49 protein-coding genes and 1 tRNA gene are annotated in these 56,670 nt (G+C 70.8%); 21 read left to right on the top strand and 29 right to left on the bottom strand.

The genetic code is table 11. The annotated features are described in order from the left end of the window. The 3 genes from MET9862_RS10495 to gcvP form a co-directional block, all read left to right on the top strand. Window positions 1-249, top strand: a 249-nt coding sequence (locus tag MET9862_RS10495) for a glycine cleavage T C-terminal barrel domain-containing protein (protein ID WP_280178960.1), incomplete at its 5' end; no start/stop codon positions are given. A 39-nt stretch (window positions 250-288) separates the two neighbouring features. Beyond that, window positions 289-651, top strand: a complete 363-nt coding sequence (gene gcvH / locus MET9862_RS10500; protein ID WP_142582953.1) for a glycine cleavage system protein GcvH — start codon at window positions 289-291, stop codon at window positions 649-651. A gap of 10 nt (window positions 652-661) precedes the next feature. After that, the gene (gcvP, locus tag MET9862_RS10505; protein WP_142582954.1) at window positions 662-3,502 is read left to right on the top strand and encodes an aminomethyl-transferring glycine dehydrogenase; all 2,841 of its coding nucleotides are present in this window, start codon (window positions 662-664) and stop codon (window positions 3,500-3,502) included. 164 nt (window positions 3,503-3,666) lie between these two features. Here gcvP and MET9862_RS10510 read toward each other — a convergent pair whose 3' ends face one another. Together MET9862_RS10510 and MET9862_RS10515 are read right to left on the bottom strand one after the other, a co-directional pair. Then, the gene (locus MET9862_RS10510) at window positions 3,667-4,176 is read right to left on the bottom strand and encodes an OsmC family protein (protein WP_142582955.1); all 510 of its coding nucleotides are present in this window, start codon (window positions 4,174-4,176) and stop codon (window positions 3,667-3,669) included. 151 nt (window positions 4,177-4,327) lie between these two features. Beyond that, window positions 4,328-5,428, bottom strand: a complete 1,101-nt coding sequence (locus MET9862_RS10515) for a GGDEF domain-containing protein (protein WP_142582956.1) — start codon at window positions 5,426-5,428, stop codon at window positions 4,328-4,330. A gap of 308 nt (window positions 5,429-5,736) precedes the next feature. Between MET9862_RS10515 and MET9862_RS10520 the strand changes: the two genes are divergently transcribed. The 5 genes from MET9862_RS10520 (at window position 5,737) to MET9862_RS10535 (ending at window position 11,152) form a co-directional block, all read left to right on the top strand. Continuing rightward, window positions 5,737-6,015 (top strand): hypothetical protein, encoded by a 279-nt coding sequence (locus tag MET9862_RS10520; RefSeq protein ID WP_142582957.1) that lies wholly within the window; start codon window positions 5,737-5,739, stop codon window positions 6,013-6,015. A gap of 203 nt (window positions 6,016-6,218) precedes the next feature. Beyond that, window positions 6,219-6,377 (top strand): hypothetical protein, encoded by a 159-nt coding sequence (locus MET9862_RS29300; protein WP_185156826.1) that lies wholly within the window; start codon window positions 6,219-6,221, stop codon window positions 6,375-6,377. Between the two features lie 284 nt (window positions 6,378-6,661). Then, complete coding sequence (locus MET9862_RS10525) at window positions 6,662-9,457, top strand: [protein-PII] uridylyltransferase (protein ID WP_142582958.1); 2,796 nt, start codon at window positions 6,662-6,664, stop codon at window positions 9,455-9,457. A gap of 145 nt (window positions 9,458-9,602) precedes the next feature. Then, entirely contained in the window at window positions 9,603-10,670 is a 1,068-nt protein-coding gene (locus tag MET9862_RS10530) for a spore photoproduct lyase family protein (RefSeq protein ID WP_142582959.1), read from the top strand. A gap of 26 nt (window positions 10,671-10,696) precedes the next feature. Next, window positions 10,697-11,152 carry a nucleoside deaminase gene (locus MET9862_RS10535; protein ID WP_142582960.1) on the top strand — a complete coding sequence of 152 codons (456 nt, stop codon included), beginning with the start codon at window positions 10,697-10,699 and terminating at the stop codon, window positions 11,150-11,152. Between the two features lie 7 nt (window positions 11,153-11,159). Here MET9862_RS10535 and MET9862_RS10540 read toward each other — a convergent pair whose 3' ends face one another. Beyond that, on the bottom strand, window positions 11,160-11,471 hold the full coding sequence (locus MET9862_RS10540) for an ETC complex I subunit (RefSeq protein ID WP_142582961.1): 312 nt from the start codon (window positions 11,469-11,471) through the stop codon (window positions 11,160-11,162). 33 nt (window positions 11,472-11,504) lie between these two features. Further along, window positions 11,505-11,581 (bottom strand) — tRNA-Pro (locus tag MET9862_RS10545). Between the two features lie 116 nt (window positions 11,582-11,697). Here MET9862_RS10545 and MET9862_RS10550 point away from each other — a divergent pair. Next, window positions 11,698-12,405 carry a glutathione S-transferase N-terminal domain-containing protein gene (locus MET9862_RS10550; RefSeq protein ID WP_142582962.1) on the top strand — a complete coding sequence of 236 codons (708 nt, stop codon included), beginning with the start codon at window positions 11,698-11,700 and terminating at the stop codon, window positions 12,403-12,405. A 98-nt stretch (window positions 12,406-12,503) separates the two neighbouring features. Here MET9862_RS10550 and MET9862_RS10555 read toward each other — a convergent pair whose 3' ends face one another. The 4 genes from MET9862_RS10555 to MET9862_RS10570 form a co-directional block, all read right to left on the bottom strand. Then, complete coding sequence (locus tag MET9862_RS10555) at window positions 12,504-13,370, bottom strand: MBL fold metallo-hydrolase (protein WP_142582963.1); 867 nt, start codon at window positions 13,368-13,370, stop codon at window positions 12,504-12,506. Window positions 13,371-13,492: 122 nt separating this feature from the next. Further along, on the bottom strand, window positions 13,493-16,696 hold the full coding sequence (locus tag MET9862_RS10560) for an efflux RND transporter permease subunit (RefSeq protein ID WP_142582964.1): 3,204 nt from the start codon (window positions 16,694-16,696) through the stop codon (window positions 13,493-13,495). Window positions 16,697-16,824: 128 nt separating this feature from the next. Then, entirely contained in the window at window positions 16,825-17,964 is a 1,140-nt protein-coding gene (locus MET9862_RS10565; RefSeq protein WP_142582965.1) for an efflux RND transporter periplasmic adaptor subunit, read from the bottom strand. Between the two features lie 217 nt (window positions 17,965-18,181). Further along, window positions 18,182-18,502 carry a rhodanese-like domain-containing protein gene (locus MET9862_RS10570; RefSeq protein ID WP_142582966.1) on the bottom strand — a complete coding sequence of 107 codons (321 nt, stop codon included), beginning with the start codon at window positions 18,500-18,502 and terminating at the stop codon, window positions 18,182-18,184. A 298-nt stretch (window positions 18,503-18,800) separates the two neighbouring features. Here MET9862_RS10570 and ggt point away from each other — a divergent pair, with 298 nt between their 5' ends. The 4 genes from ggt (at window position 18,801) to MET9862_RS10595 (ending at window position 24,212) form a co-directional block, all read left to right on the top strand. Beyond that, a complete protein-coding gene (gene ggt, locus MET9862_RS10575; RefSeq protein ID WP_142582967.1) occupies window positions 18,801-20,612 on the top strand; it encodes a gamma-glutamyltransferase in 1,812 nt (603 codons plus the stop codon). Between the two features lie 62 nt (window positions 20,613-20,674). Beyond that, window positions 20,675-21,460 carry a lysophospholipid acyltransferase family protein gene (locus MET9862_RS10580; protein WP_142582968.1) on the top strand — a complete coding sequence of 262 codons (786 nt, stop codon included), beginning with the start codon at window positions 20,675-20,677 and terminating at the stop codon, window positions 21,458-21,460. A 1,089-nt stretch (window positions 21,461-22,549) separates the two neighbouring features. Beyond that, window positions 22,550-22,981, top strand: coding sequence for a hypothetical protein (locus tag MET9862_RS10590; RefSeq protein WP_142582969.1), 432 nt, complete (start codon window positions 22,550-22,552; stop codon window positions 22,979-22,981). A gap of 115 nt (window positions 22,982-23,096) precedes the next feature. Beyond that, window positions 23,097-24,212 (top strand): DUF2125 domain-containing protein, encoded by a 1,116-nt coding sequence (locus tag MET9862_RS10595; protein ID WP_142582970.1) that lies wholly within the window; start codon window positions 23,097-23,099, stop codon window positions 24,210-24,212. Window positions 24,213-24,308: 96 nt separating this feature from the next. Here MET9862_RS10595 and MET9862_RS10600 read toward each other — a convergent pair whose 3' ends face one another. After that, the gene (locus MET9862_RS10600) at window positions 24,309-25,367 is read right to left on the bottom strand and encodes a threonine aldolase family protein (protein WP_280178961.1); all 1,059 of its coding nucleotides are present in this window, start codon (window positions 25,365-25,367) and stop codon (window positions 24,309-24,311) included. A 97-nt stretch (window positions 25,368-25,464) separates the two neighbouring features. Between MET9862_RS10600 and MET9862_RS10605 the strand changes: the two genes are divergently transcribed. Next, complete coding sequence (locus tag MET9862_RS10605) at window positions 25,465-28,401, top strand: FAD-binding and (Fe-S)-binding domain-containing protein (protein ID WP_142582972.1); 2,937 nt, start codon at window positions 25,465-25,467, stop codon at window positions 28,399-28,401. A gap of 271 nt (window positions 28,402-28,672) precedes the next feature. Here the strand turns inward: MET9862_RS10605 and aptA are convergent, their stop codons facing one another. Then, window positions 28,673-30,019 carry an omega-aminotransferase AptA gene (gene aptA / locus MET9862_RS10610; RefSeq protein ID WP_142582973.1) on the bottom strand — a complete coding sequence of 449 codons (1,347 nt, stop codon included), beginning with the start codon at window positions 30,017-30,019 and terminating at the stop codon, window positions 28,673-28,675. 210 nt (window positions 30,020-30,229) lie between these two features. Here aptA and MET9862_RS10615 point away from each other — a divergent pair, with 210 nt between their 5' ends. Beyond that, window positions 30,230-31,642, top strand: a complete 1,413-nt coding sequence (locus tag MET9862_RS10615) for an aminotransferase-like domain-containing protein (RefSeq protein ID WP_142582974.1) — start codon at window positions 30,230-30,232, stop codon at window positions 31,640-31,642. Between the two features lie 77 nt (window positions 31,643-31,719). Beyond that, entirely contained in the window at window positions 31,720-32,229 is a 510-nt protein-coding gene (locus MET9862_RS10620) for a TIGR00645 family protein (RefSeq protein ID WP_142582975.1), read from the top strand. Between the two features lie 110 nt (window positions 32,230-32,339). Here the strand turns inward: MET9862_RS10620 and MET9862_RS10625 are convergent, their stop codons facing one another. Next, entirely contained in the window at window positions 32,340-35,753 is a 3,414-nt protein-coding gene (locus tag MET9862_RS10625) for an acyl-[ACP]--phospholipid O-acyltransferase (protein ID WP_142582976.1), read from the bottom strand. 219 nt (window positions 35,754-35,972) lie between these two features. Here MET9862_RS10625 and MET9862_RS10630 point away from each other — a divergent pair, with 219 nt between their 5' ends. Beyond that, the gene (locus MET9862_RS10630) at window positions 35,973-36,608 is read left to right on the top strand and encodes a TetR/AcrR family transcriptional regulator (protein WP_142582977.1); all 636 of its coding nucleotides are present in this window, start codon (window positions 35,973-35,975) and stop codon (window positions 36,606-36,608) included. A 37-nt stretch (window positions 36,609-36,645) separates the two neighbouring features. On the opposite strand, the gene hmpA is transcribed toward MET9862_RS10630, so the two are convergent. Then, complete coding sequence (hmpA, locus tag MET9862_RS10635) at window positions 36,646-37,884, bottom strand: NO-inducible flavohemoprotein (protein ID WP_142582978.1); 1,239 nt, start codon at window positions 37,882-37,884, stop codon at window positions 36,646-36,648. A gap of 95 nt (window positions 37,885-37,979) precedes the next feature. Here hmpA and MET9862_RS10640 point away from each other — a divergent pair, with 95 nt between their 5' ends. From MET9862_RS10640 to MET9862_RS29305, 3 genes are all read left to right on the top strand, one after another. Next, window positions 37,980-38,444: an Rrf2 family transcriptional regulator gene (locus tag MET9862_RS10640; RefSeq protein WP_142582979.1), complete on the top strand. Its 465-nt coding sequence runs from the start codon at window positions 37,980-37,982 to the stop codon at window positions 38,442-38,444. 119 nt (window positions 38,445-38,563) lie between these two features. Beyond that, window positions 38,564-39,685 (top strand): DUF2336 domain-containing protein, encoded by a 1,122-nt coding sequence (locus MET9862_RS10645; RefSeq protein WP_142582980.1) that lies wholly within the window; start codon window positions 38,564-38,566, stop codon window positions 39,683-39,685. 58 nt (window positions 39,686-39,743) lie between these two features. Beyond that, window positions 39,744-39,884: a hypothetical protein gene (locus tag MET9862_RS29305; RefSeq protein WP_185156823.1), complete on the top strand. Its 141-nt coding sequence runs from the start codon at window positions 39,744-39,746 to the stop codon at window positions 39,882-39,884. Here the strand turns inward: MET9862_RS29305 and MET9862_RS10650 are convergent. The 13 genes from MET9862_RS10650 to rpsF form a co-directional block, all read right to left on the bottom strand. Beyond that, window positions 39,859-41,007, bottom strand: a complete 1,149-nt coding sequence (locus tag MET9862_RS10650) for a carboxylate-amine ligase (RefSeq protein WP_142582981.1) — start codon at window positions 41,005-41,007, stop codon at window positions 39,859-39,861. The genes MET9862_RS29305 and MET9862_RS10650 overlap by 26 nt on opposite strands. Before the next feature lie 55 nt (window positions 41,008-41,062). Beyond that, window positions 41,063-41,473 (bottom strand): dihydrofolate reductase, encoded by a 411-nt coding sequence (locus tag MET9862_RS10655; RefSeq protein WP_142582982.1) that lies wholly within the window; start codon window positions 41,471-41,473, stop codon window positions 41,063-41,065. A 49-nt stretch (window positions 41,474-41,522) separates the two neighbouring features. Continuing rightward, window positions 41,523-42,278: an SDR family NAD(P)-dependent oxidoreductase gene (locus MET9862_RS10660; protein WP_142582983.1), complete on the bottom strand. Its 756-nt coding sequence runs from the start codon at window positions 42,276-42,278 to the stop codon at window positions 41,523-41,525. Between the two features lie 4 nt (window positions 42,279-42,282). Then, the gene (gene purF, locus MET9862_RS10665; RefSeq protein ID WP_142582984.1) at window positions 42,283-43,758 is read right to left on the bottom strand and encodes an amidophosphoribosyltransferase; all 1,476 of its coding nucleotides are present in this window, start codon (window positions 43,756-43,758) and stop codon (window positions 42,283-42,285) included. A 163-nt stretch (window positions 43,759-43,921) separates the two neighbouring features. Beyond that, window positions 43,922-44,527 carry a CvpA family protein gene (locus tag MET9862_RS10670; RefSeq protein WP_142582985.1) on the bottom strand — a complete coding sequence of 202 codons (606 nt, stop codon included), beginning with the start codon at window positions 44,525-44,527 and terminating at the stop codon, window positions 43,922-43,924. Between the two features lie 201 nt (window positions 44,528-44,728). After that, window positions 44,729-46,153, bottom strand: coding sequence for a DNA repair protein RadA (gene radA, locus MET9862_RS10675; RefSeq protein ID WP_142582986.1), 1,425 nt, complete (start codon window positions 46,151-46,153; stop codon window positions 44,729-44,731). A gap of 85 nt (window positions 46,154-46,238) precedes the next feature. Further along, window positions 46,239-47,321, bottom strand: a complete 1,083-nt coding sequence (alr, locus tag MET9862_RS10680; RefSeq protein ID WP_142582987.1) for an alanine racemase — start codon at window positions 47,319-47,321, stop codon at window positions 46,239-46,241. 4 nt (window positions 47,322-47,325) lie between these two features. After that, window positions 47,326-47,853 carry a DUF29 domain-containing protein gene (locus tag MET9862_RS10685; protein ID WP_185156824.1) on the bottom strand — a complete coding sequence of 176 codons (528 nt, stop codon included), beginning with the start codon at window positions 47,851-47,853 and terminating at the stop codon, window positions 47,326-47,328. A gap of 32 nt (window positions 47,854-47,885) precedes the next feature. Continuing rightward, window positions 47,886-49,373 (bottom strand): replicative DNA helicase, encoded by a 1,488-nt coding sequence (locus MET9862_RS10690; protein ID WP_142582989.1) that lies wholly within the window; start codon window positions 49,371-49,373, stop codon window positions 47,886-47,888. Window positions 49,374-49,725: 352 nt separating this feature from the next. Beyond that, window positions 49,726-50,298: a 50S ribosomal protein L9 gene (rplI, locus tag MET9862_RS10695; RefSeq protein ID WP_142582990.1), complete on the bottom strand. Its 573-nt coding sequence runs from the start codon at window positions 50,296-50,298 to the stop codon at window positions 49,726-49,728. A gap of 35 nt (window positions 50,299-50,333) precedes the next feature. Continuing rightward, entirely contained in the window at window positions 50,334-51,350 is a 1,017-nt protein-coding gene (locus tag MET9862_RS10700; RefSeq protein WP_142582991.1) for a DUF2232 domain-containing protein, read from the bottom strand. A gap of 144 nt (window positions 51,351-51,494) precedes the next feature. Continuing rightward, window positions 51,495-51,746 carry a 30S ribosomal protein S18 gene (gene rpsR / locus MET9862_RS10705; protein ID WP_066921788.1) on the bottom strand — a complete coding sequence of 84 codons (252 nt, stop codon included), beginning with the start codon at window positions 51,744-51,746 and terminating at the stop codon, window positions 51,495-51,497. A gap of 3 nt (window positions 51,747-51,749) precedes the next feature. Further along, complete coding sequence (gene rpsF, locus MET9862_RS10710) at window positions 51,750-52,217, bottom strand: 30S ribosomal protein S6 (RefSeq protein WP_142583001.1); 468 nt, start codon at window positions 52,215-52,217, stop codon at window positions 51,750-51,752. A gap of 496 nt (window positions 52,218-52,713) precedes the next feature. On the opposite strand from rpsF, the gene MET9862_RS10715 reads away from it, so the two are divergent. Next, complete coding sequence (locus tag MET9862_RS10715; RefSeq protein WP_142582992.1) at window positions 52,714-53,547, top strand: FTR1 family protein; 834 nt, start codon at window positions 52,714-52,716, stop codon at window positions 53,545-53,547. Between the two features lie 56 nt (window positions 53,548-53,603). On the opposite strand, the gene MET9862_RS10720 is transcribed toward MET9862_RS10715, so the two are convergent. From MET9862_RS10720 to MET9862_RS29310, 4 genes are all read right to left on the bottom strand, one after another. Beyond that, complete coding sequence (locus MET9862_RS10720) at window positions 53,604-53,786, bottom strand: hypothetical protein (RefSeq protein ID WP_142582993.1); 183 nt, start codon at window positions 53,784-53,786, stop codon at window positions 53,604-53,606. A gap of 55 nt (window positions 53,787-53,841) precedes the next feature. Continuing rightward, on the bottom strand, window positions 53,842-54,279 hold the full coding sequence (locus tag MET9862_RS10725) for an EamA family transporter (RefSeq protein WP_142582994.1): 438 nt from the start codon (window positions 54,277-54,279) through the stop codon (window positions 53,842-53,844). Continuing rightward, entirely contained in the window at window positions 54,276-55,337 is a 1,062-nt protein-coding gene (locus tag MET9862_RS10730) for an SDR family oxidoreductase (RefSeq protein ID WP_142582995.1), read from the bottom strand. Before MET9862_RS10730 ends, MET9862_RS10725 begins: the two co-directional genes overlap by 4 nt. 856 nt (window positions 55,338-56,193) lie before the next feature. Next, complete coding sequence (locus MET9862_RS29310; RefSeq protein ID WP_185156825.1) at window positions 56,194-56,652, bottom strand: hypothetical protein; 459 nt, start codon at window positions 56,650-56,652, stop codon at window positions 56,194-56,196. Between the last annotated feature and the right edge of the window lie 18 nt (window positions 56,653-56,670).

The raw sequence follows: 56,670 nt of genomic DNA on the forward strand, positions 1-56,670 counted from the left end.
CTGCTGCCCGAGGGCCGCGCCCCCGTGCGGGCCGGCGCGCCCCTCTTCGCCGAGGGCGGGGCGAGCGCCGTCGGCCGGGTCACCTCGGGCGGCTTCGGCCCGAGCCTCGGGGCGCCGCTCGCCATGGGCTACCTGCCGGCGGACCTCGCCGAGCCCGGCACCCGCGTGCTGGCCGAGCTGCGCGGCCAGCACCTGCCGCTGACCGTCACCCCCCTCCCCTTCCGTCCCGCCGGCTTCAAGCGCGGCTGATCCCCCCTGCCTTCAACTCTGCCTTCAAGGAACGACCCCATGCTGAGATTCACGCAAGAGCACGAGTGGCTGAAGCTCGAGGGCGACGTGGCGACCGTGGGCATCACGGCGCACGCGGCCGAGCAGCTCGGCGACCTCGTCTTCGTCGAGCTGCCGAAGGTCGGCACGGCGCTCACCCAGGGCGCCGCGGCGGCCGTGGTCGAGTCGGTCAAGGCGGCCTCCGACGTCTACGCGCCCCTCGACGGCGAGGTCACCGAGGTCAACGACGCGGTGGTGGACGCCCCCGAGACGGTGGGCGCCGACCCGCAGGGCGCCGGCTGGCTCTACCGCATGCGGCTCAAGGACCCGGCCGACATGGAGGCCCTGATGGACGAGGCGGCCTACGCCGCACTCCCGAAGTGAGGAGGGTCCGATGACCGCCTACGATCCCTACGACTTCGCCAACCGGCGCCATATCGGCCCCACCGTGGCCGAGATCGGCGAGATGCTGAAGCTCTGCGGCGCCGAGAGCCTCGACGCGCTGATGGACGAGACCCTGCCGGCGGATATCCGGCAGGAGACGCCGCTCGCCTTCGGCAAGCCGCTCACCGAGCGCCGCGCGATCGAGACCATGCGCGCGGTCGCCGACAGGAACCGGCTGCTCGTCTCGCTGATCGGCCAGGGCTACCACGGCACCACCATGCCGCCGGCGATCCAGCGCAACATCTTCGAGAACCCGGCCTGGTACACCGCCTACTCGCCCTATCAGCCCGAGATCAGCCAGGGCCGGCTCGAGGCGCTCCTGAACTTCCAGACCCTGGTCTGCGACCTGACGGCGCTGGACGTGGCCAACGCCTCGCTCCTCGACGAGGCCACCGCGGCGGCCGAGGCCATGGGCATGGCCCGGCGCGCGGCGAGCACGAAGGCGGACGCCTTCTTCGTGGACAGGGACTGCCTGCCCCAGACCCTCGCCGTCCTGAGGACCCGTGCCGCGCCGCTCGGCTGGCGCATCGTGGTGGGCGATCCCTTCACCGACCTCGACCCCGCGCAGGTCTTCGGCGCGCTGTTCCAGTATCCCGGCGTGAACGGGGCGATCCACGACTTCACGGGCCCGATCGCGGCCCTTCACGCGGCCGGCGCGATCGCGGCGGTCGCCGCCGATCCCCTGGCGCTGACGCTGCTCAAGGCGCCGGGCGAGATGGGGGCCGACATCGCGATCGGCTCCATGCAGCGCTACGGCGTGCCGATGGGCTTCGGCGGCCCGCACGCGGCCTACATGGCGACTCGCGACGCCCACAAGCGCGCGCTGCCGGGGCGCATCGTCGGCGTCTCGGTCGATGCCAAGGGCAACCGCGCCTACCGCCTCGCCCTGCAGACCCGCGAGCAGCATATCCGCCGCGAGAAGGCGACCTCGAACATCTGCACCAGCCAGGTGCTGCTCGCCGTCATCGCCTCGATGTACGCGGTCTATCACGGGCCGGCCGGCCTCAAGGCCATCGCCCAGCGGGTGCACCGGGACGCGGTGCGGCTCGCCGGGGGCCTCACGAATCTCGGCTTCCAGATCGAGCCGCAGCACTTCTTCGACACGATCACCGTCGCGGTCGGGCCCTTCCAGGGCGTGATCCTGAAGAGCGCCGTCGAGAACGGCGTGAATCTGCGGAAGGTCGGCGAGGACCGCATCGGCATCACGGTGGACGAGCGCACCCGGCCCGACATCCTGCAGGCGGTCTGGCGCGCCTTCGGCGGGCACGACGTACCCTACGACGAGGCCTGGCCGGATTCGCGCCTGCCGGAGGCGCTGCTGCGCCGCTCGTCCTACCTGACGCACCCGATCTTCCACATGAACCGGGCCGAGAGCGAGATGACGCGCTACATGCGCCGCCTCGCCGACCGCGACCTGGCGCTGGACCGGGCGATGATCCCGCTCGGCTCCTGCACGATGAAGCTCAACGCCACGGCGGAGATGCTGCCGATCTCCTGGCCGGAATTCTCGGAGATCCACCCGCACGTGCCGGACGATCAGGCGGCGGGCTATCATCAGCTGATCGGCGACCTCTCCGAGAAGCTGTGCGCGGTCACGGGCTACGACGCGATCTCGATGCAGCCGAATTCGGGCGCGCAGGGCGAGTATGCGGGGCTTCTCGCCATCCGCCGCTACCACCTGTCGCGCGGCGAGGCGCACCGCACGGTCTGCCTGATCCCCTCCTCGGCGCACGGCACCAACCCGGCCTCCGCGCAGATGTGCGGGATGAGCGTGGTCGTGGTCGGGGCCGATGCGGACGGCAACGTGGACGTGGAGGATTTCCGCAGGAAGGCCGAGTTGCATGCCACGAACCTCGCGGCCTGCATGATCACCTATCCCTCGACGCACGGCGTGTTCGAGGCGCGGGTGCGCGAGATCTGCGCCATCACCCACGCCCATGGGGGCCAGGTCTATCTCGACGGGGCGAACCTCAACGCGCTCGTCGGCCTCGCCCGGCCCGGCGACATCGGGGCCGATGTCAGCCACCTCAACCTGCACAAGACCTTCTGCATCCCGCATGGCGGCGGCGGTCCGGGCATGGGGCCGATCGGGGTGAAGGCGCACCTGATCCCGTTCCTGCCCTCCGACCCGCGCAGCGGCGAGGAAGGGGCGGTCTCCGCCTCGGCCTACGGCTCGGCCTCGATCCTGCCGATCTCGTGGAGCTACTGCCTGATGATGGGCGGGCGCGGGCTGACCCAGGCGACGCGGGTGGCGATCCTCAACGCCAACTACATCGCGAGCCGGCTGAAGGGCGCCTACCCGATCCTCTACGCCGGGGAGAACGGCCGCGTCGCGCATGAATGCATCGTGGACGTGCGCCCCTTCCAGAAGAGCGCCGGGATCAGCGTGGACGACATCGCCAAGCGGCTGATCGATTGCGGCTTCCACCCGCCGACCATGAGCTGGCCGGTGGCCGGCACGCTGATGATCGAGCCGACGGAATCCGAGACCAAGGGCGAGATCGACCGCTTCTGCGACGCCATGCTGGCGATCCGCGAGGAGATTCGGGCGATCGAGGAGGGCCGCTCCGACACGGCGAACAACCCCCTCAAGAACGCGCCCCACACGGTGCAGGACCTCGTCGGCACCTGGGAGCGGCCCTATTCGCGGGAGGCCGGCTGCTTCCCGGTGGGCAGCTTCCGCACCGACAAGTACTGGCCGCCGGTCAACCGCGTCGACAACGCCTACGGCGACCGCAATCTCGTCTGCTCCTGCCCGCCGCCGGAGAGCTACGAGGCGGCGGCCGAGTAGGGCCGCCTCACGGCGGAACCCGGTACGCCCCGGTTCCGCCAGCGCCGGTTCCGCCAGCGAGAGCCGCTCCCGATCGCGTTGCAATCGGGAGCGGCTCCAAACTCTTGTTTTGACGCGCTCTCTTGCGCCGAACCGGTGTCCATTTCGGCTTAAGAGCGCTCTCGTCAGCCCTTCGTGGCGGCGACCGTCAGCTCGGGCCGGTGGTTCAGGGTCTGGAACACCACGCAGTAGCGCTCGGTCAGCTTGAGGAGCTGGTCGAGCTTCTCCTGCGGCGCGTCGGTGTCGAGGGCGAAGGACAGGCGGATGGCGCGGAAGCCCACCGGCGCCTCCTTGTCGACGCCGAGCGTGCCGCGGAAGTCGAGATCGCCCTCGGCGCTCACCGTGCCGGCGCGGAGGGGGATCTCGAGCGCCGTCGCGACCGCCTTCAGCGTCACGCCCGCGCAGGCGACCAGGGCCTCGAGCAACATGTCGCCCGAGCAGAGCTCGGCACCCGAGCCGCCGGTGGCGGGGTGCAGGCCGGCCACCGCGAGCGCCCGGCCCGTCTCGACCTTGCAGGCAATGGCGGTGTCGTCGAGCGAGCCCTTGGCCGTCAGGGTGATGACGGCCGCATCGGGGCTCTGCCGATACTGGTCCTTGAGCGGGGCCTGAAGCGCGCGCAGGGCGGTGGCGTCCATCGTGGGGCTTCCTCTGTTCTTGTGGGATCCGGTTAGCGGCAAGCGCAGGGGACCTCAACCGGGCGAGCCCTCAGGGCGCACCGCTGACGGGGATACCGGTCCGGTGCAAGAGCGCGCGTCAGGACAAGGATTTCGCGCGGTGGCCCGGAGATCAGGCGGCCCGGTCGCGGCCCGCGGCCTTGGCGGCGTAGAGGGCGGCATCCGCCCGGGCCAGAGCGCCGGCGAGGTCGGCGCCCTCCGCCATGGCGACGCCCAGGCTGACCGTCCAGGCCGGCGTCTCGGCCGCCCGCCGCGCCGCGAGCCGGATCTCGCCCGCGAGCCGGTGGGCGGCGGGCCGGGTCGTACCGTGCAGCACCACCGCGAACTCGTCGCCGCCGAGGCGCGCGACCGTGTCGGCCGGTCCGGGCAGCAGCGCGCCGATGCGCGCGACGAGGGCGACCAGCACCGCGTCGCCCGCCGCATGGCCGTGGCGGTCGTTGATGGCCTTGAAGTGATCGACGTCGATCAGGATCACCGCCGCGTCCGGCGCGGGCAGGCGCGCCCGCGCCGCGAGACCAGCCCGGTTCCAGGCGCCGGTCAGCGCGTCGCGCAGGGCGGCATCGCGGAGCGCGCCCTGCGCCCGCTCGCCCGGCATGGCGAGCAGCCCGAGGCTCATGATGCCGAGCAGGACCTGATCCGACAGCATCGGCAGGAGCGCGGCCATGTTCGGCTCCGACCAGCCCGAGACCTCCGCCACGATGGCCAGGGCGTAGGAGGGCTGGTAGCCGAGGATCGCGAACCCGGCGATGCGGCGCCCGCGCGACGGTTGCGCCTGCGGCTCGAAGGCGAGGGTCGCGCCCGCCAGGGCGGAGCTGGAGGCGAGCAGGGCGGTGCCGCCGATCCGGCTCACCGTTCCCGCGAGCGCCGGCTCCGGCACCAGCCAGGCGGGCAGCCCGAAGCCGAGGCCGGTCGCAAGGATCGGCATGAGCATCCAGGCCCGGAAGGCGGGCCGGCCGTCGAAGGCGCGCACGCCCGAGATGATCAGGATGTTGGTGCCCGCGAGCAGCGCATAGAGGAGCGCGACCGCGGCCGCGTGCTCGACGCGCGAGAAGCCGACCATCAGCCCGGCATAGAGGAGCGAGCTTCCGGCCCAGTGCAGCCAGAACAGCTCGGCGCGCCGCGCCTGCCAGAAGGCCAGGAACACCATGGCGAAGGCCGTGCTGGCGAGCAGGCTACAGAGGCGCAGCGTCTGCAGGTCGGGGAGGACGTCCATGAACTCGATCCGGCGCTGGCTCGGCGAATCCTGTGGCGCAGATCCGCTCAAGGATCGGTTAAGCTTGACCCGAATCGGCCCGCAACCTTCGCATCGTCCCTTCGACTGCGACCGGTGATCGCGCGGAAGCGGACTGGACCGGCAGCGCCGGATGCTCGTGCCCCCTCGAGCCGAGGGGGAGCCGGTTCGGCGACGGCGAGCGCGTCAAGACAGAGACTTGGAGCCGGTCCCGATTGCAAGGCGATCGGAAACCGCTCTAGGGAGACAGGGGCGGCCCCGCGAGGCCCCGCGCGAACCCTCGGACAGCCGTGCTGCGCTCCGGCCTCTTTCTTCTCGGCCTCCTGTCGGCGGTGCCGGTCCAGGCCGCGGATCTCCGCGAGCCGGCGCTGCCGGCCACGGGCCGGTTCCTGGCGACCTGCGAGAATCTCGGACGGTTCTGTCAGGCGGAAGGCTGCGGCCGGGACCAGATCGATGCGGGCCTCGCCTGCCGCTCCGCCTGCCCGGGCTCGGTCCTGATGACCGTGCAGCCGGCCGCCTGCCCGCTGCCGCGCGCGCCCGTGCGGGTCGTGCTGCGCCGAGGCGGCTGACGCGCCCCGCGCGGGCTCAGGATGTCCTGCATCGCCAAGACAGATTCGGGACGCCTGCCGCCCCGTATCGGGACAGGCCCGGGCGGCAAGCATTCCCGCACGGGGCCGGAAACCAAGTAATCCCGCGCGCATTATCGTCTGCCGACCCACGAGACGTGCCGAGGGGCACGCGACATCTCCGCTCCCGGCGGACCGCGATGCACATGTTGAAGACCGACCTGCAACCGCCCCGCTCGGGGCCGAACCGCAATCCGATCCTGTACGGCGTGGCGGCCGGGCTCGCGAAGCTGTTCCCGCCCGTGGAGCCGCCGCATGCGCCGCGGGACGACCGGCGGGAGGCGCCCCGCTCCGGACGCGACTGAGCCGGCCGGTCCCGAGGCCGCACGCCCTCCGGCCCGGGCGAGGGCCGACACCTTCTCGGAACCGGCCCGATACGGACGCGCGGCTGGCACGAGCCGTCCCCGTGCCTTATGTCGCGTCCCCTTCGGCGACGCTGGCAGCCCGGTGCGATCGTGCTAGAGCTTGGCTCCGGCCCGGCCGGGCCGCGGCGTCGCCCCTGAGGTTTCGTTCCGACATGCGTGCCGCGTGACCCGCTCCCCGCCGGAGCGGCCCGGCCGCCGACGCCGGAATGCTTGAACGGGTATCCATGTTCGACGCCGCCGCCGCCCTCGCCAAGGTTCTGGACGATCTCGACCGGGAGGTGCGCGAGCCGACCGCCTTGCGGGCCATCCTGGTGCCCGAGCTGAAGGCGGTGATCGAGCGCGGCCATCAGGCCGCCGAGGCGCAGCTCCTCAGGGACCGCGACGGCTTCGCCTGCGCCCAGGCGATCTCGGCGCTCACCGACGCGGTGGTGCGGGCGATCTACGACGCGGTGGTCTGGCGCCTCTACCCGAACGACAATCCGACCACGGGCGAGCAGTTCACGGTGGTCGCCACCGGCGGCTACGGCCGGGGCACCATGGCACCGGGCTCGGACATCGATCTCCTGTTCCTGCTGCCCTACAAGCAGACCGCGTGGTCGGAGAGCGTCGTCGAGGCGATGCTCTACGTGCTCTGGGACCTCAAGGTGAAGGTCGGCCACGCCACGCGCTCGGTGGAGGAGTGCCTGCGCGAGTCGCGGAGCGACATCACCATCCGCACGGCGATCCTCGAGGCCCGCTACCTGTTCGGCTCGCGGCAGCTCTTCGAGGAGCTCGTCACCCGCTTCGACAGCGAGCTGGTCCTGGGCACCGCCCACGAATTCGTGGAGGCGAAGCTGCGCGAGCGCGACGCGCGGGTCGCGAAGGCCGGCTCCTCGCGCTACCTCGTCGAGCCGAACGTGAAGGACGGCAAGGGAGGGCTCCGCGACCTCAACACCCTGTTCTGGATCGCCAAATACACCTACCGCGTGCGCGATCAGGCGGAGCTCGTCCATGCCGGCCTGTTCACGCCCGACGAGTACAAGCTGTTCGAGCGCTGCGAGGAGTTCCTGTGGCGGGGGCGCTGCCACATGCACTTCGTCACCAAACGCGCCGAGGAGCGGCTCTCCTTCGGGCTGCAGCCGCGCATCGCCGAGCGCCTGGGCTACGGTCCCCGCGGCGGCCTCTCCGGCGTCGAGCGCTTCATGAAGGCCTATTTCCGGGTCGCCAAGGATGTCGGCGACCTCACCGCCATCGTCTGCGCCGAGCTGGAGGCGCGCCATGCCAAGCGCACGCCGGTGCTCGACCGCTGGATCGGCCGCTTCCGCGACCGCTTCCGCGCCACCGCCATTGAGGCGGAGGATTTCTGGATCGACCACGGCCGGGTGAACCTGCGCGCCGAGGACGCCTTCGAGCGCGATCCCGTCAACCTGATCCGGCTGTTCTGGCTCGCCGACCGGCACAACCTCCCGATCCACCCCGACGCCAAGCGCGTCGCCAGCCGGTCGCTCCGCCTGATCGGGCAGACGCTCCGCTCGGACGAGGAGGCGAACCGCCTCTTCCTCGACATCCTGACCTCGCGGAACTCGCCGGAATCGGTGCTGCGCCAGATGAACGAGGCCGGCGTGCTCGGCCGCTTCATCCCGGATTTCGGGCGCATCGTGGCGATGATGCAGTTCAACATGTACCACCACTTCACGGTGGACGAGCACCTGCTGCGCTCGATCGGGGCGCTCGCCGCGATCGAATCCGGCCGCGTCGAGGAGACCTATCCCCTGGTCTCCCGGCTGATCCACTCGATCGCCAACCGCCGGGCGCTCTACGTCACCATCCTCCTCCACGACATCGCCAAAGGCCGGCCGGAGGACCACTCGATCGCCGGCGCGGCCATCGCCGAGAAGCTCTGCCCGCGCTTCGGCCTGACCCAGGCCGAGACCGAGACGGTGGCCTGGCTGGTGGAGCACCACCTGCTGATGTCGATGACGGCCCAGAGCCGCGACCTCTCGGACCCGAAGACCATCGAGCGCTTCGCCGCGGTGGTGCAGAGCCTGGAGCGCCTGAGGCTGCTCACCATCCTGACGGTGGCCGACATCACCGCGGTCGGGCCCGGCGTCTGGACGGCCTGGAAGGCCACGCTGATCCGCACCCTCTACGACGAGACCGAGGTGCGCCTCTCCGGCGGCCATTCCGAGATCGCCCGCACCGACCGCGTCCGCCTGATCCAGATCGCCCTGCGCGAGAAGCTGCCGGACTGGTCGGCGGAGGCGTTCGACGCCTACGCCGCCCGCCACAACCAGGCCTACTGGCTGAAGGTGGAGGGCGTGCGCCAGTTCAAGGACGCGAACTTCATCCGCGGCGTCGAGGAGTCCGGGCGGACCAGCGCCACCGATGTCGAGACGGATCCGGTGCGCGGCGTCACCGAGATCACGGTTTACTCGCCCGACCATCCGCGGCTGCTCGCCATCATCACCGGCGCCTGCGCGGCGGCGGGCGGCAACATCGTCGATGCGCAGATCTTCACCACCTCGGACGGCTTCGCCCTCGATTCGATCTACCTCTCGCGCGCCTTCGACCGGGACGAGGACGAGCTGCGCCGGGGCAAGCGCATCACCGCGGCGATCGAGCGGGCGCTGAAGGGCGAGATCCGCATCGCCGACCTCGTCGCCGACAAGCACCCGCCGGTGGCGAGCGCCCGGGCCAAGACCTTCCTGGTGCCGCCCGACATGGCGATCGACAACGCCCTGTCGAGCCGCGAGACGGTGATCGAGGTCACCGGCCTCGACCGGCCGGGCCTGCTCTACGAGCTGACCACCGCCTTCAGCCGGCTCTCGCTCAACATCACCTCGGCCCATATCGCCACCTTCGGCGAGCGGGCGGTGGACGTGTTCTACGTGACCGACCTGATCGGCACCCGCGTCACCCAGCCCGACCGCCTCGCCGCGATCCGGGCCGCCGTGATGGAGATCTTCGCCGGCGACGTGGCCGCCCTGAAGGCGGAAGGCCTGGAGGCGCTCGTCGCGGCCCCTCCCCCGCGGGAGGCCTGATCCGGGTTTCCAAAGGGATCATCCCTCTAGGTGGGGTATCGGGGCGAAGCCCTGATGGATCCCGGGCTCCGCCCGGACCCGCGCGCGGGATGATCCCTCTCGACACCCGGGCTTTTCGTGCCGGGTGGCCTACATCAGGAGGCGCATGGCGCTGACCCGTGATCTCCTCGACATCCAACGGATCTACCACGAGCCGGCCGTCGGGGACTTTCCCCACGGCCGAACGATCCTGGCGCGCTTTCCGGACGCCGAGCGCATCGCGGTCCCGTCGCACTGGAACATCCCGGAGCTGCACGGCAATGCCGGCTCGGTCGAGGACTGGGTGCGGATCAAGCGCTCCACCCTGGTGCTCGGGGTGAAGAAGGGGCTGACCCTGCGCCCGAACGGGCGCAGCGCCCATTTCATCGCGCCCTCCACCTCGAACGGCTGCGCCATGGCCTGCGCCTATTGCTACGTGCCGCGGCGCAAGGGCTTCGCGAACCCGATCAGCCTGTTCGTGAACACCGAGGCCGCCGGCGCGGCCATCGCCCGCCACGCGCGGAAGCAGGGGCCGCTGCCCGAGCCCGACCTGATCGATCCGGAGCATTGGGTCTACGATATCGGCGAGAACGGCGACCTCTCGGTCGATGCGGCCCTGACGGATGGGGTGCGCGACCTCGTCGCCCTGTTCCGGGACCTGCCGAACGCCAAGGCCTCCTTCGCCACCAAGGCGGTGAACCGCGATCTCCTCGGCTACGACCCGCGGGGCAAGACCCGCATCCGCTTCTCGCTGATGCCGGAGCGGATCGCCCGCGTGGTCGACGTGCGCACCGCGCCGATCCCCGAGCGCATCGCCGCGATCGACGACTTCGTGGAGGCCGGCTACGAGGTCCACGCCAATTTCTCGCCCGTCATCCTCTACGAGGGCTGGGAGGCGGACTGGCGTGACCTGTTCCGGCAGATCGAGGCCGGGATCTCGGCCCGGGCCAAGGCCCAGCTCCGGTGCGAGGTGATCATGCTGACCCACAATGCGGGTCTGCACGCGGTCAATCTCGGCTGGCACCCCAAGGCGGAGGGCCTCCTCTGGCGGCCCGACATCCAGGAAGCGAAGGTCTCGGAGGGCGGCGGCGTCAACGTGCGCTACCGCGCCGGCTGGAAGGGCCGCTGGCTCGCCCGATTCAAGGCCCTGCTCGCCGAGACGCTGCCGGACTGCACGGTGCGCTACGCATTCTGATCGAGGATGTCGGGAGGAGAGACGCGATGACGACCCACGAGGCCCATCTCGCCGAAGCCGTGGCCATCGCCCGGCGCAATGTCGAGGACGGCGGCTCGCCCTACGGCGCGGTGATCGTGAAGGACGGCGCCGTCGTCGCGCGGGCGGCCAACACCGTCCATCTGACCGACGACCCGAGCGACCATGCCGAGATGGTGGCGCTGCGCGCGGCGAGCCGCACGCTCGGCCGCGACTTCTCGGGGGCCGTGATGTACGCGAGCGGCCAGCCCTGCCCGATGTGCCACGCGGCCATGCGGCTGGCGGGCTTTCGCGAGGGCTATTTCGCCTACGCGGCGGAGGAGGCCGAGACCCACGGCGTCGGCTCGGCCGCGATCTACGGCGAGCTGTGCCGGCCGCTCGCCGAGCAGCCGATGCGGCTCAGGCAGATGCGGCCGGAGGGCGCCTCGCCCTACCCGGCCTGGGCGGCGCGGACGAAGGCCTGACTGCGGCTCAGTGGGTCCAGGGCGCGGTGCGGCTGAACTTGAAATTGTCCGAGTAGGACAGGCCCTTGCGCGGGATCGGCTTGTGCGGCTCCTCGACCCGGTAGCTGATGCCGGCGCGCGTCGCGTAGGCCACCGCCTCCTCGCGGGTCTCGAATTCCAGCCTGACCTGCTGCAGCATGTCGCCGGAGCTGGTCCAGCCCATCAGCGGTTCGGTCTCGCGCGGGGCGGTCTGGTCGAATTCCAGGATCCAGAGCTTGGTGCGGGCGAGGCCCGACTGCGAGGCGTCCTTCGACGGCTGGTAGATGCGGGCGCTCGGCATGGCGACGGGAACGGCTCCGGACAAACACGAAGATGGTCGGGGCGATAGGATTCGAACCTACGACCCCCTGGTCCCAAACCAGGTGCGCTACCAGACTGCGCTACACCCCGCCACGCCCGCGTTTTACGGTTTCCGCAGCGCAGCGGCAAGGCGCATCCGCGCCGCTTGACCCCGCTCTCCCCGCGTCCCACCTCCGGCTGCGCGAGGGGGATGCACGAGGACCGCGATGATCGATCTCCATTACTGGCCGACGCCGAACGGCCACAAGGTCACGATGTTCCTGGAGGAGACCGGCCTGCCCTACCGGATCGTTCCGGTGAATATCGGAGCGGGCGACCAGTTCAAGCCGGACTTCCTGGCGATCGCCCCGAACAACCGCATGCCGGCGATCGTCGACCACGCGCCCGCGGGCGGCGGCGCGCCGGTCTCGCTGTTCGAGTCGGGCGCGATCCTGCTCTATCTCGCCGAGAAGACCGGGCGCTTCATCCCGTCGGACCTGCGCGGCCGGGCCGAGGTGCTGCAATGGCTGTTCTGGCAGATGGGCGGCCTCGGGCCGATGCTCGGCCAGAACCACCACTTCACGCAATACGCGCCGGAGAAGGTGCCCTACGCGATCAACCGCTACCTCAACGAGACCAACCGCCTCTACGGCGTGCTCGATCGGCGGCTTGCCGACCGTGCCTATGTGGCCGGCGCCGACTACAGCATCGCCGACATGGCCTGCTATCCCTGGATCGTGCCCTACGAGAAGCAGGGCCAGAGCCTCGACGACCACCCGAACCTGAAGCGCTGGTTCGAGGCCGTGCGCGACCGCGCCGGCACGGTGGCCGCCTACGCCAAGGGGCCCGAGGTCAACCCGAATCTCGGCCAGACCATGAGCGAGGACGCCAAGAAGGTGATGTTCGGGCAGACGGCGGCGAACACCAAGCGCTGACACCCCCGCCCCTCCCCCAACCCAAGTCGGGCCTGCCCGACTTGGGCAGAGCGATGCGGATCTTGGGCAAGCCCGAGATCCGTGGGGGGCAGCGGCGGCTATTGTCGCAAGGACTCCAGCGGCACCGGCGCCGCGTGCGGCCGGCTGCCGAGCATCTGGTCGATCAGGGCCAGCACCTCGGCCCGGCCGCAATTGGCGGCCGGCTCGAAGGGCGTCCAGGTCTGGGTGAAGTCGAGGCGCTCGAACACGTCGCGGTAGCGGCGCAGCTCGTTGACGGTCAGCGGCACGCCGCGCACGAAGGCCTTGTGGGCCGAGATGGTGAGCGCCCGGCGGGCATCGTTCGGGTCGAGTTCGAACTTCAGGGCGTCGCCGCAGAAGCAGATCTTCCGCTTGCGGTCGAACAGCACCGCGTGGCCGTCGAAATGGCCGGCGGTGCGGTGCAGTTCGAGGCCGGGCAGCGGCTCCAGGAAGTCGTCGTAGGGCCAGGAGACCTGCAGGGCCGCGCTCCAGGTGAAGTCGGCCGCCGGCAGGCAGAGCTCGGGATCGAAGCGGTCCTGCAACTGCACCAGCGCGCCGTAGGAATGCGGGTGCGAGGCGGAGAGCACCTGCATCCCCCCGAGCCGTTCGATCTGGTCGAGGGCCGCCTCGCTGAAGACCGGGCAGCCCTCGAAGCCCATATTCCCGGTCTCGGTCCGGATCAGGTAGGCGGACGGCCCGATGCCGGAGACCGGCTCGTTCCAGAAGCGCCAGATGCCCGGCTCCAGCTCCTGCCAGTGGCAGGGGAAGGCGGCCTGCGCCTCCGCCGCCGTGCGGAAGCGCCAGCCGTCCTGCGGCACCACGTGGCGGGCATCCAGGCACATCGGGCAGGCGGGCGGCGCCTCGAAATGGCGCTGCCAGAAGCCGCAATTGTCGCAGGTATAGGCGGGCAGCTTCAGGGCGCCCGCGAAGGGCAGGTAACCGGGCACGGGGCTCGCTCGCGGCTCGAGGATCGGTCGAAGAGCGGTATCAGGCCGCGCGCCTGAACGCAGCCCGAGCAAGCCACAAGAAAAAACCCGCCGGCCTCGCGGCCGGCGGGGTCAACCCCGGATCAGTGGGCCGGGCTCGGATGGCCGTGGCCGGGCTCCTCGGCATGCGGATCCTTGCCGCGCTTCCTGGCGATCCAGATCACGAAGCGGCGGATCACCACGTAGAAGACCGGCGTCAGGAACAGGCCGAAGAAGGTCGCGCCGATCATCCCGAAGAACACCGCCGTGCCGAGCGCCTGGCGCATCTCGGCGCCCGGGCCCGTCGCGATGACGAGGGGCAGGGTGCCGAGGATGAAGGCGAAGGCCGTCATCAGGATCGGGCGCAGGCGGAGCTTGCAGGCCTGCACCGCCGCCTCGACGGGCCCCTTGCGTTCGTTCTCCTCGATGTCGTGGGCGAACTCGACGATCAGGATCGCGTTCTTGGCGGCGAGGCCGATCAGCACGATCAGGCCGATCTGGGTGAGGATGTTGTTGTCCTGTCCCCGGAGCTGCACCCCGAACAGGGCCGCCAGCACGCCTGTCGGCACCACCAGCAGGATCGCGAGCGGCAGCGCCCAGGATTCGTACTGCGCGGCGAGCACGAGGAAGACCAGCAGCACGCCGAGCGCGAAGACGTAGATCGCCGTGCCGCCGGCCGCCTTCTGCTGGTAGGCGATCTCGGTCCAGTCGTAGGAATAGCCGTCGGGCAGGTTCTTCTTGGCGATCTCTTCCATGGCGTCGAGCGCCTGGCCGGTGGAGATGCCGGGCTGGGCCACGCCCTGGACCGGCACCGAGTAGTAGAGGTTGAACCGCTGCACGATCTGCGGGCCGGTGATCTCGCGGATCGTGGCGAGCGTGCCCATCGGCACCAGCGCGCCGGTGGAGGAGCGGACCTTCAGCTGCTCGATATCCTGCTTGGAGACGCGGAACTGCGCGTCGCCCTGCACGCGCACCTGATAGATGCGCCCCAGCGTGTTGAAGTCGTTCACGTAGGCCCCGCCGAGCGCCGCCTGCACCGTCGAGAAGACGTTGCCGAGCGGCACGTTCAGCATCCGCGCCACCGTGCGGTCGATGTCGAGGTAGAGCTGCGGCGTGTCGTTGCCGAAGGTGGTGAACACCCGCGTCACGTCCTTGCTCTGGTTGGCCTGGCCGAGGAGCTCGCCGACATTGGCGAGCAGCGGGCCGATGGCCGAGGATTGCCGGCTCTCCACCTGCATCTTGAAGCCGCCGCCCTGGCCGAGGCCGCGCACGGGCGGGGGCGGGATCACGATGATGCGGGCTTCCTGGATGTTGGCGGTCGCCTTCAGCACGTCGCCGGTGATGACGGCGGCCGAGCGGCCCTTGGTCGCCCGCTCCTTGGCCCCCGCGAGCGTGATGAACATCACGCCCGAATTGGTGGTGTTGGTGAAGGTGGCGCCGTCGAAGCCCGCGATGATCACGGTGTTCGTCACGCCCTCGATCTTGCGGGCCTCCGCGGCGGCGCGGTTCACCACCTCGGTGGTGCGGTCGAGCGAGGCACCCGAGGGAAGCTGCACCACGCCGATCAGGTAGCCCTGGTCCTGATCGGGGATGAAGCCCGTCGGCGTGGTGTGGGCGAGGTGGAGCGTGCCCGCGATCACCGCCGCGTAGACGAGCAGCATCGCGATCAGGCCGATCGTGTAGGTGGTCAGCCCGTGGATCGTGCGCGAATAGCCGTGCGACAGCCAGTCGAAGCCGCGGTTGAACAGGCTCGCCAGCCAGTTGACGAAGCGGGTGAGGAAGAACTTCGGCTTGGCCTGCGCGTGGTGCGGCTTCAGCAGCAGCTTGCAGAGCGCTGGCGACAGGGTCAGCGAGTTGAAGGCCGAGATCAGGGTCGAGGCCGCGATGGTGAGGGCGAACTGCTTGTAGAACTGTCCCGAGATGCCGGGGATGAAGGCGGTCGGGATGAACACCGCCGCCAGCACCAGCGCGATGGCGACGACCGCCGAGCCGACCTCGTCCATGGTCTTGTGCGCGGCCTCGCCGGGCGAGAGCCCCTCGGCCATGTTGCGCTCGACGTTCTCGACCACGACGATGGCGTCGTCGACCACGATGCCGATGGCGAGCACCAGCCCGAACAGGGTCAGGTTGTTGAGCGAGAAGCCGAAGGCCGCCATCGCCGCGAAGGTGCCGACCAGCGAGACGGGGATGGCGAGCACGGGGATCAGGGCCGTGCGCCAGCTCTGGAGGAAGACCAGCACCACGATCACGACGAGGCCGACCGCCTCGAACAGGGTCTTGTAGACCTCGTGGATCGATTCCTCGATGAACTCGGTCGGGTTGTAGGCGATGCGGTACTCGACGTCCGGCGGGAAGTTCTTCTTCAGGTTCTCCATCACGTTGCGGACGGAGGCCGCCGCGTCGAGGGCGTTGGTGCCGGGGCGCTGGAAGGCGCCGATGCCCACGGCCGGCGTCGCGTTGAGGAAGGAGTTCGTCGTGTAGTCCTTCTGGCCCATCTCGACGCGGGCCACGTCCTTCACCCGCACGAGGCGCCCGTCGGAGGCTTTGACGATCACCTCGGCGAACTCTTCCGGCGTCTGGAAGCGCCCTTGCGACTGCACCACGAGCTGGAAGGCCTGGCCCGTCGCCGCGGGCGGCGAGTTCAGGGCGCCGGCCGCCACCTGCACGTTCTGCTCCTGCAGCGCGGTGGTGATGTCGTTGGTGGTCAGGCCGTAGGCGGCGAGCTTCTGGGGATCGAGCCAGATGCGCTCGGCATACTCGTTGCCGCCGAAGATCGTGATGTCGCCGACGCCGTCGAGGCGCAGGAGCTCGTCGCGGATGTTCAGGTAGATGTAGTTGGCCAGGTAGTTCTGGTCGTAGGTCTTCTTCGGCGACAGGAGGTGCACGACCAGCATCAGGTCGGGCGAGGCCTTGCGCACGGTGACGCCGAGGTTGCGCACGTCCGGCGGCAGGCGGGGCTGGGCGACCGAGAGCCGGTTCTGGACGAGGACGTTCGCGATATCGAGGTTGGTGCCGACCTTGAAGGTCACGGTCAGCAGCATGTTGCCGTCGTTGGTCGACAACGACGTCATGTAGAGCATGTTGTCGACGCCGTTGACCTCCTGCTCGATCGGCGTCGCGATGGTCGCGGCCACCGTCTCGGCGTTGGCGCCGGGGAAGGAGGCGCGCACCGTCACGGTCGGCGGCACGATCTCGGGATACTGCGAGACCGGCAGCGACAGGTAGGCCACGTAGCCGAGGATCAGGAAGACGATCGAGGTGACCGAGGCGAAGATCGGCCGGTCCACGAAGAAATGGGCAAAGCGCATCGGTCAAACCTCTCGGCCGGCGCCCGGATCGGGCCCGCGCCTCGCGTCACCTGCGGTATCGCGGGCCGCCCCCGGCATCCGGAGGCGGCCCGTCTGGTCTCTGGCGCGCCAGCGCCCGGCGGTCCCGGTCAGGTCCGGCTCGGAGGCAGCGTCTGCGAGTCCGGCGTCACCTTCGCCCCGGGGCGGACGCGGGCGAGGCCGTTGATGACCACGGTCTCGTCGCCCTTCAGCCCCTCGCGGATCACCCGATAGCCGTCGACCTTGGGCCCGAGCTTGACCTCGCGGGCCGAGGCGGTGCCGTCCTCGGAGACGAGGTAGACGATGCGCTTGTCCTGGTTGGCGGAGATCGCCTCGTCGGGCAGCAGCACGCCCTGGAAGGGCTTGGTCGCCGGCATCGAGACGATGCCGAACAGGCCCGGCTTGATGAACCCGTCCGGGTTCTCGACGGTGGCGCGCAGGAGCACCGTGCCGGTGGCGTTGTCGACGCGGTTGTCCACGAAGTCGAGGGTGCCCTTGCGGGTCGGCTTCTCGTCCCCGGTGAGCGCGATCATGATCGGCACGCCCTTGCCGCGCTGGGTCTGGCCCATGCCGATGTCGAGGCTGCGCTGGTACTTGAGGAAGGATTTCTCGTCGACGGTGAAGCCGAAATAGATCGGATCGAGCGAGACGATCGTGGTCAGCATCGTCTGGTCGGTGATGACGATGTTGCCTTCCGTGACGCGGCGCTGGCTGATGCGTCCGTTGATCGGCGACTTCACCTCGGTGAAGTCGTAGTTGAGCTGGGCGTTGCGCAAGGCCGCCTCGGCGCTGTCCACGTCCGCCTGCGCCGTCTGCGAGGCCTGCCGGCGCTGGTCGGTGACCTGCTCGGAGATGTTGCCGCCCCGCGACAGGGTCTGGGCGCGCTCCAGATCCGTCTGCGTGAAGGACAGGCGCGCCTTGGCCGAGGTCAGCGCGGCCTGGGCCTGCTCCAGGGCCGCCTTGTACGGCCGGCGGTCGATCACGAAGAGCACGTCGCCCTTCTTCACGGTGGCGCCGTCCGTGAACTGGATCTTGTCGAGGTAGCCGGTGACGCGGGCGCGCACCTCGACGAACTCGATCGGGTCGAACCGGCCCGTATACTGGTCCTGCTCCACGATCTCGCGGACCACGGGCTTGGCCACCGTCACCTTGGGCGGCGGACCGCCCGGAGCCTGGGCGAGGGCCGCGCCGCCGGGATATGCGGCGAGCGCGGCGAGGAGCGGGAGGAGGCGGACGAGCCGGCTGCGCATGGTGTGGTCCCTGAGCATCGGCCCGCCGGAAGCGGCGGAGCCTGCGGGCGGGGATGCATGGTCTGAGGGTTCCGAAACGGAGTCCCGCACGCTGGCGGGCGCGGGCCGGATCCGGCTCCTGCGCCCTAGTCCTTCGCGCGAACCCGGGTTGTGCGTCACCGCACACGGCGTCGCCGGTCCGCCGGTTCGTCCCGGCGAAAACGGACCGGTCTGCGGATTACTCAACCGCCTCACCGGCGGCGTACCAGTCCTTGAAGCCGCCGCGGTAATGCTCCTCGGTGGCGTGCCCGGCGCTCTGCATGGCCTGGAGCGCGTGGAGCGAGCGCACGCCCGCGGCGCAGGCGAAGACCGGGCGGCGCCCGTCCTGCCGGATCAGCTCGGAGAGGGCCGCCGGATCGAAGACGGAGAGCGGGTGGGTGACGGCGCCGGGGATGTGGCCGCCCGCATATTCGTGGGGCTCGCGCACGTCGATCACCAGCATCGTCCCGTCGGCGAGCCCCTTCTTGACCGTATCCCGGTCGAGATCGACCACACGCATCGGCAGACTTCCTCCCGCAGGCGGGCCCCGGCCGGGACACCGCTGCCATCCTCGGTTCCGCGGGTCCCGCGGGCGCCATGCGCCTCCGCATCCGGGTGGGACCGCGGCGGTCCGGCCCGATCCGCCGGAGGCCGCGCGGCGGCGAAAAGCGCCGCGCTTTCGGTAGGCTGACGCTTTTCCTTATTCATCAGCCTCGCCCGGCGCAACACAGCGTCGTGATCGCGGCCGGCGCCGCGGCACCGAGCCGCTCTCCGGCGAGGCGGTCCCCTTTCCCGCCGGGACGCGCTATCGTGCCGCCATGCTCGGCCCGCTCACGCTCCGCCCGGCCCAGGCCGCGCTCGCCGTCCTCCCCCTGCTCGCCGCGGCGCCCGCCGCTCCGCCCGCGGCCGCGCAAGGCCCCGCGGTGCTGGAGCGGGCGCCCGCGGCAGCGGAGAAACAGCCCGCGGCCCGGGACCCCGTCCCGATCCCCTCCCAGGAGGCGCGGATCCTGCCCGCGCTCGCCGCCCGCGGCATGGTCGCCTCGCAGGAGGCCCGGGCCACGCGGATCGGCGTCGCGGTGCTGAAGCAGGGCGGCAACGCGGTGGACGCCGCGGTGGCGGTGGGCTTCGCCCTCGCCGTGACCCTGCCGCAGGCGGGCAATCTCGGCGGCGGCGGCTTCATGCTCGTGCATCTCGCCGACCGCAACGAGACGGTGGCGATCGACTATCGCGAGACCGCGCCGCAGGCCGCCACCGCCGACATGTTCCTGAAGGCCGACGGCGAGCCCGACCGCGACGCCTCGACCAAGGGCGGCAAGGCCGTCGGCGTGCCCGGCACCGTGCGGGGCCTGGCCGAGGCGCATCGCCTCTATGGCTCGGGCAAGCTCAGCCTCGCCGAGCTGATCGCCCCGGCCGAGCGCCTCGCCCGCGAGGGGATCGGCGTCGAGGGGGGCCTGGCCGATTCGCTGCCGCAGGTGGCGGGCCTCCTCGGACGCTGGCCCTCGACCCGGGCGGTGTTCTTCAACGGCGACCGCGTGCGCGGCCGGGGCGAGACCCTGGTCCAGACCGACCTCGCCGACACCCTGAGGACGATCGCCGAGCAGGGGCCGGACGCCTTCTACCGGGGCCCGATCGCGGAGCGGATCGCCGCCGCAGTGACGGCGGCCGGCGGCGTCATGACGCCGGAGGATCTCGCCGGCTACGCGGTCGAGCTGCGCAAGCCCGTGCGCGGCTCCTATCGCGGCTACGACATCGTCTCGATGCCGCCGCCCTCCTCGGGCGGCATCCATCTGATCCAGATCCTCAACATCCTGGAGGGGTTCGACCTCGCCGGGATGGGCGCGGGCTCGGCCGCCTCCCTGCACGTCCTCGCCGAGGCGATGAAGCCGGCCTATGCCGACCGCGCGACCTATCTCGGCGACCCGGACCGGGTGAAGGTGCCGGTCACGGGCCTGCTGTCCAAGGCCTACGCCGCCACCCTGCGCGCCGCCATCGACCCGCAGCGGGCGCGCCCCGCCGACGCGATCCGGGCCGGCGATCCGCTCCCTTACGAATCCGATCAGACCACGCATTTCTCGGTGGTGGACGCGGCCGGCAACGCGGTGGCCAACACCTACACCCTCAACTTCTCCTACGGGATCGGCCTGATCGCCGAGGGTACCGGCGTCCTCCTCAACAACGAGATGGACGACTTCTCGGCCAAGACCGGCGCACAGAACGCCTACGGGCTCGTCGGCAGCGACGCGAACGCGGTGGCGCCGGGCAAGCGCCCGCTCTCCTCGATGACGCCGACCTTCGTGTTCCGGGACGGGCGCCTGTTCCTCGTCACCGGCAGCCCCGGCGGCAGCCGCATCATCACCACGGTGCTGCAGGTCATCGTGAACCTGATCGACTTCCGCATGAACCTCGCCGAGGCGGTGACCGCCCCGCGCATCCACCATCAATGGCGTCCGGACGCGCTGCGCGTCGAGGAAGGCCTCTCGCCGGACACCCTGGCCCTGCTCCGGGCAAAGGGGCACCCGGTGACGGTCGGCGCGACCTCGGGCTCGGCCAATTCCGTGATGCGCCTCGACGGCCTGCTCGCCGGCGCCTCCGACCCGCGCCAGCGCAGCACGCTGGCGGACGGGTATTGAGGGCGGGCTTGGTCCGGGGGGCGAAGGCGAGCTAAAGGGGCTCGGAATCCGCACGGGTCCCCATGCTCTTCCTCCGCTCCCTCGCCTTCAACCTCGGCTTCTACGCGCTGACCACACTCGTCGCGCTCGGCTGCCTGCCGGCCCTCGTGGCCCGGCGCCCGGTGCTCGGCGTGGCGCGGCTCTGGGCCCGCGGCACGATCTGGCTGCTGCGGGTCGCGGCCGGCATCCGGGTCGAGTTCCGCGGGCTGGAGAACATCCCCAAGGGGCCGCTCCTCGTCGCGGCCAAGCACCAGTCGGCCCTGGAGACCCTGGCGCTCTGCGCGATCTTCCCGGAATTCGCCTATGTCCTGAAGCGGGAGCTGCTCTTCATCCCGGTGGTCGGCTGGTACCTGTCGCGCGGCGGCATGGTCGCGATCGACCGCTCCAAGGGCAACCGCGCCATGGCCCTGATGAACGCGGCCGCCGCCGAGGCGATCGCGCATGGGCGCCAGCTCATCGTCTTCCCCGAGGGCACGCGCCGGCCGACCAACGCACCGCCGGTCTACAAGCAGGGCCTGTCGCATCTCTACGCGGCGCTCCGCGTGCCCTGCCTGCCGGTGGCGCTCAATACCGGCCTGTTCTGGCCGCGCCGCGGCTTCCTGCGCCTGCCGGGGACGGCGGTGATCGAGGTCCTGCCGCCGATCCAGCCGGGGATGGAGCGCGCCGCCTTCCACGCCACGGTGCTGGAGCGCATCGAGACCGCCTCGAACGCCCTGCTTGATGCCGGACGGGCGGAACTCGCCGCGAACGGCCATTCCGTGCCCGGCCCGCAGGCCGAGACCGCGGCTCGCAGCCCGGCCGCCCGGTAAGGTCGCCGCCCCCCAGTGGTGACGGATCTCGGCGCCGTCCCCTTGACAATGTTCCTGTTTTGTGCTCATTTGCTTGCACCTGCCGCCCGGTAGCTCAGGCGCGAGTCTGAGCTGTCTCACGGGGGCCCGTCCCGGGGACCGACCGGGAGGGGCGCGGACGGCGGGGCGGTGCCCGCGTCACCGGCCTCGGATCCGGCCGGTGCCCCGGGCGGCGTGCCGACGCAAGGTCTGCTCGGATCCGGGCGGTGAGGCGGGCTGAGGAAATGCGCCCGTCCCGACCCGGCTCTGGGGGATCGCCAGAGACTCGCCGGCCCGACCCACTAGGAGGCGGGCCTCGCGCCGGACGGGCGTATGTCAGCGTGCACGGGGTTCCCGTCCCGACAGGGACCGGACCCGGCCAGCGGCAGTCGCGAGGTCGGAGGACGCCGGGACAGACACCGCGACGACAAGACGGATGGGCGGGCTTGCAGCAGGGCCTCTCATCCGCGGGACGCCGGGGAGCCGGCTTGTGCAACGTTGCGTTCAGGGCTCCGCGGCGTCCCGCGTCACCCCGACCGCGCCAGCCATGCCCCCGGCGGATGATCCGCGCGGGGCTAAAAGCACGTGCGCACCACGACAGACCCCCTCTCCCGTTCGGGAGAGGGTTGGGGTGAGGGATGAGAAGCTTCAGGGCCTGTCACGCCGATGCCGCTGCGCCGTCGAGCCCTGTCCTGATAATTCTCGACCCTCACCCTGTCCCTCTCCCGAACGGGAGAGGGGACCCGCGCCCCGTCCGGACCCCTTGCTCCCCTCACCCGACCCTCGCTCACGCGAGGGCCACCCTCTCCCGCAGAGGGGAGAGGGGGCGCGCGTCCGGATTCGCGACAGGCCCCCTTCACACCGGTTCGGGACCACATTCCCGGCAGGGACAGATCCGGAGAAGGTCACGCTCCGAGCCAAGCGCGCTCCGCGCTCCCCTGTGCGCCAGCGCACGCGGCAAGCTGCCGCTCCGGCCTCGTGCGCGCTTGCGTGCGCCCAGGGAAATCCCATCTCAGGCCTATGATCCGGCGGCCTTGACGCCTGTGGAGAACGCAGGGTAGAACGGAACAAATGGCGAACAAACGAGCCCTGTCCTGGTCGGCCGCGCTCCGCGACCTGAAGGACGATCGCACACGGAGGCAGGACGTGCGGGAAGAACGCCTCAGAACGACGGCCGGCCTGCGTGGCAGCCCGGCGCTCGCGCTCTCGGCCTGGCGGGGCCGCTCGGGCAAGCGCTACGTGGTGGGCGTGCACGCCCTCGAGGAGCCGGACCTCTCCGAGATCGGCGAGGCCGTGGTCATGGCCGTGCGGCGCGACACCGCCGGCATCGCCCAGCTCGTCTCGGTGGCGAGCTCCGGCGAGAGCCCGCGCGAGCACCTGCAGCGCACCTGGCTCGCCCGGGTCCGGACCTCCGGCGCGACCGAGATGCACGTCCACCGCCTCGCCGAGGACGAGGCCGCCCGTGCCGCCATCGTCGAGGACCTGTCGGTCGAGGGAGCCTGAACCGACCGGCACCCCGCCCGAGGCCGCGCCCTGCCCTCCACCCCTTGCATCGTCCCGCGCATTGCGGGAGGGGGAACGGGCCGGCCGCGTGCCGGCGGCGACGAGGCGAGGATTCATGGCGCAGAACGGCGCGAACCCGGCCGGCGGCCTCACCGAGGCCCCGCCTCCCGCAAGCCGGCGGCGCGGCCGCCTCGGCCTGTTCCTGCCCTTCATCCTGCTGGGCCTCGTCGTCGCGCTCTGGTCGGCCGGCTGGTTCTACGTCCGCGACCGGGCGGGCCGTGAGATCGACCTCTGGCTCGCCCGCGAGGCCGCCGCCGGCCGGACCTGGACATGCGCCGACCGCGCGATCACCGGCTACCCGTTCCGGCTGGAACTGCGCTGCGCCTCCCTGGCGCTGGCCCGCTCGGATGGCGGCTTCACCCTCGGGCCGCTCACCGTCCTCGTCCAGATCTACCAGCCGCGCCACGCCCTGTTCGAGGCGGCGGGCCCATTCCAGGCCCGCCAGGGCGACCTGACCGGCGAGGCCCGCTGGAGCGCCCTGCGCGGCAGCTTCCACGGCACGGCGGACGGCTTCCTGCGCGCCTCGCTGGCGATCGACAAGCCGCAGATCGACGTGGCCGGGGCCGTGCCGGAGCCCGTCTCGGTCTCGGCCCAGCATCTGGAACTGCATGCCCGCCCGACGCCCGGTCGCTTCGACAGCGACGGGGCGGTCGATATCAGCCTGCGCCTCACCCAGGCGCTCGCGCCGATCGCCGACGCGCTCGTCGGCAACCGCGACCCCGCCGACCTCGCCCTCGACGCGACCCTGACCCGGGCGACCGTGCTGCGCACCGGAACCGTGGCGCGGGAACTCGAGACGTGGCGCCAGGCCGAGGGCAGCCTCGACATCGCGGGCCTGTCGCTGGTCAAGGGGCCGAACCGCATCCAGGCCAAGGGCAGCCTCGACATCGACGAGGCCCACCGCCCCGCCGGGCAGATCGAGCTGCGCGCCGCGGGCGTCGAGGGGCTGGTCGCCGGCCTCGTCGGCCAGCGCTACGGCGCGGATCGCGGCGCCCTCGTCGGCAACCTGATCGGCGGCCTCCTCGGCGGCCTCGCCAAGCCGCGCGGGGCCGAGGCCGCGGCCCCGGGCGAGGCGCCGCTGAAGCCCCTGCCCCCCTTGCGCCTCGTGGAGGGGCGCCTCCTGTTCGGCCCCTTCCAGATCCCGAACGTGCGCCTGCCCGCCCTCTACTGAATCCGGGATTCCAAAGGGATCATCCCTTTGGCGGGTCCAGGGCAGAGCCCTGGGGCCTCTCGTCAGGGCTTCGCCCCGACACCCCACCGAAGGGACTCAGTCCCTTCGGGATCCCGGATTTCGGGCGAAGGCGTCGGCCTGGGCGCGGATCACCGCGACGGCGCGGGCGATGCCGGCGCGGTCCACGTCGAGATGGGTGGTGGCGCGGATCTGCTCGCCGATCGCCCGCACGCGCACCCCTTGCGCGCGGCAGGCCTCCGCGAAGGCGGCGGCCGGCACGCCGAGCCCGGCCACCGAGAAGCTGAGGATGTTCGACTGGCCCGCCTCCGGCTCGAAGGCGAGGCCCGGCGCGCCTTCGAGCCCCTCGCGCAGGCGGCGGGCATTGGCGTTGTCCTCGGCGAGCTGGTCGAGATGGTGGTCGAGGGCGTAGAGCCCGGCCGCCGCCAGCACGCCGCTCTGGCGCATGGCCCCGCCGAGCCGGTATTTCCAGCGCCACGCCTCGGTGACGAAATCCCTCGTCCCGCACAGGACGGCGCCGACCGGGCAGCCGAGCCCCTTGCTGAGGTCGATCCAGGCGCTGTCGAACCCCTCCGCATAGGTGCGCGCCGGGATACCGGTGGCCGCGACGGCGTTGAGGAGCCGCGCCCCATCGATATGCGCCTTGAGACCCCGGTCCCGCGCGAGGTCGCGGATCGCGCGCATGGTGTCGAGCTCCCAGATCGAGCCGCCGGAGAAGCTCGTGGTCTGCTCGACCGAGATCAGGGCCGAGCGCGGCGCCGTACGCTGGGGCGCGCGGATCGCGGCCTCCGCCTGCTCCGGCGTGTAGAGCCCGTTGCGCGTCGGCAGGGGCCGGACCGAAACGCCGCCGATCGCCGCCGCACCCGCGGCCTCGGTGTTGTAGATGTGGGACTGGTCGTCGACGATGATCTCGTCGCCCGCCCGGGTCTGGACCAGGATCGCGGCGAGGTTGCACATCGTGCCCGAGGGCATGAACACGGCATCCTCCATGCCGAGGAGGTCGGCGACCCGCGCGCAGAGGGCGTTGGTGGTCGGATCCGAGCCCGATTGCTCGTCGCCGACCTCGGCCCGGGCCATGGCCTCGCGCATGCCGGGCGTCGGACGGGTCTGGGTATCGCTGAACAGATCGACGGTCACGGTCACTCTCTCGCGGCATGCGGCAACGGTGCCGGGCAGACCGCGCCCGGCGCAGGTCTTATAGAACACGCTCCTGGCCCAGATCGAAGGCGAGACCATGGGAGCAAGCGCCCGGCCGACCAACGGCCCCTCTGCGGAGGTCTCGGAGCTGGAACGGCGCCTCGCCAAAGGCGTGCGGGGCGCGGTGCGCTTCGATGCCTTCAGCCGCGGGCGCTACAGCACCGACGCCTCGATCTACCAGATCATGCCGACCGGAATCGTGCTGCCGCGGGACGCCGAGGATGTGGCGGCCTGCTTGGCGATCGCGGGCGAGCAGGGCGTGCCGGTCGTCATGCGGGACGGAGGCACCTCGCAGAACGGGCAGCCGATCGGCGCGGGGCTGATCCTCGACTGCTCGCGCCACTTCAACCGGATCCGCGCCTACGATCCGGACGCCGGCACCGTCACGGTGGAGCCCGGTATCGTGCTGGAGCGGCTGAACGCGCGGGTGAAGGCGGATGGCTGGTTCTTCCCCGTCGAGCCCTCCACCGCGAGCCGCTGCACCATCGGCGGCATGGCCGGCAACAATTCCTGCGGCGCCCGCTCGCTGCGCTTCGGCAAGATGAGCGACAACGTGCTCGGCCTCGAGGCGCTCTTCCACGACGGCGAGCCCTTCGGCTTCGGCCTCACCGGCAACGATGCGGAGGGCGTCATCGGCTCGGGCCGGGCCGCCGATCTCGCCCGGCGCATGCTGGCCCTGGCCGGCGCCCACCGCGAGGAGATCGAGCGGGTCTACCCGAAGGTGCAGCGCCGGGTCGGCGGCTACAACCTCGACAGCCTGATCGAGCCGCGCCCGAACCTCGCCCATCTCCTCGTCGGCTCGGAGGGGACGCTCGCCGCCACCACGGCGGTGACGCTGAAGCTCTCACGGCTGCCGGCGCACCGGGTGATGGGGGTGTGCCACTTCCCCTCCTTCCGCGCCGCGATGGAGACCACGAAAGCCATCGTCGACCTCGCGCCGGTGGCGGTCGAGCTCGTGGACAACAACGTGCTGGTGCTGGGCGCCGACATCCCGCTCTTCCGCACGACGCTCGCCGACATCACCAGGGGGCAGCCGAACTGCCTGCTGCTGACCGAGTTCGCAGGCGACGACCTCGCCGCCCTGAGGCGGGACCTCAAGCGCCTCGACGCCTGCATGAGCGATCACGGCTTCCCGGACGCGGTGGTCGAGGTGGTCGAGCCGGCCCGCCAGCGCACCGTCTGGGAGGTCCGCGAGGCCTGCCTGAACATCATGATGTCGATGAAGGGCGACGCGAAGCCGGTCTCCTTCATCGAGGATTGCGCGGTGCCTTTGGAGCATCTCGCCGACTATACGGATGCCGTCACCGAGGTGTTCTCGAAGCACGGCACCCGCGGCACCTGGTACGCCCACGCCTCGGTCGGCTGCCTGCACGTGCGGCCGATCCTCGACATGAAGCAGGGCGGCGACGTCGCCCGGATGCGCGCCATCGCCGAGGAGACCGCCGAGCTGGTGCGCCGCTATCACGGCTCCTATTCCGGCGAGCACGGCGACGGGATCTCGCGCTCGGAATTCGTCGAGCCGCTGTTCGGGGCGCGCCTGACCCGGGCCTTCGAGACGGTGAAGGACGGGTTCGACCCGGAGAACCGCCTCAACCCCGGCAAGATCGTGCGCGCCCCGAAATTCGACGACCGCGCCCTGTTCCGGTTCAAGCCGGATTACCGGGTCGCGGCGCCGGCCAAGCCCGTGCTGGACTGGTCGGATTGGGGCGGGTTCGGCCCGGCCGTCGAGATGTGCAACAACAACGGCACCTGCCGGAAGCTCGCAGGGGGCGCGATGTGCCCCTCCTACCGGGCGACGGGCGAGGAGCAGCACCTCACCCGCGGACGCGCCAACTCACTGCGGCTCGCCATCTCCGGCCAGCTTGGGGCCGATGCCTTCACCTCACCTGAGATGAAGCGGACGCTCGACCTCTGCGTCTCCTGCAAGGCCTGCCGTCGGGAATGCCCCACCGGGGTCGACATGGCCCGGATGAAGATCGAGTTCCTGCATCATTACCATGCCCGCCACGGCCTGCCCCTGCGCGAGCGGCTGGTGGCCGAGCTGCCGCGCTATGCCGGCCTGGCGGGGAAGCTCGCCCCACTCCTCAACCTGCGCGACCGACTGCCGGTGCTCGCCCGGCTCTCCGAGCAGATGGCGGGCCTCTCCGCCCGCCGCTCCCTGCCGCGCTGGGGCCGGCCCTGGCGCGAGACGGGGGAGTTCGCCCCCCCGCACGACGTCCCCGGCGACTTCCGCGACATCGTCCTGTTCGGCGACACCTTCACCCGCGCCTTCGAGCGCGAGAATCTGGAGGCCGCCGAGCGGGTGCTGCGCGCCGCCGGCTACCGCCTGCATCGCGTCGGCCCCGCGACGGGGCGCCGCCCGCTCTGCTGCGGCCGGACCTATCTCGCCTCCGGCCAGACCGACCGGGCCCGGGCCGAGGCGCGGCGGACCCGCGACGCGCTGCTGCCCTACGCACGGGCCGGGGCGCGCATCGTCGGGCTCGAGCCCTCCTGCCTGTTCACCTTCCGCGACGAGTTCCTGGCGCTCCTGCCCGGCACCGAGACCCGGGCGCTGGCGGAGAAGGCCGTGCTGTTCGAGGAGTTGCTCGCCGCCGATCTCGCGGCGGGCCGGATCGACCTGAACCTCGCCGACCAGGGCGGACGGGTCGCACATCTGCACGGGCACTGCCACCAGAAGTCGTTCGGGGCGTTCGGGCCGGTCGAGACCGTGCTGCGCCGGGTGCCGGGCCTCGACGTGCGCGTCATCGAATCGAGCTGCTGCGGCATGGCCGGCGCCTTCGGCTACCGGGCCGACACGATCGACGTGTCCTTCGCGATGGCCGAATTGTCGCTGTTCCCGGCCTTGCGCCAGGCGGGTCCGGACGACCTCGTCGTGGCCGACGGCACCAGCTGCCGCCACCAGATCCACGACGGCCTCGGCCGGCAGGCGGAGCATGTGGCCCGCGTGCTCGACCGGGCGCTCATCGGATCCTGAGGGCCGCTTGCCTGGAAGGGGGCGGCCAGCGGTCCAGAAAGCGATTCAAGTGAGGCTCGGGTCCCCTCTCCCGTTCGGGAGAGGGACAGGGTGAGGGGTGAGAATTCTACGGATAGGTCGCGAGGGTGAAGCGGCTCCGTCGAGCCCTTCCCTGAAAGTTCTCATCCCTCACCCCAACCCTCTCCCGAACGGGAGAGGGGGCTCGTTGCGGTTCCGCGGGGTTCCGGAAGCAGGGTTTTCCACGCCCGCGGAGGGGAGGGTCGAGAGCCCCTCAGCGCTCCGCGCGGATCAGCCCGCGCAGCATCTCGACCATGCGGCGGATCTCGTCGGGCGTGGAGATGAAGGGCGGGCCCATGGCGATGGTGTCGCCGGTGAAGCGGAGCAGGATGCCCTCGCGCAGGCCGCGCTCGAAGATCGCCCGCGCGCGGGCGCCGGGCTCGGAGCGGGGCTCCAGGTCGATCGCGGCGGTCAGCCCGATATTGCGGATGTCGCGCAGGCCGGTCTCGCTGCGCAGGTCGTGGACCGCGCTCTCCAGCACGCCCTCCAGCTCGCGCACGCGGCCGAACAGGTCCTCCTCCTCCATCACGTCGAGGGTGGCATGCGCCACCGCCGCGGCGAGCGGGTGGCCGGAATAGGTGTAGCCGTGGAACAGCTCCACCGCGCCGGCCGGCCCCTGCATGAAGGTCTCGTAGATGTCCTTGCGCACGATGACGCCGCCCATCGGCACGATGCCGTTGGTGATGCCCTTGGCGAAGGTGATCATGTCCGGGATCACGTCGAAGCGCTGGGCGGCGAAGGGCGCGCCCATGCGGCCGAAGCCGGTGATGACTTCGTCGAAGATCAGCAGGATGCCGTGCTTGGTGCAGATCTCGCGCAGGCGCTGCAGGTAGCCGCGCGGCGGCACGATCACCCCGGCCGAGCCCTGGACCGGCTCGACGATGACGGCGGCGATCGTCGCCGCATCGTGGAGCGCCACCAGCCGCTCAAGGTCGTCGGCGAGGTGGCCGCCCCATTCCGGCTGGCCCTTCGAGAAGGCCATCTCGGCATAGTCGTGGGTGTGGCGCAGATGGTCGACGCCCGGGATCATCGCGGTCGCGAACATCTTGCGGTTGGCGACCATGCCGCCGACCGACATGCCGCCGAAGCCGACCCCGTGATAGCCCTTCTCGCGGCCGATCATGCGGAAGCGTCCGGCCTCGCCGCGCAGGCGGTGATAGCCCAAGGCGATCTTGAGGGCGGTATCGACCGATTCCGAGCCGGAATTGGCGAAGAAGACATGGTCGAGCCCGTCCGGCGCCATGTCGGCGACGCGCTCGGCCAGCCGCAGGGTCACCGGATTGCTCATCTGGAAGGCGGTGCAGTAGTCGAGGGTCTGGGCCTGCCGGGTCAGGGCCTCGACGATGCGCGGATGGCCGTGGCCGATGGGGCAGCACCACAGGCCGGACAGGCTGTCGAACAGCTCGTGCCCCTCCGCCGTGCGGTAATAGGCGCCCTTGGCCGAGACGAGGATGCGCGGGCTCGGATCGGCCTTGAAGTGGCGGTTCGCGGTGAACGGCAGCCAGTAGGGCTCGACGTTGAGCTGGCGGTCGTCGCCCTGCGCCTCGATATGCTGGTCCATGCCGTCCTCGCGTCCGCCTCGATCGGGATGCCCTGTTATCGCCCGGAACAGGGCGACCTGCCTATCGACAGTTCTGGCCCTGAGGCGTGCAGCTGTATCGCCGGCGAGATATCGACAGTTCGGCTTCTCCGCGGCCGCGCGCGCCTCTCCGCTTTGCCGTGGGGATGATCCAGGCTAGGCAAGCGGCCGGTCTGCGGATGGACACTGTCTATGTTCACACTCGATCCGGACAGTGCGACGCCGCTCGTCACGCAGCTGGTCGAAGGCGTCTCGGAGCGGGTCCGCGGCGGCGGGCTGGCGCCCGGAGCGCGCCTGCCCTCGGTCCGCAGGCTCGCGGCCCAGTGCGGGGTCAGCACGCTCACCGTGTCCAACGCCTATAACCGACTCGTCGCCGACGGGCTGCTCGAGGCGCGCCGGGCGAGCGGCTACTTCGTCTCGGCGCGCCTCATCCCGCCCCGCACGGCCGAGCGCCGGCCCGCGCGCGATCGCCCCGTCCCGGTCTCGCTCGATTCCGGCTGGCTGCTGCAGCGGGTCTATGAGGAGGACGCGCCGACCATCAAGGCGGGCTGCGGCTGGCTGCCCGACAGCCACCTGTTCGCCGACGGGATCAAGCAGGCCCTCTCGGGCCTCGCCCGCCGGCCGGACCGGCTGGTGCTGCGCTACGGCCACCCCCTCGGCTACGCCCCCTTGCGCCGGGCGATCCAGCTCCTGCTCGCCCAGCGCGACATCGGCTGCGAGCCCGACCAGATCGTGCTGACCCACGGCGCCAGCCAGGCCCTCGACCTGACCATGCGCGCCTTCCTGCAGCCCGGCGACGTCGCCCTGGTGGACGATCCCGGCTACTGCAACCTCTATCCCCTGCTCCACGCCATGGGCGTGCGCATCGTCGGCGTGGAGCGCACGGTGCAGGGCCCCTCCATCGCCGCGCTCCAGGCGCTGGCCGAGCGCCACCGCCCGAAGCTGTTCTTCACCAACACCAACTTCCACAACCCGACCGGCACGGCCTGCGCGCCGGGCACCGCCTACCAGATCCTGCGCATCGCCGAGCGGCACGACATGCTGGTGGTCGAGGACGACATCTTCTCCTCCTTCGCGGCGGAGACGGCGCCGAGCATCGCGAGCCTCGATCAGCTCGGGCGGGTCATCCATGTCGGCAGCTTCTCGAAGACGATCTCGCCCTCGCTCCGGGTCGGCTATCTCGCCTGCAGCCCCGAGAACGCCCAGCGCCTGCTGCATCTGAAGATGGCGATGGGCCTGACCAGCTCCGAGATCGCGGAGAGCCTGGTCCACGCGATCCTCGCCGAGGGGCATTACCGCCTGCACATCGCGCGGCTCCGGGAGAAGCTCGCCGCCGAGCAGAAGAGCGTGGCCGACGCACTCATCGGGGTCGGCATGCGCCTGTTCCACCGGCCGACCAACGGAATGTTCCTCTGGGCCGGCTTCGACGATTGCCCGGACGTGCCCGGCCTCGCCCAGCGCGCAGCCGCGGAGGGGATCATGCTGGCGCCCGGCCAGCTGTTCCGGGCGCATCAGGAGCCCACACCCTTCCTGCGCTTCAACGTGGCCCACGCCAACGCCGCGCCGCTGTTCCGTTTCCTCGAACGAGCGCGGCGCGCGGCCTGAGCCGACGGCCGCGCTTCGTCTTGCCGCTGTAGCGTGCGCGTGCCACATCCCGGCCGATTCGACCGATTGGGGATGAGATGCACAATCTGGAACGCGCGTTCGAGCGGGCGCTGTTCGCCTGCCGCTGGCTGCTGGCACCGTTCTACGCGGCGCTGGCGATCGGCCTCGTGGTGCTGCTCGTGAAGCTCCTGCAGGAGCTCGCGCATTTCATCCTGCACGCCATCGAGTCGAACGAGGCTCAGACCATCCTCGGCGTACTGACGCTGGTGGACCTCTCGTTCACGGCCTCGCTGCTGATCATCGTGATGTTCTCAGGCTACGAGAACTTCGTCTCGAAATTCGACCATACGGACCACAAGGACTGGCCCGAATGGATGGGCACGATCGACTTCACCGGGCTGAAGCTGAAGCTGATGTCCTCGATCGTGGCGATCTCGGCGATCCAGCTCCTGAAATCCTTCATGGACGTGAAGGCCTATACCGACCGGGAGCTGTACTGGCTGGTCGGCATCCACATGGTCTTCGTGGTCTCCGGCATCCTGATGGCGCTCACCGACCGCATCGCGGCCGGCCACCACGACAAGTAGGAGGCCACCCGCCCGAGCATTCCCGTCCGCGACCTCCTCCTGAGGTGCTGACGCGAAGCGGCCACCTCAGGAGGAGGGGCGTGGATGGGATGAGGGGACGGAATGCCCCCTCACGCCGCCTCGGCCTGCGCCGCGCGCTCGCGGGCGAGCTTCACCACGCCGACCTGATCGACCTTGCCGGTGCCGAGCATCGGGATCCGGTCGAGCACCACCACCTCGGCGGGGATCGCGATCTCGGGTGCGCCGCGGCCCTTGGCGAAGCTCTGGTAGGCGGCCCGCGTCGCGTCCCTGGCTTCGGTGAACAGGATCAGCCGCTCGCCCTTGCGCGCGTCCGGCACGGCGGCCACCGCGCTCGGGATCTCCGGCCAGAGCTCGGCCGCGAGCGCCTCGACGGTGGCGAGCGAGACCATCTCGCCCGCGATCTTGGCGAAGCGCTTGGCGCGGCCCTTGATCGTCACGAAGCCGAGGCCATCGATCGCCACGATGTCGCCGGTGTCGTGCCAGCCCTCCGGCGGCGGCTCCAGCACGCCGGGCGTGTCGGCGCGCAGGTAGCCCAGCATCACGTTGGGACCGCGCACGGAGAGACGGCCGCCCTCTTCGATGCCGGGCACCGGCTCCAGCCGCCATTCCATGCCGGGCAGGATGCGGCCGACCGTGCCGAAGCGGTTGAACATCGGCGTGTTGAGCGCGACCACGGGCCCGCATTCGGTGACGCCGTAGCCCTCCAGGATGCGCAGGCCGAACTTCTCGGACCAGGTCTGGCGGGTGGAGGCCTTCACCGCCTCGGCGCCGGCCACGACGTAGCGCAGGGAGCGCAGATCGTAGGCATTGGCGGCCTTCGCGTAGCCGCGCAGGAAGGTGTCGGTGCCGAACAGGACGGTGGCGTTCGAGCCGTAGATCAGCTCCGGCACGATCCGGTAGTGCAGCGGCGACGGGTAGAGATAGACCGGTACCCCTGAGACCAGCGGCAGGACGAGCCCGGCCGTCAGCCCGAAGGCGTGGAAGACGGGCAGCACGTTGAAGACCTTGTCGGTCGGCCCGAAATCGATCCGGGCGGCCACCTGCGCGGTGTTGGCCAGCATGTTGCGGTTGGCGAGCACCACGCCCTTCGGCGCGCCCTCGGAGCCGGAGGTGAACAGGATCGCCGCCGGGTCGTCGCCGCGGCGACGCACCAGCGGCGCGCGGGGCGAGAGCAGGCCGCGGATCTTGTCGCCCGTGCCGATCGTGGCGCGCACGTCCTCGAGGTAGACGATCTCGATCTGGCGCCCGACCTCCTCGACCATGGCGCCGAGACGGCCCTTCTCGATGAAGGCACGGGAGGTCAGGATCTTCGTCACCTCCGCCGCCTTGCAGGCGGAGAGGATGTTGGCCGCGCCCGCCGAGAAGTTGATCATCGCCGGCACGCGGCCACTGGAATTCAGCGCGAAGAAGGTCGCGGCGGCCGCGTTCGCATTCGGCAGCATCACGCCGATCGCCTTGCCCTCGGCGCAGAGCGGCATCAGCTTGCGGGCGAGGATGTTGGCGCCCATCACGAGGCGGCCGTAGGTGAGGGAGCCGGTGACCGGGTCCTCCACCGCGACGCGCCGCCAGCCGTGGCGCTCGCCGGCCTCGCACAGCGCCTGCATGGCGCCGCGGTCGAAATCCGTGGTGCGGAAGACGAGGTTCGACATGATCCCGTAGAGGGCCGCGCCCGCCGCCTGGCGCCGCGCCTTGCCCTTCAGGGCCGGATCGACCTCGAGCCGCACCGGGGGCAGGATCGTGACGACCACCTTCGGCCACCATTTGCGGCGGACCTGGGCGCGCGAGAGACGCGAGAACACGGTGCGCTCCAGGCCTTCGATGCGCACCGGCACCACCATCGCGCCCGACTTGTCGGCGATGAGCCCTGCGCCGTCATAGACCTTCATCAGGCTGCCGGTGACGGTGAGCCGGCCCTCGGGGAAGATGATCAGCGTCTCGCCGCTCTTCACGGCGTTGATCAGCGTGCGGGTGGCGAGGGGCCGCGTGGGATCGAGCGGCATCGCCTTGGTGATCTTCAGGAAGGGCTTCACCCACCAGCGCTGCGCGATGCCGTGGTCGATGGCGAAGACCGGCTCGGTGTCGAGGAGCGACAGGGCGAGCGGCGCATCGAGGAAGGAGACGTGGTTCAGCGCGACGATGGCGTTCGGCCCCGCCTGCTCGACATTCTCCAGGCCCCGCACCTCCAGCCGGTAGAAGGCCCGGAACAGGATCGAGAGCGCATCGCGGAACGGGCTCGTCGGCAGGGTCGCGAAGATCACGGCGCCGACGACGAGGTTCAGCACGGCCACGAGCGCGAGGAGCGTCGCGAGCGAGAGGCCGAGGCCCTGGAGCACGGCGAGCGCCAGGGTGCCGCCCACCATGAAGGCGGCGGTCAGCACGTTGACGGCGCCGATCACCCGGGCCCGCTTGGCCTTGTCGGTCCAGGCCTGCACCGCGGCGAAGGAGGGCACGATGTAGAGGCCGCCGGCCGTCGCGAGGCCCAGGAAGTCGACCGCCGCGCGCAGGCCCTCCGCCGTGCCGAGGAAGCCGAACGCGTCCAGCATCGGGCCGGAGGCCGGGGGCAGGCTCGCCACGGTCCAGGCGAGGTCAAGGCCGAACACGCCCATCAGCACGGCGCCGACCGGGGTCGGCAGCAGCACGATGCGCCCGCTCGCCAGCCAGGAGGCGAGGCCGGAGCCGAGCGCGATGCCGACCGAGAACACGGCGAGCAGCAGCGTGACCACGGTCTCGGAGCCGTTGAAGCGCTCCTTCACCAGGACGGGGAGCAGCGACAGGACCACCGCGCCGACGAGCCAGAACCAGCTCACGATGACCGAGCCGCGCCAGAGCCGGGTGTCGGCCCAGATGTCGCGCAGGAGTGCCGCGGTGGAGCGGGCGACGTTGCGGTCAACGTGCAAGTCCGGCGCGCCCTCGCCGGTCGCCGGGATCATCCGGGCCGAGAGCCAGCACAGCACGGCGAAGCCCATGATCAGGGCGCCGAAGGCGAGGCCCGAGCCGCCCATGGCGCTGGCGAGCCCCGCCACGATGGTGCCGAGCAGGATCGCCAGGAAGGTCGCGCCCTCCACCAGCGCGTTGCCGGCGGGCAATTCCTCGCGCTTCAGATGGTCGGGCAGGATGCCGTACTTGATCGGGCCGAACAGGGCCGCGATCACCCCGAACAGGCCGAGCGCGACGAAGAGCACCGGCACGGCATGGAGCACGAAGCCGAGCACCGCCGTGGCCGCCGCGAAGATCTCCGCGAATTTGAGCCGGCGCGCCATCAGCGCCTTGTCGTAGCGGTCGGCGAGCTCGCCGCCGAGCCCGGAGAGGATGAAGAACGGGCCGATGAACACCGCGCTCGCGAGCGTCACGAGCACGCCGGCATGGCCGCCGCTCTCCTGCCCGACCTTGAACAGGATCAGGAAGGCGAGCGCGTTCTTCAGGAAATTGTCGTTGAACGCCGAGAAGAACTGGCACCAGAACAGCGGCGCGAAACGCCGCGCGGTCATCAGCGATCGGAACATGGCGGTCTCTCCGGCTCAGCCATGACTGGCCCAGCCCGTACGGTGGCGTCAAATCTCGGGCGAAACGTCCCAACGCTCCGTTGCACGGGAGCAGGCCCGTCCACCTGTTTGCACGATGTTCAAATTACCCGGCGGCAGCGCGCCCGCAAGCTTGATTTTGCACGGCGTGCAATCTAGGCGTCCACCCGGTGCGCGGGCGCACGGGGATAGGGGTCTGGCATGGGAAAGCCGCGGCGGAAGCGGGCGGCGGGTCCGCGGGGCGAGCACGACCGGGCGGGCTTCCAGGCCCTGGTGGCGGAGGCCGCGGAGGGCATCGTGCGGGAATCGGGGCTGCGCGGGCTCGGCATGCGCCCGCTCGCCGCGGCCATCGGCTACGCGCCGAACTCGATCTACAATGCCGTCGGCGATCTCGATCAGGTGGTGCTGCGGGTGAATGCCCGCACCCTGGCCCGCCTGCACGCGAGCCTCGAAGCCGCCCTCGACCCGGAGGCGCCGCCGCAGACCAACGCCCTGGCTCTCGCCGACGCCTACCTCGCCTTCGTGGCGGCGGATCCGGCGGTCTGGAGTCTCGTGCACGATTACGTGCCGGCCCCGGGAACGGCCATCCCCGAGGAGCACCCACGGGCGCTGGCGGAGGCGACCGGCCTCGTCGGCCGGGTCCTGGCCCCGCTCCTGCCGGATGCGGCCGAGCGCGAGCGGGTGGTGGCAGCCCTGTGGGCCGCGCTCCACGGGCTCGCCGCCCTCTCGACCTCGGGCAAGCTCGCCGCACTGACACCGGAGGCGCCACGGCTGCTCGCCCGGATGCTGGTGGGCCGCGTGCTCGGGGCGGGTGCGTCTCGGACCGAGAGCGGTTGATCCCGACCGGGGTCGGGATCGGCGCGCCCGGCGGAGATCAGGCGGCGAGCGGCGCCTCGAGGATCTCGTCGGCCGGGCCGAAGAACTCGTAGCGCACGCGCTCGGCCGGGACGCCGCGGCGCAGGAGCCCGTTCACCAGGGCGGCGAGAAAGGGCTTGGGGCCGCACAGATAATAGGTCGCCGCCGCGTGGGGCGTATGCCGCACCAGCCAGTCCGCGGTGATCAGGCCGGCGGCGTCGTAATGCTCGCCCGCGCGGTCCTCGGCCGCCGGCTCGGCATAGAAGACCTGCCGGCGCAGGTTCGGGTTGGCGTCGGTCAGCGCGCGAACCCGCTCGCGCAGAGCGTGGACCCGGCCGTTGAGGGCGCCGTGCACGAACCAGAGCGGGCGCCCCGGCGCGGTGGCGGCCACCGTCTCCAGCATGCTCACCATTGGGGTGAGCCCGACGCCGCCGCTGACCAGCACCACCGGCGCGTCGCCGGCCCGGTCGAGGACGAAATCGCCCGCGGGGGGCGCGACCTTCAGCACCGTGCCGGGCGCGACCGTCTCGTGCAGCCAGGTGGAGACGATGCCCGCGGGCTCGCCCGGCCGGCCCTCGCGCTTCACGGTGATGCGGTAGGCGCGGTCGTTCGGCGCGCAGGAGATCGAGTAGTTGCGCTTCAGCACGCCGTGGCCCGGCAGGTCGAACAGGAAGCCGAGATACTGCCCCGGCTCGTGGCGCAGCACCGGCGCGCTATCGACGGGTACCAGAACGAAGGAGCGGATCGTCTCGCTCTCCGCCGTCACGCTGTCCACCCGGAAGTGGCGCCAGCCGGTCCAGCCGCCGGGCTTGGCCGCCTGCTCGCGATAGATCGCCGCCTCGCGTCCGATCAGGATCTCGGCCAGGAACCAGTAGGCCTCGCCCCAGGCGGCCGCGATCTCCGGCGTCGCGGCCTCGCCGAGCACGTCGGCGATCGCGCCGAGCAGGGCGTTGGCCACGTGCGGGTAGTGCTCGGGCAGGATGTTGAGGGCGACGTGTTTCTGCGCGATGCGCTCGACCGCGCCCGCCAGCACGTCGAGCGTGTCGATGTTGCGCGCATAGGCCAGCACAGCCTGGGCCAGGGCCTTCGGCTGGGAGCCGGTCTCGCCATGATGCGACTGGTTGAAGAGGTCGCGGATCTCGGCGTTCTCGAACAAACGCTCATACATCCGTCGTGTAATCGTTAACCCATGTGACTCGAGGGCCGGGACGGTAGCCTTGACGAGGGCGATGGTGGCCGGGGCAAGTGGAGCGGGCATCGTTGGCTCTCAAAGGTGCATTTAATATGAACCTTCTATCGAGGCGGTGAAAAGGTGCAAGCGACACTCACCTTAGGGGGTATGCCGGAGTTGACATGCGCCTGACCCGCTACACCGATTACGCCCTGCGCACGCTGATCTATGTCGGCCTGAACGAGCCGCGTCAGAGCTCGATCGGCGAGGTCGCGCGCGCCTACGGCATCTCCGAGAACCATCTGACCAAGGTGGTGCACCAGCTCGGGCGGCTCGGGCTCGTCCGCACCATCCGTGGGCGTGGCGGCGGCCTGCGGCTGGCCAGGCCCCCGTCGGAGATCGGCATCGGCGCGGTGGTGCGGCTGACCGAGGAGGATCTCGCCCTCGTGGAATGCTTCGGATCGGGCCATTGCGTCATCACGGCGCCTTGTCGGCTGCGGCGCGTCCTCGGCGAGGCGCTGTCCGCCTTCCTCGGCATCCTCGACCGCTACACCCTGGCCGACCTGCTCGAGGATGGGTCCGGCCCGGAGATCGCGGCCCTGCTCGGCCTCGCGGGCGTCGAGCCGGAGCCGCCCGCCACGGTCTGACGGCCATCCGGCGCAGGATGGCGCAGGACGGCACGCCGCATCATGGCCCAGCTTAAAGATCGATTCACGCCGGTCTCGTTAGCCTGCGGTTAGCCTCAGTTCCGCGTATCCGAAGTGCCATGCCCCCTTCCGTCGACGCTGCGCCGGACCTGTCCGGGCTCATCGAGTTGTCGCGCGTCGCGCATCTCGACCTGAAGCCGGTGATCCTGCGCGTGCAGACGGACCTCTTCGTGCAGGCCGAGAGCCGCGACCGGGCGGAGCGGGATTCGTTCGAGGCGCTGGCGTGCGGCCTGATCCCGCGCGTGGACGACGAGACCGCCCTGATCGTCGCGGAAAAGCTCGGCCCGTTTCCCGGCACGCCGGAGCCGGTCCTGGCCGCCCTCGCCGCCCGCGGCGGCCCCGTACGGGACGCTGTGGTCGCCGGCGCCCCCCATCTCTCGCCGCGCCTGATCGAGGCGGCACTCTCCGATGGCACGGACATCGCGGGCGCCATCGCGGGCCGCCCCGACCTGGAGCGCGCCACGATCGAGGATCTGGCCCGCCGTGCCGAGCCGGCCATCGACCGGGCCCTCGCGGCCAATACCGGCATCACCCTGCGCGGGCGGGCTGCCGACGATCTCGTCAGCCGCGGTCGCCGGGATCCGGACCTCGCCCATCTGCTGCTCGTGCGGCCCGACCTCTCGGCAGCGGAGATGGCACCGCTCTTCCTCCATGCCGACCCGATCCGCCGCGAGGCGATCTGCGACGGTGTCGCGGCGACCGCGGCCCTGCGGCCCTGCCCGCCCCCGCCACGCGGGCTCGGGCCCATCCTCACCGGTCTGTCGGCGGCCCGAGACGTGACCGGCTTCATCGGCACGCTCGCCGAGGCGCTGGGCCTGTCCCGCGATTTCCTCGGCGCCGCCGCCGATCCCGGTAGCCGCTACGACCTGATCACCCTGTGCCTGCGCGCCCTCGACCTCCACGAGGAGGAGGTGGTCTACATCTTTCTCACCCTCAACGAGGGCGTCGCGCGCTCGGCCGAGCGGGTGTTCGAGCTGGTGCGCCTGTTCCGGACCACGAGCCGGGCGGCGGCCCGCGACCTCGTCGCGGCGGTGACGGACCAGCCCCTGCGCGACCGCGCCGGGCCCACCGAAGCCTACCAGCCGCATCACGCCCCCGAGGCGGCGAAGCTCCGCGCTGCGGCGGCCGAGCGTCCGGCGGCACGCCCCGCCCTGCCGACGCGGCTGCGCAAGACCTCCTGAGGCGTCGCCCGAGGCACCTGTCCGGGAGCGCGTTCCGCGCTCGATCGGGCCCGGAACGATGGCGTCCAGCGCGATCCAGCCCGGCGCTTGGAACCGCCTCGTCCTGGTGCGCGCCCTGCCGCCTCGCGTCCTCATGATCACGGTCGGTCCGCGGATCGTCGGGCTGAGCGCCTTCAACCTGTCTCAGCTGCTGCGCTGACCCGGCCGCGGGACGTCTCGGCGAGCCAGTCCACCACCGCATCGAGGGCCTGACGGTTGGTCAGGCCCGCCTCCCGCGCGGCCTCGAAAGCGGCGACCTGCGCGTCGGCACTGGTGCCCTCGGCGACGATCGTGCGGGCATGGGCCACCTCGCGGGCGCAGCCCAGGGCCGCCGCATCCTCCGCGACGAGGTCGAGGAGGCCGTCGAGAGCCTCGGCATAGGGGAAGGCCTCCTCCCGCGCCTCGTCGATCATCTCGGCCCCGGTCCCGCTGCGCTGGGCGCGCCACAGATTCTCCTCGGCGAGCGCCCGCGAGACGCCGTCGAGCGCCGCATTGAGGTCGGGCCGGCGCACGGCGAGCCGCACGAGGCAGCGAAACAGGGCGGCGATGGCGAGCGCGTCCTCCAGCCGCGTGCAGGAATCGGCGATGCGCAGCTCCAGCGTCGGAAACTTCACCGAGGGCCTGAGCGACCACCACAGGAAGCTCGGATCCTGGATCGACCCCGCCTGCGTCATGATGCGGACGTAGCGCTCATAGGCCTCGGACCCGGCAAACAGCTCCGGCAGGCCGGTGCGCGGCAATTCCCCGAAGGCGCTGAGGCGATAGGCGAGAAGACCCGTCGGCTTGCCCTGCCAGAACGGCGAGGAGGCCGAGAGGGCGAAGAGCAGCGGCTGGAACGGCAGCAGCCGGTTCATCAGGCCGATGCGCGCCGCCGGGTCCGGCACCTCGACATGGACGTGCATGCCGCAGATCAGGCTGCGCCGCCCAGCCAGGCCGACATCGCGCAGGATGCCGCGGTAGCGGTCGCCCTTGGTCGGCAATTGCCGGGCCCAGTCGGCCACCGGATGCGTGCCGGCCGCGAAGACCAGAAGCTCGTGCTTGGCGGCGAGGTCGGCGAGCGCCGCGCGCTGGCCGGCGAGGCTCTCGTGCGCCGCGGCGAAATCCGTCACCGGCGGCGTGCAGACCTCGACCTGGCATTGCAGAAGCTCGCGCCCCGTCTCGGGCAGGCGCTCGGCCACCTCCACATGGAACGGCTTCACAGAGCGCCGGGGCGTGCCCCGGGTCTCGGCATCGGCCAGGAAATACTCTTCCTCGATGCCGAAGCGGTAGGACGCTGAACTCATCGAAACCCTCGGGAACGCGTCCGCGCAACGCGCGAGGGGACCGAAAGGTGCCGCGCTACGGCGTGCGCAGCGGGCCGCCGACCAGCCAGGCCGGGTCGAACCAGCGGTCGGCCTCGCCGTCGTAGGGCAGCCGGGTGACGTCCCAGTGCTGGATGTAGGGAGCGTAGACGTTCCACACCGCGATGCCGCCGCCCACGAAGATGCGCCGGCCGGGATAGCGCTTGAGGACCTGCTCGGGATCCTCGTGCGAGCGGATCACGTCGATGGTGCGGTCCTTGAAGGCGAATTCGGGGACCGAGGCGACCGTCTTAGGGCCGGCGATCAGCACGTGGCCCATCGTCAGCGCGAAGAAGCGCGTCACGTCCTCCACGAAGAGCGGATCGGTGTTGCCCTCCCAGGGCAGGTGCCCGTTGAGGCCGAGCTGGCCCCGCTGGCCGATGGCGCAGATGCAGCGGACGTCGATCATGGAACGCGACCCCGGAACAGGAGGAACGGGCCGCTCGGCCCGCCTCCCCTTACGCGGGGATGCGGAATTCCTGAACCCGGTCGCTGGGGAAATCGTAGAGCCTGCCGGTCTCGTTCCACTGCGGCGCGGCGAGGCGCACGATATGGGGCGCGAGATCCTCCGGCGTCCTCAGCGTCAGCGGATCCTCGCCCGGCATCGCCGCGGCGCGCATGCTGGTGCGCAGCGGACCCGGATTGACGAGCATGGCCCGGATCTTCGTGTTGACCGTCTCGGCCGCGTAGGTGCGCACCAGCGCCTCGAGGGCGGCCTTGGAGACGGAATACGGTCCCCAATAGGCCCGGCACTTCGCGGCCGCGCCCGAGGAGACGAAGATCGCGCGGCCGGCATCCGACATCTGCAGCAGCGGATCGAAGGAGCGGATCAGGCGCCAGTTCGCGGTGACGTTGATCGCCATCACCTGGTCCCAGACCTTCGGCGTGACGTGTCCCACCGGCATGAGGTTGCCGAGGATGCCGGCATTGCCCACCACCACGTCGAGGCGCTTCCAGCGCTCGTTGATCGCGGCGCCCAGCCGGTCGATCCCGTCGTAATCGGTGAGGTCGAGGGGAACGAGGGTCGCGCTCGATCCGAGCGCGCGGATCGCGTCGTCGAGCTCCTCCAGCGCGCCCTGCGTGCGCGCCACCGCGATCACGTGCGCGCCGGCCTCCGCCAGGGCCAGCGCCGCGGCGCGGCCGATGCCGCGCGAGGCGCCGGTGACGACGGCCACGCGGCCGTCGAGGCTCTTGCCCGCCTTCGGATCGGTCATGGGATCAATCCGCCTCGGCGAGCAGCGCGAAACGCTTCGGCCCCGCGATGGCGAGGTCGGTCAGCCCGGTCGGGTAGTCGCCGGTGAAGCAATGGTCGGTGTATTGCGGGCAGGCCGCGTCGCGCGCCTCCTCGCCCATCGCCCGGTACAGGCCCGGGATCGAGAGGAAGGCGAGCGAATCGGCGCCGATATATTTGCGCATCCCCTCGAGGTCGTGGGTGGCGGCGAGCAGCTTCTCCTTCTCCGGCGTGTCGATGCCGTAGAAATCCGGATGCGTGATCGGCGGGCTCGCGATGCGGAAATGCACCTCGCGGGCGCCGGCCTCGCGCATCATGCGCACGATCTTCACCGAGGTGGTGCCGCGCACGAGGCTGTCGTCCACGAGCACGATGCGCTTGCCCTCGATCGCGGCGCGGTTGGCCGAGTGCTTCATGCGCACGCCGAGCTCGCGCACCGACTGGGTCGGCTGGATGAAGGTGCGGCCGACATAATGGTTGCGGATGATGCCCATCTCGAAGGGCAGGCCGGTCTCCTGCGCGAAGCCGAGCGCCGCCGGCACGCCGGAATCCGGTACCGGCACCACCACGTCGGCCTCGATGCTGGTCTCGCGGGCGAGTTCGTGGCCGATGTTCTTGCGGACCGCGTAGACGCTCTTGCCGTTCACGACGGAATCCGGCCGCGCGAAATAGATGTACTCGAAGATGCACGGGCGCATCGGCTTCTTATCGGCGAAGCGGATCGACTCGATGCCCTCCTCCGAGATGACCACGATCTCGCCATTCTCGACGTCGCGCACGAATTTCGCGCCGATGATGTCGAGCGCGCAGGTCTCGGAGGCCAGCATGTAGCGCCCGTCGAGTTCGCCGAGCACCAGCGGCCGGATGCCGAGCGGGTCGCGCGCGCCGATCAGCTTCTTGTTCGTCAGCGCCACGATCGCGTAGGCGCCCTGGATCGCCTGGAGCGCGTCGATGAAGCGCTCGATGATGCGGGGTTTGCGCGAGCGCGCGGCGAGGTGGAGGATCACCTCGGTATCCGAGGTCGACTGCGTGATGGCGCCGTCGCGCACGAGGTCGCGGCGGATCGAGAGCGCGTTGGTCAGGTTGCCGTTATGCGCCACCGCGAGGCCGCCGCTGGCGAGCTCCGCGAAGAGCGGCTGCACGTTGCGCAGGATGGTGCCGCCGGTGGTCGAGTAGCGCACGTGGCCGATCGCGGCGGGGCCCTTCAGGCGGGCGATGGTCTCGCCGTCCGAGAACGAGTCGCCGACGAGGCCGGGACGCCGCTCGGAATGGAACACCTCGCCGTCGAAGGAGACGATGCCCGCCGCCTCCTGGCCGCGGTGCTGCAGGGCGTGGAGGCCGAGGGCCACGATCGCCGAGGCGTCGGGGTGGCCGAAGATGCCGAAGACGCCGCACTCCTCGCGCAGCGTATCGCCGTCGAGGTCGACATCGGCGGTGGGCGGGACAACGGCGCGGTCAGACATGCTCAAGGTCGATCCCTGGTTGCCGCCGGAATCCGGCGGCGCGCGCCGGATTCCTGGGCCGGGGAACTCGGGTCCCCTGTCATGGAATCGTTCCACCGGCTCGCGTGAACAGCCGGTTACTTAAGGGTTCTTGCCCGGCCAACCAAGCGCCGAGGCGCGCAGATCAGCGTCGCGGCGCCGTCGTGGCTCCGCCGTCGCTGCGGCGCTGGGGCGCGTCCTCGGCGGGCGCGTCCACGGGCTCGTTGGGCGGCGTATCGACCTTCGGCTTCTTGAACTGCTTGAGGAAGCCTTCCGGGTTCTCGGGCAGCTGCGCCACCAGGGCGTCGCCCGACTTCTCCAGAACGGGGCGCGAGCGGGCCTGCGAGGCCCAGTCCGGCACCTTGCCCTGCACCAGCCAGGACAGGAACACCCAGCCGATCACGCAGATCAGGAAGCCGCGGGCGGCACCGAACAGGAAGCCGAGCGAGCGGTCGATCGCGCCGATGCGCGAATCGAGCACCACGTCCGAGATCTTCACGGTGATCAGCGAGACCACGATCAGGGTGCCGAGGAAGATCGCCGCGATCGAGGCGACGAGGGCCACCGTATCGCTGGAGATGTGCTGCTTCACCGTCGGCAGCAGCATCGGGTGGAGCTTCCAGGCGACCGCCGCCGCCGCAACCCAGGCGATGATGGCGAGGACCTCGCGGGTCACGCCGCGCACGGCGGCGAGCAGCGCGGAGATCACCACGATGCCGAGCACGACGAGATCGAGGATGGAGAACGGCATCAGCGGAATCGGGTCGTCCAGGGATCGGCCACGCGAACAGTCGAGTGCGGCTCCCCGATGCCGCGGCGCCTGTATATCGTGCAGAACCTCGGCCGTCACCCTTGCACGGGGATTGCGTCCCGGTTCGGGACGTGGCGCGCTGCGGCGGCGCTCCGCGCGCCTTCCCTGCCAGGGAGACCGGGAGGCCGGGGTCGCCCCCGCTCAATCGGTCTCCTCGTAGCGCGGCGCGTGGCTGCGCCGTCCCCGCTTCGGACCATTCGCGGCGATGCCGGCCACGAGATCGGCGATGTGGCGAAGCGACTCCGTGGCGAGCGCCCGGTCGGCGGTCTCGCGCCCCTGCGGCATCAGGGCACGGGCAAAGCCGAGCTTCTGCGCCTCCTTCAGCCGGGCCGCGCCCTGCGCCACGGGTCGGATCGCCCCCGACAGCCCGATCTCGCCGAAATAGACGGTCTCGGGCGGGAGCGCCGCCCCGGAGAGCGAGGAGACCAGGGCCGCCGCCACCGCGAGATCGGCCGCGGGCTCGGTGATGCGCAAGCCCCCAGCGACATTCAGATAGACGTCGTGGCCGGAGAGGCGGATGCCGCCATGGGCCTCCAGCACGGCCAGCACCATCGAGAGCCGGTTCGGATCCCAGCCGACCACCGCGCGGCGCGGCATGCCGAGCGCCGAGGGCGCGACCAGCGCCTGGATCTCCACGAGGAGCGGCCGCGTGCCCTCCATGCCGGCGAAGACCGCGGTGCCCGCCGCCTGATGGTCGCGGGCGGCCAGGAACAGGGCGGAGGGGTTCGGCACCTCGGCCAGGCCCGCATCCGTCATCTCGAACACGCCGATCTCGTCGGTGGGGCCGAAGCGGTTCTTCACCGCGCGCAGGATGCGGAAATGATGGCCCTGGTCGCCCTCGAAGGAGGCGACCGCGTCGACCATGTGCTCGACCACGCGCGGTCCCGCGATCTGCCCATCCTTGGTGACGTGGCCGACGAGGATCACCGCCGTACCCGTGGTCTTGGCGAAGCGGATCAGCGCCTGGGCCGAGGAGCGCACCTGCGTGACCGTGCCCGGGGCCGATTCGACGGTCTCGGTCCACATGGTCTGGATCGAGTCGATGATCGCGAGCGCCGGTGGCTTCCCCTGCGACAGGGTCTCGACGATGTCCTCGACATTGGTCTCGGCGGCGAGCTCGACCGGGTGCTTGGCGAGGCCGAGGCGCTCGGCGCGCAGGCGGACCTGCCCCACCGCCTCCTCGCCGGAGATGTAGGCGACGCGCTCTCCCGTCGCGGCCATCGCGGCGGAGGCCTGCATCAGCAGCGTCGACTTGCCGATGCCGGGATCGCCGCCGAGCAGGATCACCGAGCCGCGCACGAAGCCGCCGCCGGTGACACGGTCGAGCTCGGCGATGCCGGACGGGGTGCGCGGCGCCTGCTTGGCCTCGCCGGTCAGGCCTTCGAGGGGAAAGACGCGCCCGCGCGCCCGCGCGGGCCGGGTCGCGGCGGGCCCCGCCTGGGCCGGACCGCCCGCGATCTCCTCGACGATCGTGTTCCAGCCGTTGCAGGCCTCGCAGCGCCCGCGCCAGCGATTGTAGACCGCCCCGCAGGACTGGCAGACGAAGGTCTGGTGGATCTTGGCCATGAGCGCCCGGGAATGGTCCGCGAAGTTACATCCGCGCCCCTCGGGACGAGGCGGAGGATGGGATGACCGATCGGCATCGGTCCGATCACTCTACATAGTTGCGAACATACCGGGAACCCAGACCCGTCAGGATCTCGTAGCCGATCGTGCCTGCGGCCTGCCCCACCGTGTCCACGTCGAGCGCGTCGCCGATCAGCACGGCCGGAGCGCCGCGGCGGGCCGCGGGCGCCTCGGTGACGTCGAGGATGATGAGATCCATGGAGATCAGCCCGAGGATCGGGCAGGACACGCCGCCGACGAGGGCCCGGCCGCGCCCGCTGGCGGAGCGCGGATAGCCGTCGGCGTAGCCGACCGACAGGGTCGCGAGGCGCCGGGGTCCCGGCGCGATCCAGCGGGCGTTGTAGCCGGCGCCGGCGCCCGCCTCGACATCGCGCAGCTGCACGATCTCGGCCTCCAGCCGCACCACCGGCCGCATCGGGTTGGGCTTGCCCGGTCGGGGATTGCCGCCGAACAGGGCGTAGCCCGGCCGCAGCAGGTCGTGATGGGCGGCCTCGCCCAGGAAAATGCCCGAGGAGTTGGCGAGCGAGGCCGGGATGCCGGGAAAGGCGGCGCGGACATCCGCGAACTCGGCGATCTGCCGGAGATTGATCGCCTCGTCCGGCCGCTCCGCGCTGACGAGATGGCTCATCACGAGGTCGATGCCGGCAGCCTTCAGGCGCGGGTCCCGGACGAGCGCCAGCGCCTCCGGGACCGAGAGGCCGAGCCGGTTCATGCCGGTATCGACATGGAGCGCGGCCGGCAGCAGCCCCTGCGAGAGCGCCGCCCATTCCTCGATCTCGGCGAGCGAGCCGAGGACGGGGCGGAGGTTCCGCCGCACGAAGGCGGGGGCGGCGCCCGGCGGCAACCCGTTCAGCACGTAGACCGTCGCTTCGGGGAGAACGGCCCGCGCCGCCTCGCCCTCGGCGAGATGGGCGACGAAGATGATGCGGCAGCCCGCCCGCCACAGGGCCGGGGCGACGGCGGCGAGACCGCAGCCATAGGCGTCCGCCTTCAGCACGGCGGCGCAGGGCGTGCCGGGCGCCTCGGCCCCGAGACGGCGCCAGTTCGCAACGATCGCCCCGAGATCGATGGTGAGGCGCGCGCCGTGGCCGAGGGAGGGAGCGGACACGCGGCTACTCCGTCCGTGTCGCCGGCCAGGACAGGCCGGGCCAGGAGATCGGCCGTGTCATCACGGCCTCGACATCGTAGGGGCAGGCCAGCGGGACGCGGTCATCAATCACACCCATCGCGTCCGCCGCCTCGATGCGCGCCCGCCCATGGGCCTGGGCAAGAAGCTCGCCAAGGCTGCCGCGCAGGCTCGGGCTCTCGCGGAGGACCGCCTCGACATCGAGCCGGCCGTTCCAGATCGCCGCGGTCCAGGCCTGCCGACGCCCCTCGGGATCCGCATCCCACATCAGCAGGTGGCGCAGGATCTCCTGCAGGCCCTCCGCGAGGCGCAGGCGCTGGACCGCGGCGAGGCCCTCGACGGCCTCGGCGAGGTGCAGGGCGTCGAGCCGGTCCCAGCGGCCGGCGCGCAGATGCGCGGCCTGTTCCAGGGCCCAGGCATGAAGGTCCGCATGGAGGTCCGCCTGGAGATCCGCGTGAAGGTCGATGCCCGAAGCCGGCCGGACCGGCCCCTCTGCCTTCACCCCTGACGCCAATGCGGCCCTCCCTCGCTGACCGAAGGGGGCCCCTATATCCGATCGGGCAGGCGCTCGTCAGTCGCGAGGTTCGAGAAGCGGGTGATGTTGGCGTCGAACTGCAGCTCCACCGTGCCGGTGGGGCCGTGACGCTGCTTGCCGATGATGACCTCGGCCTTGCCGTGCACGCGCTGCATCTCCGCCTCCCAGGCGAAGAACTCCTCCGTGCCCTCGCGCGGCTTCTTATTGCCGACGTAGTACTCCTCACGGAACACGAACATCACCACGTCGGCGTCCTGCTCGATCGAGCCCGATTCGCGCAGGTCCGAGAGCTGCGGGCGCTTGTCGTCGCGGTTCTCGACCTGACGCGAGAGCTGCGAGAGCGCGATGACCGGCACGGCGAGTTCTTTGGCGAGCGCCTTCATGCCGGTGGTGATCTCGGTCATCTCCTGCACGCGGTTGTCGCCCTTCTTGGCGGAGCCGGAGAGGAGCTGCAGGTAGTCGACGATCAGGAGGTCGAGGCCCTTCTGGCGCTTGAGGCGGCGCGCCCGGGCGGCGAGCTGGGCGATCGAGATGCCGCCGGTCTGGTCGATGTAGAACGGGATCGTCTGCATGTCCCGCGCCGCGTCGGTGATCTTGTAGAAATCCTCCGGGCGGATGTCGCCGCGGCGGATCTTGTAGGACGGAACGCCCGACTGCTCGGCGATGATGCGGGTGGCGAGCTGCTCGGCCGACATTTCGAGGGAGAAGAAGCCGACGATGCCGCCATTGACGGTCTTCGTGCTGCCGTCCGGCGCCTTCTCGCCCTGGTAGGCCTTGGCGATGTTGAAGGCGATGTTGGTGACGAGCGAGGTCTTGCCCATGGCAGGCCGGCCCGCGAGGATGATCAGGTCGGAGGGCTGCAGACCGCCCATCTTGGCGTCGAGGTCGGTGAGCCCCGTGGCGATGCCCGAGAGCTTGCCGTCGCGCTGGTAGGCCTTGGCCGCCATGTCGATGGCCGTGGTCAGGGCCTCCGAGAATTTCTGGAAGCCGCCATCGTACCGGCCGGCCTCCGCCAGTTCGTAGAGCCGGCGCTCGGTCGATTCGATCTGGTCGCGGGGCGAGAGCTCGACGGGGGCCTCGTAGGCGCCGTTGACGAGTTCCTCGCCGATGGTGATCAGCCGGCGGCGGATGGCGAGATCGTAGATGGTGCGGCCGTACTCGCCCGCATTGATGACCGTGGTGGCGTCGGCGGCCAGCCGTGCGAGGTATTGGAACACCGTCTGGCCACCGAAATCGGCATCGCCCAGATAGGTCTTCATGGTGATGGGCGTGGCGAGCTTGCCCGCCTTGATCAGCGACACCGCGACCTGGAAGATCTGCTGGTGCGCATCCTCCATGAAATGCTCGGCGAGCAGGAAGTCGGAGACGCGGTAATAGGCGTCGTTGTTGACGAGGATCGCGCCGAGCAGGGCCTGCTCCGCATCGATGTTGTGCGGCTGGACGCGGTATTCCGCCTGCACCGCTTCGAGCTTGGCCGTCAGGGCATTGGGCAGGGCCATCGGCTCGCTCCGATCAGGCGGGCCCCGGTGACCCGCGCACACGACAACATCCGGCGACCATGGCACCGGTATGGTTGACCGATGCTTAGCCGCGAGCCTTCCGGGCTCCATACGGCAGAACGCCCGCCGCTCGGGAGCGACGGGCGTCCATGCTGGAACATATTAGGAACCTGTCAACCCTTGCGGGACGCGATCCCCGCTGTCCACCGGGCGGGACGGGACGGCTGTGGATCGATCCTGGCGCCGACGCCTCGTGCCGCGGCACCCGCCCGGAGGGCGCAAGCGCGACCGCGCGGCGGAGCCCATGCGCCGGGACGCGAGGGCGCTTGCGCCCTCGCGCCAGGGAGACGGATCAGCCGCGGTCGTCGGCGCCCTCGCCGGCCTCGGCCAGCGCCTGGCCGACCTCGAGACCCAGGTCGTCGAGGTTGAAGGCCTCGCGCTCGGTCACGGTCTCGCCGCGGGCCTGGCGCTCGGCCTCCTCGGGGCTGCGGGCGACGTTGACGGTGACCGACACCTCGACCTCGGGGTGCAGCACCACCGGGACGGTGTGCAGGCCCAGGGTCTTGATCGGCTGGTTCAGGACGAACTGGCCGCGCTCGACCGTGAAGCCCTCCTTGGTCACCACCTCGGCGAGGTCGCGGGTCGAGACCGACCCGTAGAGCACGCCGGTCTCGCCCGACTGGCGGATCAGCACGAAGCTCTGGCCGTTGAGCTTCTCGGCGACGGCCTCGGCGTCCTTCTTACGCTCGAGGTTGCGCGTCTCGAGCTGGGCGCGCTGGGCCTCGAAGTGCTTCTTGTTGGCCTCGGTTGCGCGCAGCGCCTTGCCGCGGGCGAGGAGGAAGTTGCGGGCGAAGCCCGGGCGGACCTTCACGGTCTCGCCCATCTGGCCGAGCTTGGCCACGCGCTCGAGGAGGATCACTTCCATGGGTCTAGTCCTTGTGCTTGCGGTTTGCGAGGATCTCAGGTCGCCGTGCCGCCCCGGGGGCGGCGGCGGTTGAGGGCGGTATCGGCGAGGCCGAACAGGGTCAGCGCGACGAGGGCGATGCCCTGGGTCACGAAGAGGATCAGGTAGAGGCCGAACAAGAGCGCCCCGCGCCCCGGCCGGCCGCGGCTGCGGTCGTGGAAGGCGGCCAGCCCCTGGAGGGCGAAGACGGCGCAGAGCGAGCCGATCAGCGCCGTGCCGAGCACGCCGACATAGCCGGGCGCGAAGCTGAGGATCACGGCGCCCGCGAGGAGGCCGAGCACCTGGCGCGGCATGGCGGTCGCCGGGATGTCGGGCCAGGGCCGCAGCAGGCGGCCCGAGGCCCGCACGATCCGGGCCGAGGCCCAGAGATAGAAGGCGAGGAGCAGCGCGAGGCCGGTCGCGGCGATCCCCGGGATCAGCCGGGCCATCGCGTCGGCGAGCTCGGCCTGAAGCTCGGCGGGGCCGGGCTTGGCCGCGTCAGGCTTGGCCTCGTCGGCCTTGCCCGCATCAGGCTTGGCGGTGTCAGGCTTGGCGGTGTCGGCCTGGGCCGCGGGCTCGCGCATCTGCATCCGGACCATGGTGCCGGCGAGTTCGCGCATCTGCGCCTCGTAGGCCGCGTGGTTCGGCGAGGACAGGAGCGCGATGACGACGACGGCCACGCCCGCGGTGCCCCCCACCCAGGCGAGCAGCCGCCCGGTCGGATACCATTCCATGACGCCCGCCTCGGTCTGACGGCCGAGCTGCGCGAGATAGGCGAGCCACCAGGCGGGCAGCGCGAGATAGGCGGCGAATCCGAGGCCCAGCGGCGCCGAGACGGCGAGCGCCAGGGCGAGGCTGCCCGTCACCGCCGCGACGAGGGCCGCGCGGTGGCTCCAGCCGAGGCCGACGATCAGAATCGGCAGGGGGGAGACGAGGTTCAGCACGAAGGCGAGCAGCGTCCCCTTGAGGAGCACGCCGAACAGGAGGGCCGAGACGAGGCCCGCGCCGATGCCGATTCCGAGATACTGGGTCATGGGTTCCGCTGTCCCGCCGGTCCGCTCCGCGGCCGGGGTTAGAGGCGCGCTTTGCGCCCCAACGATGACGGCGGCCTCCGCGACCGCCGCCTTCACGCGAGGATGCCGGCCCGGAGCGCTCCGGGCCGGCCGAGCCGTGACGGCTTACTTGATGACGTAGGGCAGCAGGCCCAGGAAGCGGGAGCGCTTGATCGCCTGGGCGAGCTCGCGCTGCTTCTTGGCCGAGACCGCGGTGATGCGGCTCGGCACGATCTTGCCGCGCTCCGAGACGTAGCGGGACAGGAGCTTCACGTCCTTGTAGTCGATCTTCGGCGCATTGGCGCCGGAGAACGGGCAGGTCTTGCGACGACGGAAGAAGGGACGACGGCCGCCGCCACCACCAGCACCGAAAGCCATGGCTCAGTTCTCCCCGAAGTTGCGCTCGGACCGGTCGCCCCGGTCGCCGCGGTCGCGGTCACCACGGTCCCGGTCGCCGCCGAAGCCGCCACCGAAGCCCTCGTCGTCACGGCGACGGCCGCGCTCGCGATCCTTGCGGTCGTCGCGGTCGCGCTTCTGCATCATCGCGGACGGCTCCTGCTCCAGCTCCTCGACGCGGATCGTCATGAAGCGCAGCACGTCCTCGGAGATCTGCATCTGACGCTCCATCTCGGCGAGGGCCGCCGGCGGGGCATCGATGTTGAGGAGCGTGAAGTGAGCCTTGCGGTTCTTCTTGATACGGTAGGCGAGGGACTTGACGCCCCACATCTCGATCTTCTCGAGCTTGCCGCCGTTCTGCTCGATGACGCCCTTGTAGGTGTCGATCATCGATTCGACTTGCTGGGACGTCACGTCCTGGCGCGCCAGGAACACGTGCTCGTAGAGAGGCATTTCGGGCCTTTCATCGTGGATGAGGCCCAGATGGCGTGACGATGCGCGCTGGCCGGGCCGGTTCGTACACGTCTGCCCGGCGCCAAGCCCTTCGAGCCGTGATGATGGCCCGAGCGGTTGATCGAAGGCGGAGACACGGGACGACGGATCGGGAAGACCCTGTGCCGCGAGCGGCACCGTCCGTTCAGCCCCCGGCCGGAGCGAACGTGAGGGCCGGCGCATAGTCGGTTTTCTCGTCCCTGGCAAGAGGCCGATCGGATTCCACCGCCCGATGCGGCGGCACGGCCGCCCTGTGCGGGTTTTTCGCATGGGTCCCGCGCGCCCGCACCTTGCCGCAGCATCGGGTTGGGACTAGGCAGGCGTCGACAAGCAGATCGACCTCGAATCCAAAGTCTTCGGGTAGTCGAACACGCTTTTCAGAATGGTTCTAATTCAAAACAACCCGTCGTTGTCGACGGCGCGCCTGTTTTTAACGTTTCCAATCTGGAGATCCATCATGGCGGACGGCTCGACGTTCGTTCAGGCCTTCACCATCCTGTTCCGGGAGGGCCTGGAGGCGCTGCTGATCATCGCCGCTCTGGCGGCCTTCCTGCGCCGGGCCGGCGCCGCGGACCGGATCACGCCCGTCTATGCCGGCGCGGGCGCCGCGGTGATCGCGAGCCTCGGCGTGGCCTGGGTGTTCGAGACCTATTTCGACGGCAATCACAGCGACCTGTTCGAGGCGGCCGTGATGCTCGCGGCCGCCGCGCTGATGTTCTACATGAGCGGCTGGCTGTTCGTGCGGCAGGATCCGAAGGCCTGGCAGGCGGACCTGAACCGCCTGGCCGAGCGGGCACTCGGAGCCAGCACCCTGCTGTCGCTCGCCGGCATCGCCTTCCTGGCGGTCTTCCGCGAGGGCGCCGAGACGATCCTGTTCCTGCACGCGCTCGCCAAGAGCAACAACGGCTTCGACGGCTCCCTCTTCGCGGGGCTCGGCGTCGCGGCCCTGGCGCTCGCCGCGGTCTTCGTCGCCATGCAGTGGCTGGCGCTCCGCCTGCCGCTCCGGCCGATGTTCGTCGTCACCTCGGCCTTCCTGTTCGTGATGGGCCTCAAGCTCGTCGGCGAGGCCTTCCAGGAATTCCAGGAGCAGACGCTCATCCCGTTCCACGACGCGGGCGTGCCCGGCTTCGTCAGCAGCCTCGGCTTCAACGGGAGCTGGGAGGCGCTCGCCACGCAGGGCGTGCTGGTGCTGATCGCGCTCGCCTGCCTCGCGACCTACCTGGCCCGCGGCAAGTCGGCTGCGGCCGTTCGGCCCCAGGATCCGGGCAAGCCGGCTCGGGCCGCCTCGTAGGGCGGCTCCGTCCGGACGCGATCGAGAGCCCGCCGCGCCCGTCGCGGCGGGCTTTATCAATGGGGCGCGTCGGCCGTCACCGAGAGCATCGGCAGGGTGACGGCGACCTGCAGCCCCCCGTCGCGCGGCGCGCTCATCCTCACGTCGCGCGGCGCGCCCATCGCCGCGAAGGCGGCCAGGCTGAGGCAGAAGCCGAGGCCGAGCAGGCCCGATTCGATGCCGCGATACAGCCGGTCCATCCGAATCCCTCCCGTCCAGAGGGCTGCATGATCCGGCCGACTCGTTAACGCTCCCTCATCCTCCAGAGGCGACGAGGACGGCGCCGAGGGCGATCAGCCCGACGCCGAGCCAGCTCACCGGCGCGAGCGATTCGCCGAGGAGCAGCGCGCCGAACAGGGCGACCAGCACGACGCTGAGCTTGTCCAGCGGCGCCACCCGGGCCGCATCCCCCAGCGACAGGGCGCGGAAGTAGCAGAGCCAGGATGCGCCGGTCGCCAGCCCGGACAGGACCAGGAACAGGGCGCTGCGGCCCGAGACCTGGCCGAGGGCGGCCGCCTGCCCCGTCGCGACGACGATCGCGGCCGTGAGCGCGGCCACGACGAGGGTGCGCAGGAAGGTCGCCACCTCCGAGGGCACGCCCGCGACGCCGAGCTTCGCCAGGATCGCGGTGAGCGCCGCGAAGACCGCCGAGAGCAGCGCCCAGAATCGCCAGGACAGGAGCAGCGCGCTCACGGGATCAGCCGGTCCGCCCGCAGGCGCGCGAACAGGTCGAAGAAGGCCGCGTCGCTCGCCTGGTAGCGCAGGAAGCCGAGCCGGCGGCTCTTGCCCATGTCGGTGACCACCTCGATCGGGCGGCCGAGATCGGCATCCGTGTGCCAGGCCGAGGCGAGGCGGCCGAGATCCGGCTCGGCGAGGCCGTGGGCCGCCGCGAGGGCGGCCCAGGCCGGCCCGTCCCCGGCGAGCTGCGGCTCGAGCGGCGCGACCGTGCCGTCGAAGGGGGCGGGTTCCAGGCCGAACCACGCCGCGATGCGGCCCCACATCCAGCTCCAGCGGAAGACGTCGCCGTTGACCACGTTGAAGGCCTCGTTGGCCGCCGCCCGGCTCGTGCAGGCCCACAGGATGTGGTGGGCGAGCAGGCGCGCATCGGTCACGTCGACGAGGCCGTTCCATTGGGCCGCGGAGCCCGGGAAGCGGAAGGGACGGCCGGTCTCCCGGCAGAGGGTGGCGTAGACGGCGAGCGTCGTGCCCATGTTCATGGCGTTGCCCACCGCCTTGCCGACGATCGAGTGCGGCCGGTGCACGCTCCAGGAGAAGCCGTCGCGCGCGGCCGCCTCGAACACGGCATCCTCCTGGGCGTAGTAGAAGTTCTCGATGTCGAGCCGGCCCTGATCCTCGCGGAACGGCGTCTGCGGCAGGCGGCCCGTTCCGTAACTCTCGAAGGGGCCGAGATAGTGCTTCAGCCCCGTCACCAGGGCGACGTGGCGAACCGATCCGCCCGGCCGCAACGCCGCCAGCACGTCGCGCACGGCCTGCCCGTTGATCCGGATCATCTCCGCTTCGGTCCGGGCCCGCGTCCAGGTGGCGAGGACCACATGGCTGGGGCGCAGATCGGCGAGCGCGGCCGCGAGCGATGCGGGATCGTGCAGGTCGGCCCGGACCGGATGGAGGCCCGGATAGGAGGGCGGGGTGCGGGCGAGTCCGTAGACCGGCCACCCCTCGGCCGCCATCAGCGCCGCGCAGGCGCTGCCGACGATGCCGCTCGCCCCCACGATCAGTGCGGTGCCGCTCATGCCCATCACCCTGGATGTCCGCTCAGCCCCCCGCGCGCACAGCTAGCGCGCTCTGCGCCGAAGGGGATACCGGTTCGGCGCAGGAGAGCGCGTCCAAACACGGACTTGGAGCCGTTCCCGATCGCGACGCGATCGGCTCCAGGGTCAGACCCCAATCCGCTTGGCCGTGCGAAGGGCCGCTGTGGGTGGGAAGCCGGTATTCAGCCTGCCGACCGCGATGGGCTGCATCGCCCTCTCTGCGGACTTTCCTGCGCTTGATGGATCGTCGCCTCGTGACGAGACTGGGTCACCGTGTGATGGCCCTCAGAATGTTCACGGTGACGCTACCGGCCGGATCGAAGGCAGCCGCAACAGTGTCGCCTGGAGCAACAAACGTTACAATTCGCTCGAATAGACAAACAGATCCCGGCTTACTCCAGACACTGGTATGAGATCTCGGTTCTTTGGAACAAATTAGGGCCTGCTCCCTTCCCATAGGGTAGTGCGGCACGCGCGAGATGACGCCGCAGCGCGTGAGACCCGTCGTCACGACAGGCGGGTCCAGATCCTGAATTCGATGGCATGGCTCGAGCCTCCGGCCGCGATGCTGCCGACCCTATGCGCTCGGAGCCCACGCTTCGCTGTCTCGATGCAGCGTCACGATCCCGTTCGCACCACAAGGTCCGCGGCGGTCTCGTGCTGCCACCCCGTTTCGTCCGATCCGAGGATAATTGCCCATGCCGGTCACGAGAATGCTGAGGCCGGCCGTGTCGGACTGCCTGCTCAGTCAGGCAGCTGCGGCTCAACCATCCGATGTCTCGACGCCCACCACAGGGCGCCCGGCAAACCTCTGCCAGGAACTTGTCGCCTTCGTGCGTCAGTCGACGGCCGGCACGCAGGCCAGGGACACGCCTGCGCGCCTGGCAACGGCCGTGTCGGCGAAGAACAGCGGTGACACGTCGGCGAAGCCTGCCGCGGACAGGACGCCGCAGAACAGTTCCGGACAGAGCGGCCAGATAACCGCGTCGGGCCCAGGTGCCGCCGGCCCGCAGGGGCAATCACAGGACGCGGCAGCGCCTGCGGGGTCCACCGCCACTGCCGCGGGATTGGAGCGGAGCGGTTCGTCCACGCAGCCGGACACGTCGAAGCCGTCTGCCGGGAACGTGACGCAGATCGAGGCCGCTGCGCCGGCTAATGATCTCTCGGCCTGCCGGGCGGCCGCGCAGACCATGCGCCGGGCCGGCGTCGTGATGCCCGCGCCACTCCTGGCCCTCGCCGCGATGACGCCGAGGCTGTTGGAAGGCGTCTCCGCCCCGTAGCGGGCTCGCCCCTGCACCCGGTCCCCCCTCCGATC

Source organism: Methylobacterium symbioticum (genome assembly GCF_902141845.1).
Classification (GTDB): Bacteria; Pseudomonadota; Alphaproteobacteria; order Rhizobiales; family Beijerinckiaceae; genus Methylobacterium; species Methylobacterium symbioticum.

Bases quoted from the DNA above. Each gene is read 5' to 3' on its own strand.
- gcvH (WP_142582953.1), top strand. From the start codon at position 289: ATGCTGAGATTCACGCAAGAGCACGAGTGGCTGAAGCTCGAGGGCGAC.
- gcvP (WP_142582954.1), top strand. From the start codon at position 662: ATGACCGCCTACGATCCCTACGACTTCGCCAACCGGCGCCATATCGGC.
- MET9862_RS10510 (WP_142582955.1), bottom strand. From the start codon at position 4,176: ATGGACGCCACCGCCCTGCGCGCGCTTCAGGCCCCGCTCAAGGACCAG.
- MET9862_RS10515 (WP_142582956.1), bottom strand. From the start codon at position 5,428: ATGGACGTCCTCCCCGACCTGCAGACGCTGCGCCTCTGTAGCCTGCTC.
- MET9862_RS29300 (WP_185156826.1), top strand. From the start codon at position 6,219: ATGTTGAAGACCGACCTGCAACCGCCCCGCTCGGGGCCGAACCGCAAT.
- MET9862_RS10525 (WP_142582958.1), top strand. From the start codon at position 6,662: ATGTTCGACGCCGCCGCCGCCCTCGCCAAGGTTCTGGACGATCTCGAC.
- MET9862_RS10530 (WP_142582959.1), top strand. From the start codon at position 9,603: ATGGCGCTGACCCGTGATCTCCTCGACATCCAACGGATCTACCACGAG.
- MET9862_RS10535 (WP_142582960.1), top strand. From the start codon at position 10,697: ATGACGACCCACGAGGCCCATCTCGCCGAAGCCGTGGCCATCGCCCGG.
- MET9862_RS10540 (WP_142582961.1), bottom strand. From the start codon at position 11,471: ATGCCGAGCGCCCGCATCTACCAGCCGTCGAAGGACGCCTCGCAGTCG.
- MET9862_RS10550 (WP_142582962.1), top strand. From the start codon at position 11,698: ATGATCGATCTCCATTACTGGCCGACGCCGAACGGCCACAAGGTCACG.
- MET9862_RS10560 (WP_142582964.1), bottom strand. From the start codon at position 16,696: ATGCGCTTTGCCCATTTCTTCGTGGACCGGCCGATCTTCGCCTCGGTC.
- MET9862_RS10565 (WP_142582965.1), bottom strand. From the start codon at position 17,964: ATGCGCAGCCGGCTCGTCCGCCTCCTCCCGCTCCTCGCCGCGCTCGCC.
- MET9862_RS10570 (WP_142582966.1), bottom strand. From the start codon at position 18,502: ATGCGTGTGGTCGATCTCGACCGGGATACGGTCAAGAAGGGGCTCGCC.
- ggt (WP_142582967.1), top strand. From the start codon at position 18,801: ATGCTCGGCCCGCTCACGCTCCGCCCGGCCCAGGCCGCGCTCGCCGTC.
- MET9862_RS10580 (WP_142582968.1), top strand. From the start codon at position 20,675: ATGCTCTTCCTCCGCTCCCTCGCCTTCAACCTCGGCTTCTACGCGCTG.
- MET9862_RS10590 (WP_142582969.1), top strand. From the start codon at position 22,550: ATGGCGAACAAACGAGCCCTGTCCTGGTCGGCCGCGCTCCGCGACCTG.
- MET9862_RS10595 (WP_142582970.1), top strand. From the start codon at position 23,097: ATGGCGCAGAACGGCGCGAACCCGGCCGGCGGCCTCACCGAGGCCCCG.
- MET9862_RS10605 (WP_142582972.1), top strand. From the start codon at position 25,465: ATGGGAGCAAGCGCCCGGCCGACCAACGGCCCCTCTGCGGAGGTCTCG.
- aptA (WP_142582973.1), bottom strand. From the start codon at position 30,019: ATGGACCAGCATATCGAGGCGCAGGGCGACGACCGCCAGCTCAACGTC.
- MET9862_RS10615 (WP_142582974.1), top strand. From the start codon at position 30,230: ATGTTCACACTCGATCCGGACAGTGCGACGCCGCTCGTCACGCAGCTG.
- MET9862_RS10620 (WP_142582975.1), top strand. From the start codon at position 31,720: ATGCACAATCTGGAACGCGCGTTCGAGCGGGCGCTGTTCGCCTGCCGC.
- MET9862_RS10625 (WP_142582976.1), bottom strand. From the start codon at position 35,753: ATGTTCCGATCGCTGATGACCGCGCGGCGTTTCGCGCCGCTGTTCTGG.
- MET9862_RS10630 (WP_142582977.1), top strand. From the start codon at position 35,973: ATGGGAAAGCCGCGGCGGAAGCGGGCGGCGGGTCCGCGGGGCGAGCAC.
- hmpA (WP_142582978.1), bottom strand. From the start codon at position 37,884: ATGCCCGCTCCACTTGCCCCGGCCACCATCGCCCTCGTCAAGGCTACC.
- MET9862_RS10640 (WP_142582979.1), top strand. From the start codon at position 37,980: ATGCGCCTGACCCGCTACACCGATTACGCCCTGCGCACGCTGATCTAT.
- MET9862_RS10645 (WP_142582980.1), top strand. From the start codon at position 38,564: ATGCCCCCTTCCGTCGACGCTGCGCCGGACCTGTCCGGGCTCATCGAG.
- MET9862_RS29305 (WP_185156823.1), top strand. From the start codon at position 39,744: ATGGCGTCCAGCGCGATCCAGCCCGGCGCTTGGAACCGCCTCGTCCTG.
- MET9862_RS10650 (WP_142582981.1), bottom strand. From the start codon at position 41,007: ATGAGTTCAGCGTCCTACCGCTTCGGCATCGAGGAAGAGTATTTCCTG.
- MET9862_RS10655 (WP_142582982.1), bottom strand. From the start codon at position 41,473: ATGATCGACGTCCGCTGCATCTGCGCCATCGGCCAGCGGGGCCAGCTC.
- MET9862_RS10660 (WP_142582983.1), bottom strand. From the start codon at position 42,278: ATGACCGATCCGAAGGCGGGCAAGAGCCTCGACGGCCGCGTGGCCGTC.
- purF (WP_142582984.1), bottom strand. From the start codon at position 43,758: ATGTCTGACCGCGCCGTTGTCCCGCCCACCGCCGATGTCGACCTCGAC.
- MET9862_RS10670 (WP_142582985.1), bottom strand. From the start codon at position 44,527: ATGCCGTTCTCCATCCTCGATCTCGTCGTGCTCGGCATCGTGGTGATC.
- radA (WP_142582986.1), bottom strand. From the start codon at position 46,153: ATGGCCAAGATCCACCAGACCTTCGTCTGCCAGTCCTGCGGGGCGGTC.
- MET9862_RS10690 (WP_142582989.1), bottom strand. From the start codon at position 49,373: ATGGCCCTGCCCAATGCCCTGACGGCCAAGCTCGAAGCGGTGCAGGCG.
- rplI (WP_142582990.1), bottom strand. From the start codon at position 50,298: ATGGAAGTGATCCTCCTCGAGCGCGTGGCCAAGCTCGGCCAGATGGGC.
- MET9862_RS10700 (WP_142582991.1), bottom strand. From the start codon at position 51,350: ATGACCCAGTATCTCGGAATCGGCATCGGCGCGGGCCTCGTCTCGGCC.
- rpsR (WP_066921788.1), bottom strand. From the start codon at position 51,746: ATGGCTTTCGGTGCTGGTGGTGGCGGCGGCCGTCGTCCCTTCTTCCGT.
- rpsF (WP_142583001.1), bottom strand. From the start codon at position 52,217: ATGCCTCTCTACGAGCACGTGTTCCTGGCGCGCCAGGACGTGACGTCC.
- MET9862_RS10715 (WP_142582992.1), top strand. From the start codon at position 52,714: ATGGCGGACGGCTCGACGTTCGTTCAGGCCTTCACCATCCTGTTCCGG.
- MET9862_RS10720 (WP_142582993.1), bottom strand. From the start codon at position 53,786: ATGGACCGGCTGTATCGCGGCATCGAATCGGGCCTGCTCGGCCTCGGC.
- MET9862_RS10730 (WP_142582995.1), bottom strand. From the start codon at position 55,337: ATGAGCGGCACCGCACTGATCGTGGGGGCGAGCGGCATCGTCGGCAGC.